The following is a 57,671-nucleotide window of genomic DNA, read 5'->3' on the forward strand; positions in this document are numbered from 1 at the left end:
TAGGTAATTTTTTTTGATGCGCAGGCCAAGGTTCTACAATGCTCACTCCACCACCACTTCCGGACCATGCCTCCTCACCTTGATAGTTTCCGTAGTTATCTACAAGTAATGTAGTTCCGCCAACTGCCAAAACATAAGGTGATGATGCGGGATAGAGGGTTCCTTTCCCGCTATCTCCTGAAGAAGCTACAAAAGTGACCTTTGGATTATTAAATATCACATCATAATAAGTTTCTTCGCGAAACTCATCTGCACCCCAACTCATGGATACCACGGTGGCTCCATTTTTAACTGCGACCTGTACGGCTTTAAATAAACTACCTCCGGTATCATCTGCTGCCTCTACTAAAATTATTTTAGCTGCAGGCGCTACAGCATGTGCCCACTCGACATCCAGAGCAATTTCTCCAGCCCATCCAGCATCTGTTTTTGGCTTTTTGCCACTTGCATAGATTTTCTTAAAACACCCATTTGCAGTTGTGCATACAGGTAAGGCAAAACGTTTTGAGAAAACCCCTAGATCTGCTTCAATTTTGGGGTCGTCATAAGCATCGACTATGGCAATAATTTGTCCCTTTCCTTGTGAGCTCACTGAATTATATCCATAAGCAACACGTACCTGACTTGGAGTTAATCCTGTGGGAGTAAAATGGGGGGTATTTGGTTTATAATGGATAGGATGATGTACTATCCCAGACGCTTTGGGTAAAGCATAGGTCTGAACACTCAATAATCCGAGTACAACGGGTGTCACTAATAATTTAAATGGGAAACCATTTAACTTCAATTTCATAGTATCTCCTTATATCGATGTAATTAAATCCTTCATCGCTTGCACACGTAGCAACGTTATTAGTTTCAATTAGGAATAGCTGGAATAATTGACTTAATTGCATTGAACACTTCATATCCGCTTGAAATGTATTATCTGACACGTAGGGTGATTAATGTGCAGTAATCCTGTCATAGGAGTTATCATTTGTCCAGAATTGTTTTCATAAGGGTCCTCCAGGAGTTACTAAAAATCTCCGGCTGTTGAATGCCATCTACTTGAGATCCCTCAATGCGTTCTAAGTGCTTATCCTAAGGAACATTCAATGGAGTCAACTTACACTTGTTGCCTGGTAGCGAAATCCGGGGACCTCGCTAAGATCTCCCGGATTAGAATGATTGTTCAGCGGAATACTTTATACGTCTATATTTTCAGCTTCTAAAGCATTATTTTCAATAAACTCACGTCTTGGCTCAACATTGTCTCCCATTAATGTCGTGAAAATAGCATCTGCAGCCACTGCGTCTTCGATACTGACCTGCAGCATACGACGCACAGAAGGATCCATAGTTGTTTCCCATAGTTGGCCTGGATTCATTTCCCCAAGACCTTTATAACGCTGAATCGCTTGACCTTTTTTGGCTTCTTCCATCAGCCAGTTTAAGGCGTGTTCAAAGTTTTCTACCGGCAGCTCTTTGTCACCTCGTTTAACATACGCGCCTTCCTCAACTAAACTTGCTAGCTTAGAACCTAGATTAACTAGTTCTTTATAGTCTTTAGAGTAGAAGAATTCGGCATTCATGGGGATGTAATTATCCATTCCATGTTGGGTAACAATGATTCGCGGTATAAATTGGTTAGTATCCGCTATAGAGTGTACCTCAACTTGGTACTGCTCTGTCTTACTTCCAAGTTGTTGCAAACTTAAATGCAACTGTTTGCACCAATTGGCTATTTTTTCTTGTTGATTGAAATCTTCACTATGCAACGCGGGCAAATACGCAACTCGCTTCAGTATATCGGTTGGATATCTTCTTTTATACCTCTTGATAATTTTTTCAGCACGTCGATATTGTTGCACCAAGTCTTCTAATGCCATAGCAGCAATTGCAGGAGCATCTTTCGCTGGGTAGAAGGCGGCCCCGTCTAATGCGCTCTGTGTTAAATATTCATACAATGCCTCATCATCTTTTACATATTGCTCTTGTTTTCCACGCTTAACTTTATATAGCGGTGGTTGAGCGATGTAAATATATCCACGCTCAAGCAATTCCGGGGTTTGTCTATAGAAAAAGGTAAGTAATAAGGTTCTGATATGCGAGCCGTCAACATCGGCGTCGGTCATGATAATAATACGATGATAACGTACTTTATCCGGATCATATTCATCAGGTCCTATGCCACAACCTAAAGCAGTGATGAGCGTCGCAACCTCTTGTGATGAAAGCATTTTATCAAATCGTGCTTTTTCCACATTCAATATTTTTCCTTTGAGCGGTAAAATTGCTTGGAACTTTCTATCCCGCCCCTGTTTTGCGGAACCACCCGCTGAGTCTCCCTCTACTAGATATAGCTCGGATAATGCCGGGTCTTTTTCTTGGCAATCAGCCAGTTTTCCGGGTAAGCCGGCGATATCCAATGCACCTTTTCGGCGAGTCATTTCCCGAGCGCGTCGAGCGGCTTCTCTTGCTCGCGCAGCATCTATTATTTTAGCAACAATTGCTTTGGCACATGCTGGATTTTCCAAGAGGAAATCATTGAATTTCTCAGCCACACTGGACTCAACAACTGATTTTACTTCAGAAGAAACTAGCTTATCCTTTGTTTGAGAAGAAAATTTTGGATCGGGTACTTTAACAGAAAGTACCGCTGTTAATCCTTCACGAGCATCATCTCCCGTTGGGGATACTTTGGCCTTTTTGGCATACCCCTCCGTTTCGATATAATTATTTAGTGTTCTGGTTAGTGCAGCCCTGAAGCCAGCCATATGAGTTCCACCATCACGCTGGGGAATGTTGTTAGTAAAGCAATAAAGAGTTTCTTGATATGAATCATTCCACTGCATAGAAAGTTCAACAACAATATTATCTTTTTCAGCGCTCATAGAAAACACTGTAGGTATAATGACGTTTTTATTTTTATTAAGATGCTCAACAAACGCCTTTATTCCCCCTTCATAATGAAAGGTATCTTGTCGTTGAGTTCGCTCATCAAACAAATGAATACACACACCAGAGTTTAAATAGGATAACTCTCTTAGCCGTTTTGCTAAAATATCGTAATGAAATTCAATATTGGAGAATGTTGCAGCACTTGGTTTGAACCAAATTTGCGTGCCCGTCGTTGTTGCATCGCCTGTTTCTGCCATTGGGGCTTCAGGAACCCCATTGCGATAATGTTGTTCATGAATTCTACCATGACGACGCACGGTCAAATGCAATTCTTCTGATAAGGCATTAACTACTGAAACACCAACGCCGTGCAAACCACCTGATACTTTATAGGAGTTATCATCAAACTTACCTCCTGCGTGAAGTACAGTCATGATTACTTCCGCAGCAGAACGCCCTTCTTCTTTATGAATATCAACTGGGATTCCTCGTCCATCATCTTTAACACTAATTGACTCATCAGAATGAATAGTAACAAAAATCTCTTTGCAGTGTCCTGCCAGTGCTTCATCTATAGAGTTATCAACTACTTCAAAAACCATGTGGTGCAGACCGGTACCATCATCCGTATCACCGATATACATCCCGGGTCTTTTTCGTACGGCATCTAACCCCTTTAGGACTTTAATATTATTTGAATCGTAACTGGCATCAACGCTCATTAGTTGGTCCTCTTACCCTATTTAGGTAGTGTTCTGAATACCATATCATAGCATATTTTACGAGCCGTTTATATGTCATCGAGGAACTTTACATTAATCTATATCGACAGGATAAGAAGAAAATAGTTGATACAATTTGAACTATTGCTTCTTGTTTATTTTATCAACTACGTTTGATGTTTTGTTTCACGTGAAACATTATTTTGGATTTAAAACGCCTTCATTTATTTGGTAAATAGAATGTTCTTCCGTTGAGATTACCGAAATAAGCTCTGATGGGAACATGGTAGAAGTAATAATGTACTGGCCGTTTCGTTTTGCAAGATACTCCATAAGTTTCTTTTGATGAGTTTCATCAAGTTCAGCAGGTAAATCATCTATTAAGTATAAGCATTCCTGTTGCAACAGATTAGCTTGCGCTAGTCGTAATGCAATTAAGATAATTTTTTGTTGCCCGCGAGATAAAACTTGTTTCGCTTTATTGTGATTAACTTCAATTAATATATCAGCTTGATGTGCACCAAATTGGGTGTATGTCTTTAGATTATCAGCAGCAAAACTCTCAACTAATATTTGTTCTAATTCTCTTCCTGTGTTTTTTTTGTCCCAACCCTTATAGTAGCTAATCATACAATCAAGTTGACACAGCTCACTTAAAACGGTGACAAATTCATGCGCCCATTGGATAAAATATTCTTGACGAAGATCGTGTAATTGCTTCGCCAAATGACTAAGCTGTTTATCCCATGGAACAAAATGCGTAAAAGGGGCATGTTGCTTCAAAAGTGCATTACGTTGTTTTAGTACTCTCTTATATTCCTTCCATAAAGGAAGATAATTATGTTTCACGTGAAACAACCCCCAATCCAACAAACTACGACGGACAGAAGGTCCGGCATCAATAATTTGAAAAAGATCAGAATAAAAAATCTGACAGGGTAAAGCGTAAGCCAATTGACTCGTAGTAGAACAAAACTGGTTATTCAACTTTATTTGAGTGGGTTCAGAATAAGATTTTTGAATACTGATGGTTTCTTGCTGTTGTGCACGAGCAAATACGGTTAAAGATGGATGCTCATAAGAAATAATTGGTGAAATTTCTCGTGAACGGAATGAGTGGCCACAACTTAAAAGATAGAGTCCTTCAAGGACAGAAGTTTTACCACTTCCATTTGGACCATATAAAAAATTAAATCTGGGACTTAAGCCCAGATTCATCGATGAAATATTTCGTAAGTGATGAATTTTTAATTCAGAAAGGATCATATTTTCATGGGCATAATAATATATTGGTAATTATCATCATCTAAAGACTCAATTAAAATGCTGCTGTCAGTATTCGATAAAGATAGACGTATTTGTCCATCACCAAAATGTGAGAGCACATCGAGCAAATAAGTAGCATTCAAACCAATTTTTAATTCATCGCCTTGCGTTTCAGCAATTAAAGATTCAACAGCTTCTTCTTGTTCATTGTTATTGGCGATTAAAGTTAACATGCCAGGTTGTAAATGCAGCATAACTGCTCTTGATTTTTCATGAGCCAAAATAACAATACGTGACAAAGAACGTTTAAAAACAGAACAATCAATAATGATCTGCTTATCCTGATTTTTAGGAATCGCTTTAGTATAAGGAGGAAAACGTGCTTCAATTAGTTTTGACAAAAACATGAATTGGCGTGATACAAGTTTAAAATGTGATTTACCTGCAGCCAATAATACTTCCTCATCTTCAATACTATTTAGAAGACGCAACAGCTCTTGAATTCCTTTTTTAGGTAATAAGAGTTTCTTATCATTAGTATTGGAACATTGATGGCGACAAATCGCCATTCGATGCCCATCAGTAGCAACAGCAGAGATGAGATTCGGTTCAAAGTCGAGAAATAAGCCATTAAGAAAGACTCGCACATCTTGTTGTGCCATCGCAAAATGAGTGGATTGCAATAACTTTAATAAAACCAAACGCGGAATAGTTAGTTCAACCTCGTTGCACTCATCTTCACTCAAAGGATAACTATCAGCAGGTAACGTCGTTAATTTGAAGGAACTCCGTCCTTGTTTAATGGTTAAAAGAGCATTATCTACAATTACCCTAGGGCTAGGTTCATCATCCAAAGAGCGAATAATATCGATAAACTTCTTGGCAGGGACAGTAATGCTACCAACCTGTTGACCTGAGTCACAAGGTACCTGTGCAGCAATTTCAATTTCAAGATCCGTTGCTGTAATATTCAACGAATCCTCGGATAATTTAAGATAAAAATTCGATAAAATAGCTAAAGATTGCTTTTTATCAACAGCGCCTGCAACTGTAAGTAACGGAGAAAGTAAATCCTCTTTTTTAATAGCGAATTCAAACAAGATAGAACTCCATATTAACTCTTAAGAATAACAATAAAAAAATGGCTTCATCGATCTCATTCACAATCTGAATACGGATATTCCTGAGCGAGAAGCGGAACCAGGTTTAAAAAAAACCTGGACGAATTTATTAATCAGGGGCTCTACTTCATTTTCCAGAACCACATGATATTCCGGTTAGATACCTGTCAAATGAATTAAGAAGACAAAATACGCATTAAATTTTTATAATCTTCAGCAAAATCACTGTCATCCTGAACTAATTCTTTAACTTTCCTGCATGCATGAATCACTGTTGTATGATCACGACCACCAAAATGATCGCCAATTTCTGGCAAACTATGATTCGTTAACTCTTTACTCAAAGCCATGGCCATTTGTCTAGGTCGAGCAATAGAACGACTACGGCGCTTTGACAAAATATCAGCCACCTTGACCTTATAATACTCAGCGACCGTTTTTTGAATGTTTTCAATAGTAACTAGCTTATCCTGTAGGGCCAAAAGATCACGTAACGCTTCATGAACAAATTCAATAGTAATTGGTTTCCCGGTAAAATGAGCATTAGCAATAACTCGACGTAATGCCCCCTCAAGCTCCCTAACATTAGAACGAATACGCTTTGCAATAAAAAATGCAACTTCATAAGGTAATTCAATGTTCGATTGCTCCGCCTTACTAATTAAAATAGCAACCCGCGTTTCAAGCTCAGGCGGTTCAACAGCAACAGTTAATCCCCAACCAAATCGCGACTTCAGACGCTCTTCCATACCTTCAATTTCTTTTGGATATCGATCACTGGTTAAAATGATTTGTTGTTGCCCTTCCAATAAGGCGTTAAAGGTATGGAAAAACTCTTCTTGGGATCGATCTTTACCTGCAAAAAACTGTATGTCATCAATAAGTAACGCATTAAGTGAGCGATAAAAACGTTTAAATTCATTGATTGAGTTCGTCTGGATAGCCTTAACCATATCCGCAACAAAACGCTCAGAATGTAAATAAAGAATCTTTGCATCCGGATTATTTTTTAATATGGCATTACCAATAGCATGCATCAGATGCGTTTTACCTAAACCCACACCTCCATAAATAAATAATGGATTGTACGCATCACCTGGTCGTTCAGCAACCTGCATTGAAGCTGCACGTGCAAGCTGGTTGGAGTTACCTTCGACAAAGCTTTCAAAGACAAATTTTTTATTTAAGTGACTGCTTTTATAATCTACAGCTTTCTTTGGTGTAGTCTTGATTGCAACGGAACTGACCCGAGCAGATGCATTTACTTCGGATGAAAAGGAAGCAGTTGAACTGGAAGAGCCCGAATCAGACTCAGTACTAGCGGCTTTGCTGCCAATTTCAATGGAAATCGATTTAATCTCATCACCACAAAACTGTTTGATCAACTCTTCAATTCGGGCAAAAAAATGCTTCTTTACCCAATCAACAACAAATCGATTGGGTGCAAATAAAATGAAACGTTGCTCATCTGTATGAGCCTGTAAAGGACGCAACCAGGTATTAAATTGTTGAGCAGAATACTCATCTTGCAATAGACCTAAACATTTTTGCCAAACAGATGCTGACACAACATAACTCCTCATTAAATAAGGGTGGTAAAAAGAATATAAAACTAATTATCCACAGCATTTAAATATGCCACTGAAAGTACCTGGACAGCAAGATAATTAAGCATGAAATTACTATGTATGAAATCGTGAAATAGAATTTCTTCGGTTCACTAAGGTGCTGCTTCAAGTAAATTATACTCAGCCTTGGGAATAAAGAAAAGTTATCCACAAAAAAAGTGTGGATATTTTCAAAAGTAAGAATTTAAAAGTCATGTTATCAATATAAATTCGAATATTAAAGAGAACTACTATGAGAAGATGAATAATGTGGAATATCTAGTGGATCTAACTGACTCCTATTGAAAAAAGATAAAAAAGGCAATTTAGATTGCTCTTTATATAATTGTTTTAAGTAAAGACGAGTAAAGTGAGGTTGATCAACAAAAGCTGTTTTATCCTTTTGTTCACTTTGAGTACCTAACGTTCTAAAAACATCAGAGAATGAGACACTTAGATTACGTGCCATAGTGACCTTACTTAACTGTTGATGCATGCTTTTAAAGGTTAGAATTAACAGTTTGTTGTTAAAGTCATCACGAGCCCTAATAAAAGCTTCATAAGCCAAAGTAATCCCACTACATAATGCAAATGCTAAAACACCCCAACCCAGCAGAGGAAATGAGGCAAAGCTTGAAAAAATCCCCATACCGGTTAAAACCCCAGAAACTCCGGCGCTACATCCAGCGATTGAACCAAAAGTACCGACAAAAGTAAAAAACGCAGGAATAGTCCTTTTTGATACTGGGACAGGTTGCAGAGATACCGCGTACGCGAGATGCTTTAATATAATAGTATTATTAGGAATATTTTGTTTTGCTGCATATTCATTTTTGAGAAGCGATAAAATTTGATATAAAGGAGAATAAGCATCCACGTGTCTTATTTTATCAAGATCCATATTAAGAATCCGTATAAATGCATCATTAAAACATTCAGAGTTTTGTGTATAGGAACAATAACGACGAATAATCTCTATATATTCATGGATGTCAGTTAATAGTTTTTGTTGATTTTTCTGTAATTGTTCTTGAAAAAGTTGCTCATTCGCTTGCATTTCTTGATATGAAAAATAAAAAATAGAACCGCCAATACCAAAAAATAAAGAGATAGAAATAACACCTAGTGCTAGAGAAAAAAAATTAGCAATTGATCCACCAAGGATAGCAAACACAATACCAAATAATGGCCATGCGACCCCAGCGCCAGATCCAACACCATTCAAAACCGATTTGAAAAGTAACATTATTCTTCCTAAATAGCGGACATCATTATCTAATTAAAAGCACTTGTGATGTTCAGTTTCTTTGAAAAAAACTCTCTTTACACAAAACAATAAGTTAAATATCAAAACATATAAAACAAAAAACACTATAAAACATCTAAAGCAAAAGGAAAAAAAAGCTAAAAAATAAATCATATTGGATCAAGTTAACTATGAATAAATGGGATCGAATAACGGGTATAAGATGATAATAAAGCATTGAATAAATCAAAACATAAAAATACATACAAATAGATCACAGGCTTAAAAAGAGCTTACAAACAAGGTTGCATAGTAGTTAACATACTGATTTATATTGTTTTTTATAAGTTATCAACAAGAGATTAAAACATAATAACAATAAAATATTTTAAAAAATAAAATAATGTAGTTATTAACAACGCAAAATGAGAAAAAGAAGAGATACAAAAAATAATCAATTATCAAAATTGACAGTAGAAAAAAAGTTCTCTATTATTGCCAGCCTCATAATTTTATTAACAGGTTCATCATGAAACGTACCTTTCAACCTAGTAATTTAAAACGTAAACGTGACCATGGTTTTCGTGAACGTATGGCTACTCGCGCAGGTAGATTAGTAATTAAGCGTCGTCGTGCTAAAGGCCGTAAACGTTTGACTGCCTAAGTGTTTGCTTTTAAAAAAACACAACGATTATTAACAAAATATGATTATAATCATGTGTTTGAACAAGCAGAAAAAATAGCAACATCCGAATTTATCGTTCTCTTTAGAGAGAATAATATAGGTTATGCTCGACTTGGGCTGGCGTTATCGAAGAAAGTGATAGCAAAAGCTCATGATCGAAATCGTATTAAACGGCTGTTAAGAGAAAGCTTTCGACAAAAAGAATTACCTCCAGTCGATGTGGTTTTTTTAGCAAGACAAGGCGTAGCAAAACAAACGAATGCAATTATAAATGCTAGAATGAGTAAAACATGGAAAAAATTAATCTCATGTTACGAAAAATAGTTTGTTTCCCTATCAAATTATATAAATATTTGATTAGCCCCTTGTTAAAGCCTAGTTGCCGATACTACCCAAGTTGTTCACAATATGCTGAAAGCGCTATCCAACACTGTGGCATAACCAAAGGTTTATGGATGGCTTTAAAAAGAGTATTGCGTTGCCACCCTTGGTCACGTGGTGGCTATGATCCTGTACTCCCCAACAACGAGAATCATTGATGGATATACGACGTATTGTTTTATATATGGCGCTTGCGCTAGTTAGTTTATCACTTTGGAATGCCTGGCAAATAGATTACCCTCCTCAGCCTCTACCTACAGAAAATGTGAGCGCCCAAGAGAAGAGTGGACAACCTTTACTACCACAGGTAAGCCCATCTAATACGCCTACATCTACTCCCATCAATCCCATAGCGGAGGAACCTAAAAGTAGTAATACACCGTTAATTCAGGTTAAAACCGATGTTTTAGATGTAGCCATTGATCCACAACACGGTGATGTTGTCTCCGGGCAGCTCCTTGATTATCCGCAAAGTGTAGAAGATAAGAATAAACCATTTCTTCTTTTACAAAATCAACCCAATGAGCGTTATGTTGCAAACAGCAATCTGTTTGTAGCTTCAGAACAAAACGTCCAAGCGCAAGATTTTAACTTTACAACAACTCAACAGCATTACGAAATGTCGCCTGATCAGCAGCAATTAACCGTGACGCTTAGTGGAAAAAATAGTGAAGGCCTCGAGGTTAAAAAAGAATTTACTTTTACCAAGGGAAGCTATCTTATTGATGTAAATTATAAAATTGTTAATCGGGGCAGTAATGTATGGACTGGCTATTTAAATACCCAGTTGTTACGCAGCTCACCTAAAGAAGATAAGTCAAGTGTATTTCATGTTGGTTCATATACGGGGGCTTCTTATTCAGAACCCGGAAAACACCGCTATCAAAAAGTAAGCTTTAGCGATATGAATAAAGCAAATCTGGATGTGGATAGTAAAGGCGGTTGGGTTGCTATGCAACAACATTACTTTTTAAGTGCATGGGTTCCCGCATCTAATGCGAACAATAAGTTTTACACCCGGGCTGTGAATAATGATTACACTATAGGAGCTGTAAGCAAGCCGATTACGCTTAAGCCCGAAGAGCAAGCAACAATTGGCTCCAGATTGTATATAGGCCCAGAAATCACAAGCGTGTTGAAAGAGATTGCTCCATCTCTGGATCTAACCGTTGATTATGGAATTTTATGGTTTTTATCTTCGTTATTATTTTCGGTGATGAAAGCAATTTATAATTTCATTGGCAACTGGGGTTGGTCGATCGTTTTAGTGACTGTGTTGATTAAACTTGCATTTTACCGTTTATCTGCTGCCAGCTATAAATCAATGGCAGGTATGCGTAAATTACAACCCAAATTGCAAGCCTTGCGCGAACGTTATGGTGATGATAAAGCGAAAATCAGCCAAGCGACCATGGAATTGTATCGGCAAGAAAAGGTTAATCCTTTGGGTGGTTGTTTGCCTATAGTAATCCAAATTCCAGTATTTATTGCGCTGTATTGGGTTCTTTTGGAAAGTGTTGAGTTGAGACAAGCTCCATTTATCTTGTGGATTAAAGATTTGGCGTCACCTGATCCTTATCATGTATTGCCATTAATCATGGGTGCTACTATGCTGATTCAACAAAAACTGAATCCAGCACCACCAGATCCTATGCAAGCAAAAATTATGATGTTTTTGCCCGTATTATTTACTGGTTTATTTTGGAATTTCCCCGCTGGTTTGGTTCTGTATTGGATTGTGAATAACACCTTGTCCATATTGCAACAATGGTATATTACACGTAAATATTCCGATGAAAAGCCAGCGAAAAAACTTGTTCCAGCTAAATAAATGTCTACAGAAACTATAGTAGCCATAGCTACCCCACCTGGTAGAGGTGGGGTAGGAATCCTCCGATTATCCGGTCCAGAAGCATACTCCATTGCCACTACTCTCAATGACAACAAGTCATTACAACCACGTATAGCGACTTTTTGTTCTTTCTATTCATTTTCTGAGGATGAGCAAGCGCCGCAATTAAATTCTTTAATTGATCAAGGGATAATGATCTATTTTAAAGCACCTCATTCGTTTACTGGCGAAGATGTGGTTGAGATTCACGCGCACGGATCTCCTGTGGTACTTGATATGCTGACCCAAACATGTATTCATCTAGGAGCTCGATTGGCTCGGCCGGGGGAGTTTTCTGAACGTGCATTTTTAAATGACAAAATTGATTTAACTCAGGCTGAAGCAATTGCTGATTTAATTCAAGCCAGCTCACAAACTGCAGCACGAATGGCATTAAAGTCATTGCAGGGAGAGTTTTCGCATAAAATCAATAAATTAAATGAAAAAATCATTTACTTACGTTTATATGTTGAAGCAGCAATAGATTTTCCCGAAGAAGAAATTGATTTTCTTAATGATGGTAAGGTCGCCCATTTGCTGCACGAGATTTTAACTGAATTAGATACAATACGCGCCCAAGCCAATCAGGGAGTGATCTTGCGGGAAGGATTATCGGTCGTGATAGCTGGAAAACCCAATGCAGGTAAATCCACATTGATTAATTGCTTAGCGGGACGCGATGTAGCCATAGTTACCGAAATTGCGGGCACTACGCGTGATGTTATGCGCGAGCACATTTTATTGGATGACATTCCCTTACACATCATCGATACCGCCGGTTTACGAGAGTCTGATGATCTTGTCGAAAAGGAAGGGATTAAACGTGCCTGGCAAGAATTAAAAAAAGCTGATTGTGTGTTACATGTGGTGGATGTGAATGACCTGGAACACCACCATTATTTAACAAACGAAATAAGGGCCGCACTACCTGCTGAAGTTCCGATTATTACGGTGTTTAATAAAATTGACACCTTAGGTCGTAGTGCGCAAATAAGCAATCAGGACATCTATCTTTCTGCAAAATCAGGTGAGGGCATTGATGGCTTAAAAAAAGTAATAAAACAGGTTGTAGGCTATCAACCCAATGAAGGACATTTTCTTGCTAGAAGACGGCATTTGCAGGCATTAGATGAAGCAAAGAGTTTACTGTCTATAGGCCAGCAACAATTGGCAGACCACCGTGCTGGAGAGTTATTGGCAGAGGATTTGCGTCTAGCACACCTAAGTTTATGCGAAATAACAGGTGAGTTCAGTTCCGATGATTTATTGGGGCGTATCTTTTCGAGTTTTTGTATTGGTAAATAAATTTCGTTGCATTATTCAAGATATTTCACCTAAGTCCCACGTTTCTAAAATCAATTTTTAATACAAAAGGGAATTTACAGGTCTAAATTCTTTCTTTACTGTTTTGAAACATTATGTTAAAAAAACAACCAGAAATGTCTTGTCAAAACCATTGTCAAATGATACCGTATCTACCTTACTGTCTATTTTTTGTGAGGTTGTCATGGCTCATTCAAAACATAATGCGGATCTTAGCAACGATAAGAACACGTTTTTTATGCAATATAATCAGAATGAGCTATCTTTTAGTGATATTGATCTTCGTGCAGGTAAGATAGGTTATCGCTTTATATTAGAAAATCAAAAAGCCCTTGAAGCTGAATTCACGCAATTGTTCGCTGTGTTGAAAAAACGAAAAGAGGATGATGATAAAGCGTTTTGGATGTACTGTTACTATTGCGCTACCTTGTTAGAGACCTTTCATAAAGCTTATTCTCAGCACAGCAAAGAAGAAGATTATAAAAAAATAAAGCAACAAATTAAGAAATATTTGTCAAAAAAAGTTCAAGAGGATGCTAAAGCTGAAGAAGAGTTCATCGAATCATTAAAAAACAGTTTTCTTAACAGTTTTCGTAATTTGATGACTGCCCCATTACATTTGTCCCAAATTCGTGATTACGTAGCTTATTCCAATTTATGCCGTGTATATTGGGTATTTTGCCGTTTAACCTTGGTATCGGGTTTAACTTTTGCAAAAGAGACGCAAATTCTAGAGCAGCTAGATGCAATTTTAGGGACACACACGGATGCCGATAAAATAATTGATTTTATTAAAGCGCCTAATGGAGTACTTAATTATTTTAGTGTGGGTTTATTTTTAATGCGTTTTGCGATCGATTTTGGCTACCTGGTTCGACATACTTGGTTCCCTACTGTTGAGGAAAAAAAGGATGGAACTACAGCTTTTGATCGATTTAAATTTGAACTTTATAAGCGTCATTGTAATTTTGCCAATGACTTGGTATGGGCTACAGTGAATTTCTTAACAAATTTCAATCATATTACCCATATTCCTGATCCAACAGCCGGAGCAATAACCTTTGTCTTTTTAGGTTTTGACGTTTGTATGACACTTTATAAACGAAATTTGGCGAAGCAGGAATATCTAACTAAAAAGGCACAATATAATAAAGAAATGGAAGATTACCTAAATCATCCAGAGAAATTTCCGGGTATGACTGAAGCGCAACTGCGGGCCCATGCTGCTATGCTTCAAAGACAACTTCAAGAGTTGGAAATTGATTGGCGCACCAAAGATAGAACTTTTTGTTTTGTTGCTGCGGCTGCTGCCTTGCTGATGATGGGATTTGGCGCTTCATTAATATTTACTGGCCCAGGAATAGCTGTTGCCTGTTTCATTGTTTGTACGCTTGCCGTAGCTATGTATCTTTCTTCTGATGCCTATTCGAAATACCAAGAGAAAGGTTTGCGCTTAGAGTACGCTTCAGAAAAGGAATATGCAGCAGCACTGAAAGAATATGAAGCAGCGCGTAATGATTTTATCTTCACCATGATAAAAAATACGGTTATGCCAACACTTTTAATTGCTACTTATGCAATCTGTTGGCCTGCAGCCATCGCTTTAACCGTATTGTATATTGGTTATGAAATTTACCATGCTTATGATCAGCATCAGAGTAAAAAAGAGGCTGCTCAGTTGGCTTTGGAAGGACCTACCAAGGAAGAGGACGAACTAAATGTTAAGCATGATGAAAAGGCTAAACTAATTAGCGAAGACGATTTGGATAAATCTGGTTGCTTTTGTTATTAATTGTAGCCCGGGTGCAGCGAAGCGAAACCCGGGATCTCCCATCATAACTCTGTGCTACCGCAGTGAGATCCCTCGCTGCACTCGGGATGACATATCGTTTGGGGATGCATATTGTCGTTCGTGATGACGAATGCTCTTTCCCTCCCTCTTCTACATTGATTTATTTTTTATTGCCAATGCTTTATCGTACAATTCATTTTTACTCCCATTACTCAATTTACATGCGATTGCTACCGCCTGTTTAAGTGGGAGCTCATCCAATAATACAGTTAGAAGTTTTTCATGCGCTTCAGGTTCATGAGAAATGGGTCGTGGGGGAATTAATAGAACAAACTCCCCTTTTATATGCCCAGCATCGGCCAAAAGCCAATTTTTAACTTCAAGTACAGTGCCAGTAATAAAGCGCTCAAAGGTTTTAGTTAGTTCCTTTGCCAGGACCATCTCACATGTTTGCCCATAAATCTCACCAATGTCATCAAGGCATTCTAGAATGCGATGAGTTGATTCATAAAAAACCAAAGTGTGTGGCTCTGTTTGTAAGGATTCAAGTTTGCTTTTTCTCGCATGCTGTTTCGCTGGAAGAAATCCTAAAAACAAAAAGGAATCACAAGGAATGCCTGCTGCACAAAGAGCGGTAATTAACGCGCACGCTCCGGGAACAGGAATAACTGGAACTTGATGTTGGCGTGCTAATTTTACTAATAAAAAACCTGGGTCACTAATTAATGGAGTACCGGCATCACTAATTAATGCTATGGATTTTCCTGCTAAAAGAGCTTCAATAAAGTGTTTGCTTTTATCATTTTCGTTATGTGCATGGAGTGATTCCAAATTATTTTTTATTCCTAAAGAGCTCAGCAACTGTACCGAATGACGGGTATCTTCAGCTAAAATAAAATCAACAGACTTAAGCACCTCTAAGGCTCTAAACGTAATGTCCTCACGGTTTCCTATAGGAGTGGCAACTATATAAAGCGTTCCTATGCCTGTTGCTAGTGAGTTAGTCATGGTTTATCCTCTTGCGTTATTGCTCATTCAATTCTTGAAAAACATGTTAATAAAAATTCGCGTATTTTTTTTACTGACATCTACTTTTTTTCTTTGCCAGTGTACTACCGCTGTGAATCCTCCAGAAATGGCAGCGCCAGTGCCTGCAGCTAAGGTAGAGAAGAAAAAAATAGCGAGTCCTTATTCCAAACCTACTGCAAATTACCTGACGCAGGCTAAAAATCAAGAAGGCATTGAAAAGCAACAATCATTACTCTTGGCAGCTGGTCGTTTGATATCAGATGGTCAATGGCGACAAGGTGCGGCTATTTTAGCACAGACTTCTGACTTAACACCGGTACTTAAGGATGAAAAAAATCTTTTATTGGCGAAAATTGATCTAATCCGTGACCGACCTAAAATGGCATTAAGCAAATTAGTCAATATTAGCGACAGTGAAGCATTTTCTGCATATCAAAAAATTCAATTTCATGAGCTTTTAGCACAAGCCTATCGTGGGGAAGGAAAGCAATTTGAGTCAATTAATGAGCGAATAAACCTTGAGACTTTGTTAGCAGATCAAGAGAGTCAGGATGATAATCGTCGCATTCTTTGGTTAACTCTGACACGGATGCCACAAACTGAATTAAATTCTTTGTCGGCTCAAGCATCAAGCCAGCCTGTTTTACAAGGTTGGATTCAGCTTGCATTAATATCTCGCAAGTATCGTGATAATCCAAAGGGCCTGCTCGCTGCTATAGAACAGTGGCAATCGCAGTACAGTAACCACCCGGCAGGTCATATTTTACCTAATCCACTAGACACGATTGCAGATAAGATGCGTGCCCAACCGAAACAGGTCGCTCTTTTGCTCCCTGTAAGTGGTGCATTGCAAGGACCAGGAACCGCTGTACGTGATGGTTTTATGGCAGCCTATAAGAACAATAACAGCGAACCATCCATGCAGGTGAAAACCTATGATACCAATAAAGGAGACATTACCTCTTTGTATCAAAAAGCAATTGATAATGGTGCTGATTATATTGTAGGTCCTTTAACCAAATCACAAGTTGCTACAGTTGCAGCATTACCACATCCCGTTCCTACTCTATTATTAAATGATGCAGATACCAATATTCAGGAAAATTCCTATTTATTTGGACTTTCACCAGCAAATGAAGCAACCCAGGTGGCGATCAGAGCAAAAAACAAGGGATATAATCGAGCATTGATTATTGCACCTGCAAATGATTGGGGAAAAGAAATAATTAAAGCGTTTACGCAACAATGGCAAAAAGGTGGTGGACGAGTTGTTGATACTTTTTTATATAGTGCAAATGATGATTTGAATAAAAAAATGAAGGATTTTCTGCAAATCAGCAATAGCCAGCAACGTGAAAAAAAATTAAGGGAATTATTAGGGTACAAAATTCAGCCTGTTATTAGTCGCAGACAAGATTTTGATATGATATTTCTGCTCGCTTACCCGTCTAAAGCCCGTCAAATTATGCCTTTACTAAATTATTATTATGCAGGAGATGTTCCTGTATATGCGACTGCAAGTGTCTATGGGGGAAGTGCTAACCCACTGAAAGATAAAGATCTTGATGGAGTTATTTTCTGTGATATCCCCTGGGTTTTCTCACATCAGGCAGGCACGCGCAATTGGCCAGAACAATTTAACAGTTACAACCGATTGTATGCTTTAGGAATAGACAGTTATACTTTGGCCACGCAATTAAATCAATTAATGCTATTCCCTGCGGATCAGTCGCATAATGGCGAAGGAATTTTATACCTACAGCCGTCTCAACACGTTGCTCGTGTTTTAGAGTGGGGGCAGTTCAAACAAGGCCTTGTGCACTCCTTGGGTGAGACCGTGTAATTGATGACTTATGAGAAAGGTCGTATTGCTGAAGAAAAAGCTTTAGCTTATTTAAAAAAACAAGGTCTTGAATTAATTACGCAAAATTATAATTGCCGCTTGGGCGAAATTGATTTAATTATGCGTGACAAAGAACAGTTAGTTTTTATAGAAGTACGCTCGCGAGTTTCTACCCAGTTTGGTGGTGGTATCGCAAGTGTTACTTATACAAAAAAACAAAAAATACTCAAAGCAGCGACCTATTATCTACTGCAACATCAAAAGTATGACCAATTAGCTCCTCGCTTTGATGTTGTTAGTATTGATGGAAAAACAGCATCCATTAATTGGGTAAAGGATGCGTTTGGTGCAGATTATTGATCGATTATTAATTAAACGTAGCTTGGATGAAGCGAAGCGGAACCCAGGCTACAAAGAAAATACGAAGTAGAGGTTTAATATGATGGGACAAATGGAAGAACGAGTAAGACATCTGTTTGGGGTGAATATAGAAACCAAAATAGCACTTGCTGATTCTTTATCTGATTCAATCGCCAAAGCCGGGCAACGTTTAGTGAATTGTTTGCTTGCTGATGGAAAAATATTATTGTGTGGTAATGGGGGTTCTAGTGCCAATTGCATGCATTTTGCAAGCGCTATGTTGAATCAATTTGAAGTTGAAAGACCCTCTCTTCCTGTAATCAATTTAAGTACGGATGCGAGCAGTTTAAGCTATTCTGCCAATGATAATCATTATAGCCAGGTTTTTGCGCGCCAAATTCAGGCATTAGGGCAAGAAAATGATGTGTTACTTTTGTTAACTACCTCGGGTAATTCGGACAGTGTGTTGCATGCACTCCATGCTGCAAATGAACGGGGAATGGACACCGTAGCTTTAAGTGGACGAGATGGAGGTGTACTTGCAAATCATTTAGGACCAGAAGATATTGAGCTTCGCGTTGCTTCAGATAATTCAGCACGAATTAGAGAAATGCACTTGTTCATCTTGCATTGCTTTTGTGATTTAATTGACCAGTCCTTATTTGGTCAGGTGTTGGGGTAAAAAAATGAGTTTCAAATTAAAATCAATCGCTTTTCTTTTAGTAACTACCTTACTTACAGGTTGTGTTGCAGCTGTAGTAACGGGAGCAGTTGCAGGAATGGTTTATGATCGACGCGGTGTTATCACTATGGAGGCTGATGCGCGATTATTTCATGTAATTCATAAGGCAATAGTAACAAATCGACAGTTTAGTGATTCACGAGTTATTGTGACCAGTTTCAATCGTGCGGTTTTACTTGTAGGGCAAACACCCACTCCATCTTTACGGGATTTAGCAGAAAAAATTGCCCGAGGCGCTCCAGGTGCCCATAGAGTTTATAATGAAATATCGGTTGGTTATCCCCTACCGCTTACAGATCGCTCCAAAGACAGTTTGATCACCAGTCAAGTCCGTAGCAGAATGTTGGCTAAAAAAGGACTTGAGTCTGGATCGATTCGTATTGTGACAGAAAATAAAGTAGTTTATCTCATGGGTATCGTTGATGAGCAGCAAGCAGCTCTTGCAGTTGATGTCGCGCGGCGAGTTAATGGTGTTGATAAAGTCGTTAAAATTTTCCAGTATATTCACTAAATAAAATGTTAAAACAAGGATGTTTTGCGGTATTACTTGCAGGTCTTCTGTTCGGTTTATCTGGCTGTGTAGGCGGTATATGGACTGGCGCTACTATGGTTTATGATAGACATAATGTGTATAAAAAACTGGATGATTACAGTTTAAATATTAAGGTGAACAATGCGATAACTGTCGATGACGCATTTAAAAATAATGAATGTGTTATTGATATCGCCGTATTCAATGGTGATGTGTTAGTTTCAGGCCATGTTCCTACAGCTGAGATGAAAGAGAAATTGAGTCGCCGATTAGCTAGGGTAAAAGGCTATAGACGTTTATTTAATCAAGTACAGATACGTACTGAAGAATCTAATTTGATGTTAGACAGTTGGATAACAGCGAAAATTCGCGGTCAAATGTTTGCTGATGATTCGATTGATCCTAATGCATTCAAAATTGTTACTTCAGATCAAGTGGTCTATTTGATGGGAGATGTCCATAAAGAGCAAGCTGACAAAGTAATTAATATGGCAAGAGAGACGAGTGATGTTGTACGCGTGGTAAAAATGCTAAAATATTTTACTTATCAGGATAATTTGGTAGGTTAATCCTAAAAAAAGCGCTTGATTTAAGCATCGTATACATCCAACCGCTTTTTTTAGGATGGATGTATATTAATGGAAATTTCCCTTATCGGGTCGTTTGCGCATTTTCCTTAAGTTAGATTGACGTACTAATCCCGTAGAGCCGGTTAACTCTTCTTCTTCCTCATTAAAACCATTACTTTGAGTGCAAGGGTGGGATCTACAGTGTTGTCGATATTCTAGATGATGTTTGTTATGTTTATGATGTAACCCATCGCTATAACGAGCGAGCATTTTTTGCTGCAGACTGGCTGCAGTACGTTGGATCTTATCAGGCATGTTCTTTCCTTTTGCGAGGTTAATAAACACTACTTATTACCCGAGTTGCGATAATAAGTTCCACACTTTAATTATAGACACTAAAATCCAGTGTAGACGGGCTTAGACAGGCAAAAATTCAATAAATAAGTGGTGAAAAGCTCATAAGATTGATTTATTTACAATAAATAAACTGTCTGTAGGATGGTGGGAGCAATTATCCTTGCCAAGAATGTTACATTTGGAGCAATCTATTAGCTTATAAGCAATTCAAAAAAGTTCATTTAGGAGAAAAAGGATGCAATATTTACATACAATGGTTCGAGTTTCTAATTTAGAAGAGTCACTCGATTTTTATTGCAATAAACTGGGGCTCGTCGAAGTCTACCGTTCAGAACACGAACAAAATAGATATACTTTAATATTTCTCGCTGCGCCTGAAGACGTAGTCAATGCAAAAAAAGTCAAAGCACCCCTACTTGAGCTTACATATAACTGGGACCCAGAGGAATATAATGGCGGTCGCAATTTTGGCCATTTAGCTTATCGGGTCGAGAATATTTATGAGACATGTCAACGATTAAAGAATGCAGGGGTTGTTATTAATAGACCTCCTCGAGATGGGCATATGGCATTTATTCGCTCACCAGATAATATTTCCATCGAATTATTGCAAAAAGGAGAGCCTTTACCGATACAAGAACCATGGGTATCAGCACCTAATGTAGGTCAATGGTAAACAAAGAATTGACACATGTATAAAATATGGCATTGATTATTCATGTGGGTTGCTTTATAATTCGCGCGGTGAAACTTAGGTGAATATGTGAACAAACAACTAAGTAAGCGCGGAATTGTACGATTATGGCTTATACAATTAAGCGTTACATTGGTCTTTGCAGCTTTATGTGCACTAGTATATGGTACTAATGCAGCGAGTTCGGCATTGCTTGGTGGGATGGTTTGTATTGTTCCTAATGCATATTTTGCAAGTAAGCTATTTAGGTATCAAGGGGCTCGTTCAGCCAGACAGATCGTAAATAGTTTCTATAAAGGCGAAGCATTAAAGATAGTTATATCCATATTCCTATTCACTGCGGTGTTTTTACTATTTAAAATCACACCGCTAGCGTTTTTTGCGTCATATATTATGATACTGATGACGCATTGGTTTGCCCCGTTGATTATTGTAAATAAACAGAATAGGCCTGAAAGTGACTGAAATGGTATCTAGCACAAACTACATTAAGCATCATTTAACGTATCTTACTTATAACGTTAGTGATATGAAATTGGGTTCGGGTGGTTTCTGGACATTGAACCTTGACACCTTGTTTTTCTCAATTGTTTTAGGAATTGTCGTTTGTGGACTAATGTATTTTGGTGCACGTAAAGTGACTACGGGCATACCCGGTAAATTACAAAACTTTGCTGAAATCATGCTGCAATTTGCAGATAATCAGGTTAAGGATTGTTTTCATGGCAAGAATAACTTAATAGGCCCCTTGGCATTAACCATATTCCTCTGGGTTTTCCTGATGAATTTCATGGATATTTTGCCTGTAGATATATTACCTGCACTTGCTCAAACTGGTGGGATCCATTATCTGAAAGTAGTACCCACAAACGATTTAAACTTAACCTTTGGTATGTCAATTTCTGTATTTATTTTGATTATTTTTTACAGTATTAAAATAAAAGGTCCGAAAAAGTTCATCAAAGAATTAACATTACAGCCTTTTAATCACCCTGGATTTATACCATTTAACCTGCTACTCGAGGTGGTTGGTCTGGTTGCCAAACCAATTTCACTAGCACTTCGTTTATTTGGTAACTTATATGCAGGCGAATTGATATTTATATTGATCGCACTGTTAACCTTAAATGCTGCAACTTCATCAACACTAGGTACTGCGACTTTAGGCACAGCACAATTTATTTTGGCGCTGGCATGGTCAATATTCCATATATTGGTGATAACATTGCAAGCATTTATTTTCATGGTGCTAACGATTGTTTACCTTAGTTTGGCACACGAAGATCATTAACCGATTTAATTTTCATCCATTGTAAAGGGGATAAATATGCAAGCCGCTAGTTTAATAGCACAAATTCAAAGTATGACCGTTGTTGCGGTTGCCTTGTTAATTGGTTTAGGTGCATTGGGCACAGCGATAGGATTTGGTTTGCTTGGTGGCAAATTCCTTGAAGGCTCAGCTCGTCAACCAGAAATGGTTCCAATGTTACAAGTAAAAATGTTCATCGTTGCAGGTCTGTTAGACGCAGTAACCATGATTGGAGTGGGTATCGCATTGTTCTTTACTTTCGCAAACCCTTTCCTTAGCAACCTGGGTTCTTGATAACACATGATCAGGGCGCCAAGCGCCCTAATTGTTACAGGAGATTAAACGGTGGAAATTAATTTAACATTAATTGTACAAATGCTCGTTTTTGCAGCATTTGTTTTGTTTACCATGAAGTTGGTATGGCCTCCATTAGCAAAAGCAATGGAAGAACGCCAAGACAAAATTGCTGATGGTTTAGCTGCTGCTGAGCGTGGTCGAAAAGAGTTAGAGTTGGCACAACATCGCGTAAAAGATGAATTAAAACAAGCTAAAGTTCAATCAGCAGATATCATTGAAAAAGCAAATAAGCGTGCTGCGCAAATCATCGAAGAAGCAAAAGAAGCTGCAAAACATGAAGCGCAAATGCAAGTGAAATTGGCACAAGAGCAACTGCTGCAACAAGTCAATCATGCAAAAGATGAATTGCGTAAACAGGTTGCAAACTTAGCAATAACTGGCGCTGAGAAAATTCTGAAGCGTGAAATTGATGCTAAAGCAAATACTGCCTTGTTAGATAACTTGATAGAAGAGATTTAAAATGTCTGATAGTACCACCATAGCCAGACCCTATGCTAAGGCAATATTTGAATATGCTTTAGGGGAAAAGAAATTAGCTGAGTGGTCAGCACATTTGCGAAATCTTGCACAAGCTGTGCTGATGCCTGAAGCTGAGAAGTTCATTGCTAATCCAGCAACAACGGTAGCGCAGCATATCGAGTTGTTGAATTCAGCAATCGATGCAAAATCAAATGAAAACAAGCCATTAAATAATTTAATTACCTTACTGGCTACAAATAAAAGATTGATATTGCTGCCAGATATCTGCGCACTCTATGAAGCACATCGTGCAGAACAAGAGAAAACTCTGAGTGTTGATGTAAGCAGTTATTCTGATTTATCAAATGCGCAACAACAGCGATTAATCGAATCATTAAGTCAGCGCTTACAGCGCAAGGTCTCGTTAAAAATCAGTATTGATCCTTCCTTGCTTGGTGGAGCAATAATTCGAGCGGGCGATTTAGTTATAGATGGTTCAGTTCGTGGCAAGCTTAACAAGCTCAGTACAGAATTGGCCGCATAATTTAGAGGATAGTTTCCATGTCAGAACAAGTAGCGTTAAATCCTTCTGAAATCAGTGAATTAATCAGAAAGAAAATAGAACACTTTAGTGTAGTATCTGAATCACGTAATGAAGGTACAATTGTCAGTTTGAAAGACGGTGTTGTGAGCTTGCATGGCCTTGAAGATGCAATGGCTGGGGAAATGATTGAATTTCCAGGCGGAACTTTTGGTCTGGCTCTTAACCTAGAAAGAGACTCGGTAGGCGCGGTTGTTCTTGGTGATTATTCTTCTTTAGCTGAAGGTCAAAAAGGTAAATGTACTGGTCGTATTCTTGAAGTCCCAGTTGGTAAAGGACTTTTAGGTCGTGTTGTTGATGCCTTAGGAAATCCAATTGATGGTAAAGGCCCTATTGATGCATCAGGCATGGCCCCCATTGAGAAAGTGGCTCCAGGCGTAATTGCACGTAAATCAGTAGACCAACCCGTACAAACTGGATTAAAAGCGATTGACGCTATGATTCCAGTAGGACGCGGCCAACGTGAGCTCATCATTGGTGACCGTCAAACAGGTAAAACTGCAATCGCAATTGATGCGATCATTAATCAGAAAGGCACAGGCGTTAAGTGTGTGTATGTGGCAGTAGGTCAAAAAGCTTCATCTGTGGCAGCCATAGTTCGTAAGCTTGAAGAGCACGGTGCTTTAGAACACACCATCGTTGTCGTTGCTGGTGCCTCTGACTCAGCTGCATTACAATTCATCGCACCTTATGCTGGATGCACCATGGGTGAATACTTCATGGAACGTGGTGAAGATGCATTAATTGTATATGATGATTTAACCAAACAGGCTTGGGCTTATCGACAAATTTCATTATTGTTAAGAAGACCACCAGGTCGTGAAGCATATCCTGGAGACATTTTCTATTTGCATTCACGCTTGTTAGAAAGAGCAGCGCGAATCAATGCTGATGAAGTAGAAAAATTAACAAATGGTGAAGTTAAAGGCAAAACAGGATCATTGACTGCATTGCCTATAATTGAAACACAAGCAGGTGACGTTTCTGCATTCGTTCCAACTAACGTAATTTCGATTACCGACGGTCAGATTTTCCTTGATGTTGATTTATTTAACTCAGGTGTAAGACCAGCAATTAACTCCGGTCTTTCTGTATCACGGGTTGGTGGAGCGGCACAAACTAAGATCATGAAAAAACTGGGTGGTGGTACACGTCTAGCACTTGCTCAATTCCGCGAATTGGAAGCATTCTCTCAATTTGCTTCGGATCTAGATGATGCAACTCGTAAACAGTTAGAGCGCGGTCAACGAATTACAGAGTTGATGAAACAAAAACAATATTCGCCATTATCTGTTGCAGAAATGGGAACTGCATTGTTTGTTGTTGAAAAAGGTTATTTGGATGATGTGCCTGTAAGTGAAGTTGCTGCGTTTGAAGCGTCATTACATGATTATATGCGTACCTCACATCCTGATCTACTGCAACTGATCAATGAAGCGGGCGCTTACGATAATGACATTGAAGCAAAATTGAAAAAAGCTGTAGAGGACTTTAAACGTACAGCAAGTTGGTAAGTCAATTTAAGGCGAAGTGATATTATGGCTGGAGCAAAAGAAATCCGTTCGAAAATTTCGAGTATTAATAAGACTCGAAAAATTACTCGTGCGATGGAAATGGTGGCAGCAAGTAAGATGCGTAAAACTCAGGAAAGAATGCGCGCATCTAAACCTTATGCCAGTAAGATCTACAGTGTAGTAAAACATATTGCTCGTGCTCATTCAGAGTACAGACATCCTTTTATGACCCATCGCGAAATAAATCGTGTGGGTCTAATCGTTGTTACTACTGACCGTGGTCTGTGCGGTGGTTTAAACGTAAATCTACTGCGTGAGACGGTTCGTACGATTCGAAACTGGAAAGAGCAAGGCAAAGAAGTTGATATTGCTGTCATTGGCCGTAAGGGACAAGCATTCTTTAAACGCGTGGGTAGTAATGTTCTAGGCTCAAAAGACCATCTAGGTGATACGCCAAGCATTAAAGACCTCATCGGGATCGTTAAAGTGATGCTTGATGCTTTTAGCAATGGCACCATTGATGCATTGCATATTGTCTATAACGAGTTTGTTAACACCATGACGCAAAAGCCTGTGGTGAAGCAATTACTACCATTGCCGAAATCAGAAGATGACAGTAAGACAATGGGGCATCATTGGGATTATATCTATGAGCCCGATGCTAAGGAATTGCTGGATAATCTTTTAGAACGTTATATCGAATTGCAGATTTACCAAGCAGTAGTTGAAAATATTGCTTGTGAACAAGCGGCTAAAATGATTGCAATGAAAAATGCAACGGATAATGCCGGTGATTTGATTAAAGAATTTCAATTGGCTTATAACAAAGCTCGACAAGCTGCAATTACTCAAGAGTTAGCAGAAATTGTCGGTGGCGCAGCCGCTTTATAAGAGGGTATAAAATGAGCTTAGGAACTGTAGTAGAAATTATTGGCGCGGTTGTGGATGTGGAATTCCCCCGTGAGAATGTCCCTAAAATCAATGATGCATTGAAACTTGTTGATGGTGATTTGGTTTTTGAAGTACAGCAACAGTTGGGTGATGGTGTAGTTCGTACTATTGCAATGGGAACAACCGAAGGGCTTAAGCGCGGTTTAAAAGCTGAAAATACAGCTAATCCTATTCAAGTACCTGTTGGAAAGAAAACTCTAGGTCGAATTATGGATGTTTTAGGTCGTCCAGTTGATGACGCAGGTCCAATCGGTGCTGAAGAGCACTGGTCAATTCACCGCAAGCCACCAAGTTACGAAGAGCAAGCAGGAAGTCAAGAATTGCTTGAAACAGGTATTAAAGTTATTGACTTACTTTGTCCTTTTGCGAAAGGTGGTAAAGTGGGTCTGTTCGGTGGTGCCGGTGTGGGTAAAACCGTTAACATGATGGAGTTAATCCGCAACATTGCCATTGAGCATAGCGGATACTCAGTATTTGCGGGTGTTGGTGAGCGTACTCGTGAAGGAAATGACTTCTATCATGAAATGAAAGACTCTAATGTATTGGATAAAGTATCCTTGGTTTATGGTCAAATGAATGAGCCACCAGGTAACCGTTTACGCGTTGCGTTAACTGGCTTGACTATGGCGGAAAAATTCCGTGACGAGGGTCGTGACGTTTTATTGTTCATTGACAACATTTACCGTTATACCTTAGCAGGGGTTGAAGTATCAGCGCTTTTAGGTCGTATGCCTTCTGCGGTAGGGTACCAGCCAACACTTGCTGAAGAAATGGGTATGCTGCAAGAGCGTATTACTTCTACTAAGACTGGTTCTATTACTTCAATTCAAGCAGTATACGTACCCGCTGACGATTTGACTGACCCATCCCCAGCAACTACGTTTGCTCACTTGGATGCTACAGTTGTATTGTCACGTCAAATTGCTGAGCTTGGTATTTATCCTGCGGTAGATCCTTTGGATTCTACTTCTCGACAATTAGATCCACTAATTGTAGGACAAGAGCATTACGATACAGCGCGTCGTGTACAACAAACATTACAACGCTATAAAGAATTAAAAGATATTATCGCGATTCTTGGTATGGACGAATTATCTGAAGAAGATAAACGTGTTGTTACCCGTGCGCGTAAAATCCAAAGATTCTTATCACAACCATTCTTCGTTGCTGAAGTATTTACTGGTTCTCCAGGAAAATACGTCTCATTGAAAGATACGATTAAAGGCTTCCAAGGTATTCTCGCTGGTGAGTACGATGATTTACCTGAACAAGCATTTTATATGGTTGGTAGCATTGAGGAAGCGGTTGCTAAAGCTAAGACCTTGTGAGGTAGGCAAATATGACTAGAACAACGCACTTAGATATCGTCAGTGCTGAACATGAAATATTCTCTGGTTTAGTAGAAATGGTAGTCGCTACAGGAGAATTAGGCGAAATAGGTATTACAGCCGGTCATGCACCTTTGCTTACAGTTCTAAAACCTGGCGAGGTAAGACTTACTTTGCCTGGTGGCCACCAAGAAATTTACTATGTTCAAGGTGGAATGCTGGAAATACAACCTAACTGTGTGACTATTCTTGCTGATGTGGTTGAGCGTGCTGAGCATCTTGATGAAGCAGCCGTTCTTGCAGCTAAAGCGCAAGCTGAAGCAGCAATGTCGAGCAAAGGTGGTGAAATGGATTATTCTGTAGCCGCTGCTGAATTAGCTCGAGCTGTTGCTCAAATTCGTGCTATTCAAAAAGTTAGAAAAATAGTTAAATAATATTGCAGTTCCCCCTTTTAGGGTCTCTTTTAAATATTAGCTTATTATGAAAGAGGCTCTAATCTAAATTCAGCCAGTATATCTTTTTCAGCCTCAATTAAAGTCAAAAGTACTGTAACTATATTCATGAATAAACTTCAGAAAAACCGATATATATGCAAATTCTAAATCAATTCGCTAAACGTCTACATTAATCTTCTATCATCAGGTTTACTATCCCCATTTTTTTTTCGATTAGCAGGGTATTGTTTACCGCTGATTTCTGAATAAAGGATAACCTGATTTCTCCCATTTGCTTTGGCAAAATATAAAGCTTTGTCCGCTGACTCAATTAATTCTTCAGGAGTACGTCCATGAGTGGGAAATATGGATATACCAATAGAAATAGTGATGGGGCCAACGTGTTGTGCTCCGTATTTTATTTGTATACGAGATACGGAATTTCTGATGTTCTCAGCCCGGTTTTTTATCATATTTGCATCCGTATCATAAAAAACAACAATAAACTCCTCACCACCATAGCGCGCAGCAAGGTCTCCCATACGAATATCGTCTTGTAATACTTTTCCTAGCTCTTTGAGGGCTGCATCTCCGGCATCATGACCGTAGGTATCGTTTATTTTTTTGAAGTGATCTAAATCTAACATTAAAACGGCCAGTGGTGCTTTTGTGCGGTCTGATTGATGGATTTGCTTTAAAAGAAAATCTTCCAGATAGCGGCGATTATACAAACCCGTTAACGGATCACGCATAGATTGATAGCGGAGATTTTCTCTTAAGCGCACATTTGCAAATGCTAAAGCAGTTAACTCCGCGAATGCCGTAATGAAAAGACGTTGATTGTCAGAAAATGCAGCTGGAGTTTCTTCTACAATCTCCAAGTATAGTAAACCATATATATCATTTTGCGCCATTAATGGCACGCAGAGATAGGTTGAATTTAGGTCATTGCTTAGGTTCACATGATTACACATCAGTTCATTATGAGATGAGCGTACATGATGAATTCGTCCCAAACGGATTGCCCAACATTGTTCAGGAGTAAAAGTGCTTTCCTGTGCATTTGGAGTTCCCCAAGTTGTGGCAATTTCCAGGTAGTTTTTCGACGGATGCATGACATATAAGTAACCACTCGAAAAATTGAGCATTCGTTGGCAATATTTGGTCATTACGTTACTTAATTCATTTTGAGAGTTACAGGCCAGCATAATATCGCTCATTTCAACCAGTAGTGTAATTTGCTCATTTTTATCTTGCAATGCTTGCATCCCCGCATTGAGTTTTTCATAAGAATCTTTAAGTTCAAGCTGTTCTTCAAGCTGCTTGGTTATATTACGAATAATGTGCATCGTGCCATTGATTTCATTTTTTTCGTCTTTAATTAAACTGGAGGTGATTTCAAAGACAATCCGCTGCTTATGGAGTTCATATTCAATATTTTTAACAAATTCCTCACCTCTAAGAGATTCCTTCCATGCTTCTACTAATTTATTTTTGGAACTCGGGAGATCCGAAAAAGCTTCCTCCAAGCTCATGCCTACTACAATAGACTTACCAAATAAACGCTTGAATTCACGTTGATATGCCTCATTAAAGATAATAAAGAGACAGTTATTATCTACAGCAGCTATCATGTCTGAGGCGCTTTCTAAAATACTTCTTAATTGTGCTTCAATATTTCTTCTGTCCTGCTCAGCTTTTAAACTTCGGGAGAGTTCTTTGTTCGCGAGAATGAATACTAAAATTAAACCACTTATGCTGATCATACCCCCGACAATATTAATGAAGTTTGCCAGCTGAGTATCACTCAGGACGATATCATTTCTTCCATTTAATAATACTAATTCGACCGATTTAATTTCTTGACCTAAGTCTTTGATTTGATTTGAAAGATCTACTTCTTGTCTAAAAAAATCTAATCGTTCTTGATTATTGAGCTGATTATTCATTTTTAATTGAATTGTTTCATTCAATTGACTAAGTCTTTGATTCGTTAAATCTCTAAAACGAGTTACACGCTCCGCTTGAGAGGGATTATCTTTTGTCAACTCAAGGAGATTATCGAAATTGGTTTTAAAGGTTAGCTTTATTTTATCAATATTCATTATGAATTGATTGTCACCAGAGATCAGATAACCTCTTTGTTGTGAATTAATGTTGACAATTGCGTAGAGGATTTGATCGGTAGTATGAATGACCTGATAGGTATGACTAACCCAATGATTTGCATCGACGAGCTTGTTCGATTGACGATAGGCAAAAATCCCATCAATTATCACGAGAATAAGGGCAGGTATAAAAATAAAATAAAGCAACATCTTGCTAAATTGAGAGTCCTTTTTAGCAAAGAGCGAGTTCTGTTTTGGCTTTTTGCTGTCATTCATAAGAGTCAATCATTCCATTTTCCTATTATTCAATTATATAACATTATTTCTACAAAATAATTTCGTTAGAAAATTGGGTGAAGACTACACGAACAATTTATTCGTATTTACAATAAGTTATGTTGTTATTGCATCATAATGCACAAAGTTATCCACAGGATAGAAATGACTTAAAAAACAACATATTTTAAAAATAGTTTATTTTCAATAAGTTAAGATTGAGTTTAGAGTTATTAAAGAAGTGCCAACAAAGTTATTCACAATTTATAAGTTGTTTCTATATATGCACCACGCAGACTTTGATAAAATTACTTTGCAATAGGGCATCACGATGGTTAAATAGTAATTATTAATCCTATGAATAAAAAGACAATGAACGAAGTAACAGAACGAAAAGCATTAACAGAATTTACAGAAAAGGCATACCTGGATTATTCAATGTATGTCATTTTAGACAGGGCCTTACCCCATATTGCAGATGGATTAAAGCCTGTTCAGCGACGTATTATTTATGCGATGTCTGAACTGGGTTTGAAGGCAACTGCCAAATATAAAAAATCAGCGCGAACCGTGGGGGATGTGCTGGGTAAGTTCCACCCTCATGGTGATAGTGCCTGTTATGAAGCCATGGTATTAATGGCGCAGCCGTTTTCTTACCGTTATCCTTTTGTGGATGGCCAAGGAAACTGGGGGTCTCCTGATGATCCTAAATCTTTTGCGGCAATGCGTTATACGGAAGCTCGGTTATCTCCTTATGCGGAAGTTTTACTATCAGAGTTATTACAAGGTACTGTAGATTGGGTCGATAATTTTGATGGGACCCTACAAGAACCATCATTACTCCCAGCACGCTTACCTAATATATTATTAAATGGTGCAACAGGTATTGCTGTAGGTATGGCTTCAGATATTCTGCCCCATAACTTGACCGAGGTGGCTAATGCCTGTATCCACTTATTGGATAACCCCGATGCAGATTTAACCGCAATCACCCAATATATTAAGGGACCAGATTTTCCGACCGAAGCTGAAATAATTACCCCGCCTGATGCCATAGCGAATATGTACGAGACTGGTAATGGTTCAATTAAAATGCGGGCCGTTTATTGTCAGGAAAAACAAAATATTGTCATCACTGCGTTACCCTACCAGGTTTCAGGTGCCAAAGTAATCGAGCAAATTGCGTTACAGATGCAACAGAAAAAACTCCCTATGGTGGAGGATTTACGTGATGAATCGGATCATGAACATCCTACACGACTGGTTATTATTCCGCGTTCAAATCGAGTCGATGCCGAAGGATTGATGTCTCATTTATTTGCAACCACAGATTTGGAACGCAGTTATCGAGTTAATTTTAATATGATAGGACTCGATGGCAGACCAAGAGTAAAAAATTTACTCGATATCATAACCGAATGGTTGTCTTATCGATTAACTGTAGTGAGGCGACGCTTAGAGTATCGTTTGGCCAAAGTGCTCGATCGCATCCATGTGCTTGAAGGTTTGCTGATTGCTTATCTAAACATCGATGAAGTCATTGCCATCATTCGTGAACATGAGCAGCCTAAGCAAGGATTAATGTCGCGTTTTAATCTCAGTGATCGTCAGGCTGAAGCGATTTTAGAAATGAAGTTGCGTCATCTAGCAAAACTGGAAGAGATAAAAATCCGCGGTGAGCAGGATGAGCTTTGTGCTGAACGAGATAGTCTGCAAAACATTCTAGCGTCAGAGCAACGCTTAAAAACTCTGATTAAAGAAGAGATTATTAGAGACAGAGACGAGTTTGGTGATGCACGACGTTCACCAATTATTGTACGCCAAGAATCACAAGCATTAAAAGAAGAAGATATTTTACCTAATGAACCCATTACGGTAGTGCTCTCTAAAAAAGGCTGGGTAAGAGCTGCTAAAGGTTATGATGTAATTGGAAGTGAGCTGAGTTATAAAGCTGGCGATGAATTTAAGGCACAAGCCATGGCGCGTTCAAATCAGCAAATCCTCTTTTTCGATAGCGAGGGCAAAGTGTATTCTTTGCCAGGTCATGTTTTGCCATCGGCTCGAGGGCAGGGTGAACCCTTAACCGGGAAGCTTAATCCCGCTGAAGGTGCACTGTTTGAAGCGGTAGTCGGAGGCGAAGCAGAACAGTTGGTGTTATTAGCTGGTGATGCGGGATATGGTTTTATAGCTAAGGTAGGCGATCTTTATGTGAAAAACCGCAACGGTAAAGCATGTATTAAATTGCCTGAATCCAGCCATATTTTGTCACCGCGTATTCTACCCAAACATGAAGAATTGTTCGTTGCCTGTGCGACAAGTGTTGGCCGTTTACTGATTTTTTCAGTGAAAGAGGTACCTGAATTATCTCGAGGAAAGGGAAATAAATTAATCAGTATTCCTGCTGCGAAAGCTGCATCACGTGAAGAGTATGTTATCGACTTGCAAGTGCTCACCGCCGATGACTCACTCACTGTGCATGCAGGTAAACGTCATTTTACGTTGAAAGGTGCGGATCTAGAACATTATAAGGGAGAGCGCGGGCGACGAGGTAATCGTTTGCCACGTGGTTTGCAAAATGTGACCCAATTACAAGTCAATACCTCAGAATAATCTTTAATTAGGATTGTAACCTGGGTGAAGGCATAGCCGAACCCGGGTTATAAGAGATGGTTCAATGTACCCATGCCATGAGTTTTTTTATGATACTGATTCCATCGTTTAATCCCTGGGATTTACTGTAATGATCTATTAAATAATTCATAGTAGTGATAAAGTGCTTGAAGTAATAAGCTAATGTCATTTCCAATAATGGAAAATAGTTTAGATAGGGAAATCTTAGTACCCATGTTAAAAATTTTTACCTTTGTTGCGTGCCTGTTACTAAGCTCCTGTATGGTTGGCCCTAATTATAAGGAGCCGATAAAACCAGTTGTTGCCCATTGGCCAAAAAAGGATGCAACGGTAAAAGAGGCTCCCTTTACAACGACGAAGTGGTGGCGAGTTTTTAATGATCCGGTGCTGACCTCCTTAATATGTCAAGGATATCATAACAACTTGACCCTCCAGAGTGCCGGGGTAAGGGTTTTACAAACCCGAGCGTTATTGGCTCAATCGGTAGGTCAGCTGTATCCGCAACAGCAGGCAGCTATTGGTAATTTCACCTATTATGAGATTGGTGGCAGTGAGCTACAAACGATTCTACCTTCATCCTTTGAAACGTTATCATTAGGTTTTTCTGCGAATTGGGAAATTGATTTTTGGGGTAAATATCGAAGAGCGATTCAAGCCAATGATGCTACATTTTTATCTTCTATCGCTGCATATGATAACGCCTTAGTCACTCTTACCGCAGATATTGCCAGTACGTACATCCAAATTCGTACTTATGAGAGACAAATCAAGGTAACGAAAGCCAACATCGTCGTACAAAGGGAAGGCTTAAAGATAGCCCGGGCTCGATATAATGCGGGTCAAACGAACCTCATCGATGTGGAACAAGCCCAGACTGAGCTTTCGCAAACTGAAGCCTCTTTACCTCCTCTTGTAAATAATTTAGAACAGCAAAAAAATGCCTTAGCTCTTTTATTAGGTACGGTCCCTAATGGGCTTGATGGAGAACTTAGAAAAAGCAAAGGGATTCCCCTCGCCCCTTCTACTGTCGCTGTGGGTATCCCTATCGAAACATTAGCACGTCGTCCGGATATCTATCAGGCGCGCATGGAGGCTATTGCGCAATCCGCTAAAATAGGCGCAACAAAAGCCAACCTGTTCCCATCATTTGCTCTAAATGGAACTTTCGTTTTCTCTTCAAATAGTATTGGTCAAAACTCGATTTCCGATATATTCCAATGGTCAAATCGCTCCATCACAGCTGGCCCAGCAATGACATGGCCCATACTTAACTACGGCCAAATCACTAATGCTGTACGAGCACAAGATGCTGTATTCCAGCAATCTATATTAAGCTACATTAATTTAGTACTCAAAGCGCAGCAAGAAGTTCAAAATAGTATTAGCGCTTATATCGAGGCCAAAAAAGCAGAACGTGCTTTAACCAAAGCAAATACCGCTGCAATTAAAACGTTAAAACTAGCAATAATACGATATGTGGATGGAGAGGTTGACTTCACTCCGGTATTGAATGCTGAGCAACAACAATTAAGCGTGCAGACGTCACTTGTGAATGCACAAGCCAATATTCCGCTGGCATTAGTCTCTCTTTATCGTGCACTGGGTGGTGGCTGGCAAATTCGTGGTGCGAACGATGTGGTACCACAACAAATAAAAGCTGAAATGGCTGCAAGAACGAACTGGGGTACTTTGCTGAAACAGCAAAATCATGAAATTCCGCGCACTAAGAAAGAAAAATTCAAAGAACTTTATTTACCTAAGTGGTAGAGGAAATGCATTAAATTCCCCTCTCTTATTGGGAGAGGGATTAGGGGTGAGGGTATAAGGCTTAGGCTCCTATAAAGAAAAAGGGAAACTTTGGAAAAATAATAAAATGGTATTGGGTATGAACTTTAATAGAGATTCAAAATCAGTCAAAATTGCAGGGATAGCTGTTGCTATTTTACTTCTCATCTATTTGATTTCACATTTTTTTGGCAAAAGTAATGCTCCAACTATTCCCGTTCCCGCAGTGGTGGTGCAAAATCCAATACTTGCGGAGATGGCTGAATATGTGACACAAACAGGGAACACCGTCGCTTATAACTCAGTTAACTTGGTTGCACGCGTAGAGGGTTATCTTGATTCAATTGAGTTTGTTGATGGTACTTTTGTTAAAAAGGGAAAAGAACTCTTTGTAATTCAGCCCGAACCATATTTTGAAAAACTTCGAGCGGCAAAGGCGACTGTGGCCGCAGCAAAAGCATCACTTGTGTATAACAAGTCAGAATATGCCCGCCAGCAGCGTATGTATAAGGAGCATGCCACCTCCCTAAACGAAGTCGAAAAATGGTATGCCAAAACGCTAGAAATTGCGGCCGAATTGGATAAGTCAGAAGCTGAAGAGGTAAATGCAGCGATCAATTACGGTTACACCCATATTTCAGCCCCATTTGATGGCCGCATTGGTCGGCATTTGGTGGACATAGGCAATCTTGTGGGACATGGAGAAGCCACCAATTTAGCCACAATAGAACAGATAAACCCCATCTATGTTTACTTTAATCTGAATGAAATTGATTTAATCAAATTACGCGCGGCGGCTCGTGCACGTGGGTTTAAACCCGAAGATATTAATAAAATTCCTGTTGAAGTAAGCTTACAAAATGATCCTGAGACTAAGTATAAGGCAACGTTAGACTTTGTTAATACAGGTCTTAATGCGTCCACAGGGACTATGGAGCTTCGCGCTATTTTACAAAATAAAGACTACATTTTTGTGCCGGGTCTTTTTGTGCAAGTTCGGGTTGCAATTTCCAGACCTAAAAAACAATTAACAGTGCCAGATACCGCAATCCTTTATGACCAAATCGGCTCTTATGTTTTGACTGTGGATGAGAACAATATAGTGGTGACGAAAAGGGTAACATTAGGCAGTGTAGAAAATGGAATGCGAGCAGTGACCACAGGGCTTACTGCCAAAGACCGAGTAATTATCGAAGGCCTGCAGAATGCGACTCCTGGTAATAAAGTTGAGCCACGTGAGAAGGCGACACAAACAAAAAGTACAGGGGAAGCCAAGCATTAATTGTGTCAGGCGTGCGTTGTTTGGGGGAATTGTTACAACAAGTGAGAACACGGCAGAATGATTTCTAAATTTTTTATTGAGCGGCCTATATTGGCAAACGTTATCGCACTACTCATAGTGCTGTTGGGCGCGGTGGCTGTATTTGTACTACCGGTATCTCAATATCCTGCCATTGTCCCTCCAACCATTCAGGTGACAACTACATATCCAGGTGCGGATGCGAAAACACTCATCAAAACTGTAGCCTTGCCTATTGAGCAGCAAGTGAATGGGGTGGAAAACATGTTGTATATGCAATCCACCAGCACTAATAATGGTACTTATACATTGATTGTTACTTTTTCAATTGGGACGGATCTTAATTTTGCTCAAGTATTGGTGCAAAACCGAGTGCAATCCGCAATGGCCCAGTTACCCGAATCAGTGCAAAAACAAGGGGTTATGGTCCAACAAAAATCCACAGCGATTTTGCAATTTATTACCCTAACATCCAAAAATAATGAATATGATGGGCTGTTCCTTGATAATTATGCTGCCATTAACATGCAAGATGAGTTGTCACGCTTACCCGGTGTAGGAAACGTGCTTATTTTTGGAACCGGGACTTATGCAATGCGTGTTTGGCTGGATCCTAAAAAAATGCTGGCTTATTCTCTTAATCCAAGTGATGTCCTGGAAGCCATTAGCCGTCAAAACCAGGAAGTTTCTTCCGGACAAATTGGCGCCCCTCCAACTGACGGTAAGCCTCCGTACCAATTTACGGTGAATGTCCCAGGACAACTTGCTGATGTCGATCAATTTTCCAATATCATCGTAAAAACAATAGCCCAACAACCCAATCAAACTGCGAATCAAAGTAGTAGTGCCCAAATTGTCCGTATTCGTGATGTTGGACGGGTGGAACTAGGCTCTAACAGCTACAATCAGATCGCGAAACTTAATAACAAACCGGCAGCTGCTATTGGTATTTATCAACTTCCTGGAGCCAACGCACTGCAAGTGGCAACCGAAGTGCGTAAAGCAGTTGAGAAAATGGCAAAGAAATTTCCTCCCGGGATGGAATATTCAATTCCTTTTGATACAACCGTTTTTGTAAAAGCCTCTGTAGACGAAGTATATAAAACCTTGTTCGAAGCGGGCATTTTGGTTTTGATTGTTATTCTGCTTTTTTTACAAAACGCTCGCGCTACTTTGGTACCTACAACCACGGTACCTGTAACCATCATCGGTGCATTCTTTGCCATGCTGGCATTAGGTTATTCCGTTAACCTATTAACATTATTTGCCCTGGTTTTAGCGATTGGGATCGTGGTTGACGATGCGATTGTAATAGTTGAGGGTGTAACCCAACATATTGAAAAAGGCACTCCACCCAAACAATCAGCAATTAACGCCATGACGGAATTAATGGGGCCGATTATTGGTATTACGCTGGTATTAATGGCAGTGTTTGTTCCCGCGGGTTTTATGCCGGGATTAACCGGAGCGATGTATGCTCAGTTTGCATTGGTTATTGCCGCAACCGCATTTATTAGTGCGATTAATGCCATGACCTTAAAGCCTACTCAATGTGCTTTGTGGCTCAGACCAATTGATCCTCAAAAAAAGAAAAACGTTGTTTTTCGTGTATTTGATAAGTATTACTATCCTATTGAAAATACCTATCTCAGATTCATTGACAGACTGGTTCATAACAATAAATCGGTTTGTCTTATTGGTCTTACATTAGTGCTTTTGGCGATTTTAGGCCTCAGTCGCATCCCAACAGGATTTATTCCAATTGAAGACCAGGGCTATGCGATGATGAACGTGCAATTACCAGATGGTTCCAGTTTAGGTCGCACCGAAGCTTTATTGCGCGATTTAAGCGACCAAGTATCTAAAATTGATGGCATAGCCAACGTAATCACTATTGATGGGATTTCGCTTTTAGATAACAGCGCAAGTCTTGCCAACGGTGGGGTTCTTTATGTGATGTTTAAAGATTGGAGCGTACGGGGTAAAAAAGAGGATTTGCTGGCGATGTATAAAGCGCTTAATGCAATCGCGGAAAAAACCTTAGGCGCTAAAATATTGGTGATGATTCCTCCACCAATTCAAGGGTTAGGTACTTCAGGTGGCTTTCAAATGCAAGTTGAATTGCAAGATGGATCATTTGATTATCAAAAATTACAAACCGCCACAGATCAGCTGATACGCTATGCCAGTCAGCAACCTGAATTACAACGGATGATGACTTCTTTTCGTGCTTCAGTGCCTCAGCTTGCTGCGCCAATCAATCGAATCAAAGCAGAAGCTTTGGGAGTTTCTGTAGGCGATGCATCCGATGCATTACAAACCTATCTTGGTTCATCTTATGTGAATTTATTTTCAAAATTCGGGCAGGTATTCCAGGTTTATGTGCAGGCCGATGCAAATTCACGGATGACGATTGGCGACGTTCGTAACTACTATGTAAGAAATAAATCGGGTGAAATGGTGCCATTGGGCACCCTTACGAATATGTCACCTACTGTTGGGCCGTCCATTATTTCTCTTTATAATTTATACCCTTCCAGTAATATTTATGGTGCTGCAGCTCCAGGGTACAGTTCAGGTCAAGCCATGCAAGTTATGGAGCGCTTAGCCAAAGAAGTGTTACCTGCCGGTATTTCTTATGAATGGACGAGTACTGCCTACCAAGAAAAAATTGCCGGAAATATGAGTTATTATATTTTTCTGTTGTCCCTGGTATTGGTGTATTTGATTTTGGCAGGACAATACGAAGATTGGATCGCGCCTGCAGCTATTTTATTAAGTGTACCCCTTGCCTTGATTGGAACGGTACTGGCTTTATCTGCATTAGGTCTTTCCAATAATATGTACACCCAAATTGGAATCTTGCTGCTTATTGCATTGGCGGCAAAAAACGCTATTTTAATTGTTGAAGTGGCACGAGAACAGCACGAGCTTCATGGTAAATCGATTATGGAATCCGCCGTAATTGGTGCAAGAACGCGTTTTCGTCCTATTTTAATGACCTCTTTTGCGTTTATTCTTGGGGTAATGCCTTTAGTATTTGCAACGGGTGCTGGAGCTAATGCACGGAAGTCCATCGGTATTGCTGTATGCAGTGGAATGTTGGCATCGACTTGCTTGGCAGTAGTTTTTGTACCTGCTTTTTTTGTGATGTTGCAAACATGGCATGAGAAAAGAAAAGCTAGGAAAAATGCACATTCGCAAAACTTAGGTAAAGAGGTTGAACTTTAGGCATACAAAAAAAATTAATAGAGAGATTGATGGTTTATCTCTTTCCTTATCCGCGAAACCCGGTAACACACTAGATTCTAAGGATAGTCGCGGGATAGGGAATTAAAAACTAGCTGAGCTCGTCGATTGAATTAATCTTTCGCTAAGGACATAAGGTTGGCATAATATTGGCATGATAAAATATACTCAGAATGTATATATTTGGAGCTTTTATTGTCATTTTCGAATTAACTCTAGGTTTCGCTGCACCACATTGATTAGTTGGATCCCGTGGAGTTCCGCGCTCTATTTACGTCTTTTACCAAAAACATAAGGTTTAGATAATGTTTCGTATGCTAAAATATGATCATAAAGACTATTTTAGGAGTCGGGATGTCATTTTTAAAACATTTCAATGATGTTCTTCAAGCAGGTGAAGGAAATTATCTAAAAAAATTCCAAGAAATAAAACGCGTAGACGTCCAAATCGCCATTTATCAGAAGTTACTTTATAAAGCCGGCGAAGAAGGCAAAGACAGCGCTGCTCAAAAAGCCTTAAATAGTATAAATGACGCCCTCCAAAATTGGTTTCCAGAAGATAATCTAGAAGAAAATCTCGGTCAGGTTATTAACGCAAAAGATGGGAATTATCTAGATGAGTTCAAAAAATTTGAACCAAAAGTCCAAGTTTTAATTTATCGAAAATTACGTGATAAAGCTGTTGAAGAAGGAAATGAAAGTGCTGCTCAAAAGGCTTTAGATAGCATTAATGTTATTCTCCAAAAGAGTCCTTCAAAACTTGATGTACGTAAGGCACTTGGTCATATTATTAAAGCAGGCAAAGAAAACTATTTAACAGCGTTCAAAGAATACGCTGGAAAAGTGGATGTCCAAATCGCAATTTATCAGCAATTACTTCATTTGGCTGCGATAAAGGGCAAGAATAGTGCTGCTCAAAAAGCGTTAGAGGCGATAGATAAGGATTTTGAAAATTGGTCCCCAGAATTTAAAGCACTTAAAGAGTTTAATGATGCATTTAAAGAATATAATGATGCGCTTAAAGATTTTACTGAGCTCCAATCAGGGATAGAGATTGAAAACAAACGCTATGCGGTAGCGAAAGCTAATGCCATATATCAAGATTATTTATATCGAAAAACGTTCGAACGGGTAAAAAATAAAGATAAGTTATTATTTGATCCCCAGGCGCGTTTAGTTTACGAGTTAACACTTACAAAAGAAGAGCGAAAAGAAGTTCTTGATGAAATAAAAGAAGCATTACAATTGCAAGATGATCAAGAATTAAGCGGCTCCAAAGATGTTGAAGATATAGGGGTTTCCAAAAAGATAATAGACTCCATAATGGTTGACGCGAAGCTCAAAGAATTACTTGGCGGTCGCACCCCAACGAAAACAACCTTATGCTCCATTGATTTAGGCTGTATCGATAAAGCTCCTAAAGATAAAGATAGTAAAGAGATTTTTAAAGAGCTACGTACAAAATTTGTGGCAAAGTATGGTAGGCAAAACCTAGTGGCACATCAAAGAGCGAGTATGGTTGCTTCTTTTGAAGAAAGCTATGCCCATATGTGCTTGATGGCGAAGACCTATAGGGGTGTTTCCAAACATTTTGATAAAGAGAAACCTCGAAAGATTACTAAAGCGGATTGGGAAGTCATCCGTCATGAAGCCGCTTTAAAGCTTCAGGATAAAGTGGCTGAAACGTATAAGAAGGCGGTTGCCGAAGCCACGACTCAAGGCGTTGTGGATCTTTATAAACTTAATAAAAATTTGGCAAAAGAACGTGTTAAGCTAGCTGACTTTTCAAAAAAGATACTTATAGAAGGTGTAGTTGAGCATTTAAAAGCAAAAAAGATGGAGCGGACTGAAATTCTCAGGTACATGCAAAATCTAAGCAGTCGTGTAGAGAAACATTCATTTACCGATCGAACTGCTACTGGATACGATTATTTTTATACCTCCAACTATTTGCAACAAGGAATGTTGATAACTGGCACTGAAAGTACGGCACATAATAAACCTCACTATAAAGCAAACTCAGAAGATCAAGCAGCCTTTAGGCGGGTTACTTATACTTACCGAGATGAAGATGGGGTTTTGCAACCGACTTCTGCAGTGAGTTCGCGTATTCCATCTCCAGCGCTGGTTTTTCATGGCATGTCCGATGAGTTAATTAAAAAAGACCTAGTGCAAAAATTTGGTTTTTTGCATGAGCAAATGCGCGCCATGCGTGGTGGAAAAGATGGGCCTGCTGTGGAAAGTTTATTTACCTCCTTTCATTCAGCAGCATACGAGCGATTGGGCGATAATAATAATCGACAACGAGCAAGTGCCTTATACATTATTCAAGCCATGCATGATTTTAACACTCCATGGCACATACGCGTGGAAAAACTCAAGGAGGAAATCGACAAGTTTCAGAAGAAAAATCCTTCTTTGGCGAACGACGTTAAAGTAGCGCAAGATAGTATAAAAAATGTAAAAAATGAGTCACAACTTGAAGATCTAATTAATCAACATAAGGAAACATTTGCAAAGCAACGCTACCTTGAAGGACTTCTATCCGAACTAGAGAGTGCAGAGGCTCAGGCGGCAATACAACAACAAGAACAACCCCCAAAAAATAATTTCTTATACATCCAAAATATAGGTACAAATCGTCAAACTCGAGATTTAGGCTATCGACAGGATCGGGGCATTTTCGATGTTACTGGCTCTTTGGAGTTGGATGATATTACTTTAAGTGCCGAAATGGCGATGCTGCATACCCTACAAGAAAATAGCGCTTTTCTTAGTGATGAAGTAAAAGAACAATTGTCTGGAATTAATGCGAAAGTACTTACGGAGTATCGGAAGTTCCTAGAAGATAAGTCCAGACCAATATATTTTGCTGAATCCAAACAGGGTGAAAACTTAATTAAGGAAATTAGAACTTTTAAAGAAGTATTAAAAAATCAATTGGACAATGAAGCTAAAATAAAAGTTGAAGAAGATAAGATAGAACCTAACCACTTACCTTCACTAGCTTCCAATACCTTAGCTCGCATGATTGCAACCAACCAGCATTGGGACAGTCGCTATGGCCAACTTAGCCAAGCTCTGAGCATGTATATCGAATGGGCATCTACTGGTGGGTGTAAAAGTGGTAATGAACGAAATCAGGATGTCATGTTACGCTTTGGATTATTAAAAAGTATTCATGAACGTGTAGAGCATGCGGGAAATGAGAATGGGTTAAAAGCTCATGAACGCGCTATTTATGAACAAATGACAGCTTATACCAAGGGAGAGACCGCCGATCCTGAGGCATTACGAGCCGCTATTGCTACATCAGTAAGCAAATGTAATATGCACGGTGGGGCTGCGGCGATTTCCCGTGAGGACCAAGGTGGTGCTGCGAAAGTAAGCAGTTTCTCAGCGGTGCAAGATATTAGAAGTCCTTTTTTACAATGGACTGCACGTATTGCCTTATTATCACCCATGCTCCTTATCGTTCCATTGGTTGCATTAGCATTTCCTAAGGTGAGAAAATTCTATTCTGATCTATTTGATACCAACAATGCTGCCGATAAAGAAATGAAACTTGATGCCACCGGGGCAAGTAAGACTCAAGCCCATAAAGGACAAGATAAACGAACCCGCGATGTAGTGCTGCAAGTGCTAAATGACGATCCTTCATTTCAGGGTAAAAACAAATTAACGAGTGCAGAAAAGGATTTATTTAAGGAAGGGCGTATGGAGGAGCTAGAAAAAAAAGAACAGCAAAAGACACCCGAGGCACAAAAGAAACGCGAAGAGCCCAAAGTGGACCCAGTTGTTCTTTCTGATAATTTTGACGGCAGTATAGAGCATTTTAGGAGTTTAGGGGGACGAATACCAGATGCTGAATCACCGCAAGTAGTGTCTAAAAATGTGGTTAACACTTTTGACGGTCCCCCACTACCTGTCCTAACAAAGGATGAAACTCCCTCTGACGGTAGGCAAAACTCAGGCACCACTACACCATCGGTACTAGTCACTAATAAGATGTAACCCGGAGAGCCCGGGTTTCCCTTTGCTGCCCCCGGGCTACAATCGGGCTATTTCAAACTACAAAGGTCGCTAATTTGCTGTTTTATCTCCAAAGACAATTGCGTCATAGGCAAAGTAGCCAATGCCGCGCGTTGGTATAAACGTCTTATTTCGGGATTATCGATAGAGTCTAAATGCAAGGCGATGGTTTGGACATCGCCTCTGGCTAATGGTCCAGTTAGTGATTCTGCAATCTGTTCGGTTTGGAGTAAGTTGTTTAGATTTCCTTGCATTAAATTAACCATCATTTGTCGACTTTGTTGGCTATTAATTCCTGCGTTTAGCAATAATTCTTCACTGCAGGCTGCTAAGGTAATTAAATAATTTGATGCCATGCATGCTGCAGCATGATAGGTTGCTTTTGCTTGGGGATTAATGGTGATGAGATGTGCCTCTAACTTCGTAAACGAACTTCTCAACCATTCACATACTTCCTGATCACCTTCTAAAACACAATCAACTTGTTTAAATGCAGTGGGCTCAAGATAGTTTGTCTTAAACGCTTTTAAAGGATGAAAACTTGCAACCAAACAGCCCTCTCTTTTTAATGGGGCAAGTAAGGCCGAGCTGAGTACACCGCTGCAATGAATGACAAAGCTTCCTGGTTTTAAAATGGCACTATGAGCTAAAGTTCTAACAACATCCTCAATGGCATCATCATTACAACAGATAAAGGTGACCTCTGCTGCGGTTAAGTGCTCTATTTGGTCGATTGGTTGCCCCAAACCTATCTCATCACATGCTTTTTGGGCGCTGTGAAAACTTCGGTTACAAATAGAAATTGATGAGATGAACTGCGCTTTAAACAAGGATAGAGCTATATTTTTACCTAGCCGACCTGCTCCTATGAGATTGCATTTCATGTTTTTTTCTTGCCTAAAAATAGAGTAGGTTAACTGCTTAATAACTTTTTTATAGAGCGAAAAGAGTGCTCTTTTACGTCAGTTTTTGCCTGCCTTATTGAGAATCTATCATAGCAATGTTCAATAAGGTATTAAAAATGCAATTTTAGCAAAAAATCATCACCACTTGGGGCAATTATTGGTTATAATACTCTCAATTTGTCATATTGAGAAATGAATTATGCCTTTCATCGTACAGGGAAATGCACAACAAATGTTCCAAGCTTTTGGACAGGACTGGGCAATTGCAGAGCAAAAAAATGACATAAAAATAATTTGTAGGGAAGTCATTAATTTTCTTGGCACTATGCCGCAAGCGATAAAACATTTAAATATTTGGCAAAAACAAGCATCAGCAACGCATTTTCTGCAGGGTAATATGACTGCAGGTAATTTGGGTTATTTATTTGGTCCCGAGCCTCTAAAGAAGAAAGGTGAAGCCTCAGAAGTTTATCGTGCTCATTTGATTCGCCAAGATTTCGCTTATATTGATGACGCAGGACAAGACTGTGGTCTCATGGTGATGTATCGAAAGGATGACCCAAAACAATGGGTAATAGGCTTAATGAGAAAAGGCCATGCAGTGCCAAAGGACCGGGAAATTATTTGCGCAGCGAGTTTTGATTTACAACCGTTTATTAAAGCACCTGACTCGGGGATGACTATTTCTGCTGTGTCCTCTCTAGAACAAGTATTTAATCAGCTTGGTTCTGCGCTGCCGAAATATTTAATCCAAAATGCATTCAATGTTGATAATGGAATCAATTTACGCTTTCAACGTGTTGCGCTATTGATGCAAAAGTTACATGTAGGTCAGGATGCAGCAACAATTCGTGCCTCTATTCCTTTTCGCGAACTAAATTTTCATGCCTTATTTACAGACAATCCAGCTTTAGATTTGCTTGTTCATTACAAAATACTGAATGAGTTTTCTTTACCTGCCTCCTTAATCAAGGAACTTTTGTTGCCTTCCAGCCAATTATGTAAGGAAATTTTGGGAATTCAATTCACCGATGATGAGCGGATTAATAAGAGTCTATTAAAAATCATCATCACATTTTATGAAAAAGGGCTTCTCGAACAAAACCGGGATCTACTGAAGAATTTGAATTTTATTAAAAAATTCAGTGGTTTTATGTGGAATGAGACGCAAATTAAATTAATTCCCTTTTTAATTCAACAAAACTACCCTGAAGATTTAATCCGTCTTATTTTATCTGATGAAGCGTATTATCAGGCTATAGATAGCTTAGTTACATTAGAGCCGGCACTTACGGAAGATGTCCCCCAATTTTTTAAAGACTCTAAAAAACTCGAGGAGTTAAGGTTAATTCATTCTCTACCCGATGAAGACTGTAAGCGACTTTGTTTGATTTTTTGGGTTAAAGGATCTTTATCTTTCGATGGTTATCAATCAATAATTGAAGCAACAAGAGAATATCCCTTATTGGCTTCGACCTTGGTTGCTTTGGATCAAAGGAAAACCCACAGTATTCAAGAACTGTACAGAATTGCATTAAGTCCTCGCAACCATTTGTATGAATCAATCCTGCATCATTTTAGGGAAGAACTTGCAGACCTAGACAATCCTTCTTCTTATTTACGGCGTTTAATGCCGCCAGAAATTGAAGCTGCGAGTAAGGCTCTACTTTTATTAAGGGAGTCAGGAGTATGGGAGTCTAAGGCAATAAACCCAGAGGCTTATCAATGGGTGTTGGATAAAAATCATAAGGCGCAAGCCCTACGTCTGTTTTTACCGCAGTTGAAACATATTGAAAAGAATACTCGAAAGGTATTAATAAAGGTTCTCTATGCTGGTGTACAAAATGGGATTCAGACTCAAGGCAATGCGGTCCTTGCAATAAAAGATCCAGAGCAATTGGCTTTAGCTACAAGTTTACGAGAGCGGTTTATTTGCGTCAGCCAAATGCAAGATTTAAAGCTCAAAAATGAGATAGTTGAATTCGCGGCAAAGGAAGAAGATGAAAGTGAAAAAGCCAAGCGCTTTCGCCAGGTTATTTTACGAGTTGAAGCACAATTTAAAATAATTCATGAGCGGTTGTATGGGGCGGCTTCAGCGGCTTCAGATAGACCAACGCTTGAGGAATGGAATCAAGCAGAAGAGGCCTATAGAAAAACATTATACACTAACGCTTATAAAATGCTTTCGAATCCTGAATTAGCAGAAGAACTGAAGGGCGAATTAAAGAAAGCTGAACAGAAAATTCTTGATATTGTTGATCCCAAAATCGAGTCATATCTTTACAAGGCGATAATTGTCCTTGCTAATATAGTGATTACCGCTTGTTCAGTTTTCGGAGCTAATGGATATAAATACCACAAGACTGGAAATTGTTGGTTTTTTAATCAAACCAGATCAGGAGAAGAGATCCGTGCTCTTGATAAAGAAGTCCTGAAGCTTATAGAACCCAAAAACGAGGATGAAAATGAGGTTTGGTCATTCACTCCATGTTGTAAAATGAGTTAAACAAGTGTAGCCCGTAATAGGCTACAGCCTTAGCCCGAGAACTTATCTCCCTCCGGGCTAGGGCATTCTTACTCACAGGCACTAACTTGCTGAGTTATAATAAAAAAAGTAAAAAAACATCGTATGTAAGACCATTTTTTAGTGATGTGGTTGGCACTTGAACCGTACTGTTTAGTTTCCTTGTTATCTGTTTTAAAATTATTCTTGAACTTATTGAATATTTCTGCTTAATATGAACTATTCTAAAGGACGACTGTGATTTAATGGATTAAACATATGGGAATTCCAAAAAAGGCGCTAACACATAGCCAACTCACTTATTCTGAAAAAACTCCTATCTCGGATAGCTCTCATCAAACATTTCAGGTTACCTTTGAAGAAGATGGTGTTATCAAGAAGGCTTTCTTTAAAAAATTAGAACCTAAAAATCACTACCCCGAATTATTAGCCAAAATAAGTGTAGCTACTTCATCATTCAAAAGGTTGTTCCAAGGAAAAAGATCGGCCGAAGAGCGCTTGGTATTTGAGCAGTATAATATTGAATTAATGTCGGATAATAATCCACAGAAAGAGAACACACTCTTTATTAAATTAGATAAACACGATTCGCTGAAATACGTTGTTAAGACTCCCGAAGGATTGGTTAAAGAAGATACAATTTTAATAAAAGATATACCAGGTTTTAATCCTGAACAGCCTTTGACGATAGAGCAGCTTCAAACGGTAAAAGGTCATATTCTAGAAATCACAGCAAAAAGGGGGCACACCCAAGATAAATTAATCGGAACACTATCCATTGGCGTGGAAGATTTTAAACCTTTTCATTTCTCTAAAGAAGGTATACCTGTTAACAGTACATTAAAGGAACAAGTTGCGCCCAGCGTAAAAACACTTATTGAGAAAAACATCATGGAGATTTTGCTTGGCAGATGGTTTCTTGATGATGATGATGCGCATCCACATAACCTTAGTTTAGCCGGTGACATCGATTTCGATATGTTTTTCTATTGGTTCACTATCTACATGAAAGAGCCAAGATCAGTAATCGGCGTCCCTAAAAAACACATTACCCTGACTGTTCGTGATTATGAGGCTTTTCCTAATGTTCAGGACTCGGTGCCTTATCACTGGCCACATTACACACATCCTGGACAAGAGACTATTCCGGTAATCGTACCTGGGGTACAAGAACTGGCGCTTAAACAATTGCCTAAAGCTTATGCCGACCCAGTTGAGTTCGCACGATTAGCGCAAAATTCTGTTGCCCAAGAACAAAAGTTCGCTGCGGCGTTAAAAGCTTTATTAACGTTCCAGCCTGAAGTTCAACGCAAACGCTTAACAGAGCTCTTCGGTGATCTGCCTTTAAATTACACCTCCTTAGATGAAACCGATCCCCTTTTAACGAAAAAATACGAAGAGATGTATCCTCGTTTTTGTAATGAAAAAACGAACAAAGAATCATTCGTTGATTTTATGATGAACTTATATCAGGAACATTATGATAATTTGTACCGGGTTGTAGTCTTTTATATGGGATGTATGGATAACGGATATGGGTTACCGTTACCCCCCACGTATTTGGCGCTTTACCAAAAGCCATCTTTTTATCGCAAGGTAGAGGAATGGGCCAAAGAGGAAAATAAAACAAACTATACTAAAGAGGAGCCGCTTAAGTATGATCTTGGTGAATTGCAAAAACGTTATCACCAAGTTTGGCGAGATGCGTTTGCTCCTATAATGAAAGAGTTAATTTATAGCTCCTATAGACTAACAAACGATTTATTGAAAGAGGCTACGAATCCGCCATATGTTCAAATCTCTGAACTGGTGAGTAAAAATGCCACCGATGAAACCTTAACCAGTGCATGGGAATTATTTGGAAATCTCCCCTTACTTTCTGCCGACACTCTTGAGTCAAAAATTAGTGTAGATAAGGACAGTAAATTGCGAGATGCATTATTATCGATGGTCGCTTTTGTTAATGAATTTCGGGCGGTCACAAAAGCTTATTATGAAAAGGAACGCAAGGATCTTACAGAAGAAGATAATCTCGATTTTTCAAATAAACTAAGTTTACTTTATCAAACGAATAACTTAAAAATTCGCCAAGCTTTAGCAAACACGACAACGCATGCCGCTGAATTTAATGGAATTGCTTCAAGTCTTAAGTTGATAGCCGACCAGGTCAGTTTCCAATTGCATTTGACCACTACCGATGAGCTCATGGAAAAAGCAGTGCTTTCAGTAAAAAGGGATGTCTTGCCTTTTACCCATGAAGATATAAAAAAACAATATCAGGACTCATTATTTGTTTGGGCAAAAAGCCTTAAGCCTGAGGATTTAGAACGTTATATTAATGAAATTATTGATAAAAAATATGCTCCTTTATTGCCTGCAATATCATTTCGTCAACGAGAGGAACCCGTGAAACAATATTTAAAGACGAGTGGAAGCGAAAGTGGTGATAATCGCTTGGCTTATGTTTTAAGTTCTGGAACTCATGATAACGGCGCATTGAATACTCAGCTAATCCTTGGGCTTACCCCGCTTATGTTACAAAAACATCCTATACCCAGTATTGATTTGGCAATCAGGGATAAGGATAAGAGTTTTGAAAAAGGCATCGCTGATTTTACAAGCGATGTAGTATCTTTTGCGAAGGAAAACAAGCGATTTACTCACCCTTATAGTGATGGAGGCATCAACATGATGTATAAGGCGATTTATGATTGGGTAGATACATTAACTCCTAAATCATTTAAGAGCTTAATCAACTCTACATTAAAAAAATATGAATCACAAACATGGGGAAGCATAATAGGTGTGACCAGGAGATCAGAAGTAGAAGGGTATATAGATGGAAATTGTAATTCGAAAGCTCTTGCCATGATCTTTATGAATGGAGGTGAGTCGTCAACATTAAATGAGTGTTTGTTTGTCAAAATAGTAGAAACAATTAAAAAGGAAGTCTCTAAATATCCATTGATGCTGCAAGAGCAAAAATATCAAGTAGTGGACCAATTTCAAATGACTGAAACGCACAAAGCGTTTTATCTTGCCAATCTGAAATATCATCGTGAAACGATTTGTGCTTCGCATCGTCAGTTACAAATTACCTCTGGAGAAAGTAGTAATAGTAAGGACGTTACCCCCGTATATTTGTGAGCATGTGAAGTATAGGTTATGATCCCTTTTTTAAAAACGCGGTGCGAGTTTCACATGTCTTTTGATTTAATAAAAACATTACCTCAATATCTGATTCCTCAGCATGGCCTTACGACCCTTGCGGGTTGTTTGGCAGATGTAAAAAATGTAAAAGTAAAAAACTATATTATTCAACGATTTATAAGGAAATATCAGGTTAATATGAGTGAGGCTTTAATCGAAGATCCCACCGCATACGCTTGTTTTAATGATTTTTTTATCCGCCAGTTAAAACCCGAATGTAGACCATTGGCCAACGCGGACATCATCTCACCGGTAGATGGTTGTATTAGTGAACTCGGAACTATAGAGCAAGGTCAATTAATTCAGGCAAAAGGCCATTATTATTCGGTTGCAGATCTTTTAGCATGCGATAAAGATAAGGCATCTCAATTTATAAATGGGTGTTTTGCTACAGTGTATTTATCGCCTAAAGATTATCATCGGGTGCATATGCCTATGGATGCCGAAATCGTATCCATGACCTATGTTCCCGGGGCCTTATTTTCAGTACAACCTTCAACGGTTCGGGTTGTGCCGAAATTATTTGCGCGTAATGAACGCCTGGCAATCTTTTTTTCCACTAAAGTAGGTCCTATGGTGATGGTGATGGTGGGAGCCACTATAGTTGGCGCGATAGGAACCAGTTGGCATGGGGACATCAAACGAAGTAAGAATCGTGTTGATTTTGAATACAACAAAGATAAGGATCAAACGATGATGGCCCAAGGTGATGAGATGGGCTACTTTAAATTAGGTTCCACGGTTGTCTTGTTATTTGCAAATGGCGCGCAAGTGCATTGGAATGAAGCTTTAAACGCAGGGAGTGCTATACGTTTAGGTGAGGCATTAGGCGAAATTAAATAGCAGTTAACCTGAGGAAATCTTTGTCGTACCCCCCAAGATGACCTTGTACAAAATGTAGCCCTGAGGAGCGCAGCAGAATCTGAAGGTTCCGTTGCACCCAACTACAGTTTGACTCCCATTAATTTAGCGCAAACAGCGTTCCTAAGTTCTTGTTTATAGCATTTTGATAAACGACAGAGGCCACACTTAAGTCTTGTATGGAGAGCCCTACCGATTTGAATACGGTGATTTTGTTTTTGTACTCTACATTTTTTTGTATTAACCAATTACCAAGCTCAACAATATCTTCTTGTTTTAACTGATTTTGCTGTATCGCACTAATGATTTCACCTGCTTCAGCCATAACAGCACTCAATTGATCAACAATCACTACCGAGTGTTTAAGGACTTCGCCACTTATTTCTTTCATCATAGAAGTATGTGAACCTATGGCATTAATATGAACATGAGGTTGTAGGTCGTGCAAGTGGATTAATGGCTCGGTGCTTGCAGTCGCTGTACAGATAATATCCGCATCTTTAATCGCTAAAGAAATGTGATCACATACATTGATGCTATATTGGTTGGCGAATTGAGCTGCAAATTGTTCTGCATTTTTAATATTCCTTGACCATACGGATACTTGCTTTATATCACGCACAGTCGAGACAGCTTGCAGTTGAGTCTCTGCTTGAACCCCTGAGCCGATGATGGCAATATGAGTTGCGTTATCGGTTGCAAAATATTGGGTTGCCAATCCAGAAATCGCCCCGGTTCTTAACGCAGTGAGATAACTCGCATCCATGAGTGCTTGAGGTTCGCCCGTGGTCGCATCAAGTAACATGATAAAACCGGTAATAGAAGGTTTATTGCGAGTGCTATTTTTGGGAAAAATAGAGGCCACTTTCAGACCCAACGCTTTCTCTTGAGCTAGATATGCAGGCATGGTTAAAGTGAGCGCTTCTTCTTCCTCAATGGTGATCCCCGTTCTTAATGGTAATTTAACCTGTTGTTTTGCTAATTGAATAAATGCATTTTCCATTGCTTTAATCGCTTGGCTCATGGTGATGCTTTGTTTGACTTCATCTAAGGATAATATGCGAAGACTCATAATAATTTTTAACCTCTAAATTCTTTAGTTAAAGCGGATAATAAAGTGGGATATTTGAAATTAAACTGATACTCTGACAATCGCTGCGGCATAACAGTTTGTCCAGATAATAATAACTCCTCACCCATCTGACCAAATAAAAGTTGTGTTGCCCATGCAGGTATCCACATCAGCGCCGGTTTTCCGAGGACCTGAGCGAAGGTTTTGGTAAAGGTTTTTTGTGACACCTGTTGCGGTGCTACCAGATTTATCGGTCCTGTAATTTCAGGGCGTGATATCAAAAACCGGATCGCCTCAACGAGGTCGGTGCTATCAATCCATGCCAGGGGCTGCTCTCCAGAGCCAATCACTGCTCCCATTCCATATCGAGCAGGTAATTCCAATTTCTTTAACATGCCCCCGCCACGCTTTAAAATCACACCAAAACGCATTATAGTAACCGGCATACCCGCTGCAAAGCCTTTTTTTGCAGCTTCTTCCCACTGAGTAACCAATTGATTTGCAAAACTGGTTTCAGACGAACCGATAGGTGTTGTTTCCGTAAAAGTAATATTGTCTTGTCCCAGTTTTTTCTGGAGGCCATAAATGCTAACAGCACTTGCATTATACAAATGTGGTTTTTTTGTGGTGGCTTTGATACCCCAAAGTACCAATTGGTTGGTCCTTTTTATGCGACTTGAAAGCAGCTTTTCTTTTGTTTTAGTACTCCACCGATGATCTGCAATGTTTTCGCCTGTCAAATTAACGATCACATCAAACTCATTTGGATTTAATGTATTAAGCTCATCCCAAGTGACCGCATGAACTGTATTTGAAAAGATGCGTTTAATTTTCTCTTTATCTCGTCCAATCACATAAATGTTATGTTCGGACTGAAGTAATTCGGGGACTAATAACTGACCGACTAATCCTGTTCCGCCGCAAATAATGATGTTCAAGCGATCCTCCTTAGAGTTGATCTAAATACTTTCAGCAAATTTACTTTAATCCATTTATGAAAAACAGACTATTTATGTCTATCCTTTATTTAATACTATTTAAGGGAATAACCATCATGTCTAAAAAAAGTTTAGTTAGAATAATTGGTATGAGTAGTATATTTTTTTCCACCGTCACACTCGCAGCAACGAATAAGAGCTTGTCTAAGGATGAATGGCTTACTGCTTTTAAAGAACTCGCCCCATCAAAGATGTGTCGCCGCTTAGTTGATGATCCTAAGACCAATACATTGCTGCAAAATGCAAATATTAACTATGATAAATGTGTGACATTAATTCCTGCAAGTTTTGATAAATGTCAAACTAAGTTTTATTCAGAGCTTCCCCAAAATATAAACGATAAAAATGTATCCATATGGAGCAAAAAATTGGGGAATTGCATCGGCCTCGATTTTTATTCGAATAATCTCTTAAGCACTGCTAATAAGGCAACACCACCATCATCTCCTCCTCCAGCCACCACATCGCCAACAATAGCAAAACCCGGTGATATGAGCAAAGAGGAATGGTTAAACGATCTCACTCTAGTGTCACCGAAGCTAATCTGCGGAAGACTGATGGAGGATCATTTATTTCACAAAAAGTTGACTAAAAAGGGGATAACTACTGAGAAATGCCTAAATTTAATGCCCAATAGTATCGCTGCATGTGAAAAAGAACTTAGTCCTAAGATACCCATGACTTTAGACAAAAAAAATCAAGATAAATGGAGTAGAACGATTGGCAAGTGCATTGGCGCAACTTTTGCCAAGCAATATTTAAAGTAAAGTAATGAAGAGTTGATGGTACAATTTTGGAAGAAAAAGTCAGTATTGTTTGAGTGTTCTCAAGTGTACAATGGTACCGAGAAGAGGACTCGAACCTCCACGGAGTTGCCCCCACTAGCACCTGAAGCTAGCGTGTCTACCAATTCCACCACCTCGGCATTGTGGCGCTAAGTTACTCATATTTTGCTGATCTGTCAATGGCTTTTTCAGATTATTGAAGGAATCATATCCAGATTAATTGGGATAAGGAGTCCCTGCTTTTAAAATACGCTCTGTTACTCCTTGCCATTCTCCTGTAGATGGCGGAAGTTCGATTGCAATAATTTCGGCATCGGAGGCATCAGCTTTTCTTAATTGGTAATACAAGTCAAAGGCTACTTTTTCAGGATGATTTTCTAAGAGATGAAAATGATCTTCACGGACGTCTATTGGTTGACTGCTGGCAATGACATAGACTTTATCAGGATTTTTTTTGCAAAAATCGGTAAGTGTTTCGTAGCAGGAAAAATAATATAGGATTTTTTGGGGTTGGTAATGACTTTCCAATTTCCCAGGAACCCGAAGTGTATTTTTGTGGTTAAGTGAAGGCGTCGCAATGACTTTGGCTAAGGTTTTTTCATCGAGAAGCCCATGACGTAAAATTTGATAGTTTTCTGCATGTGTCGCATCAATGATAGTGGATTCAATACCTACGGTACAGCGACCTCCATCTAAAATGGTTAATTCTTGGTGAGGGAATGATTCACTAACATGTTCTGCCGTAGTGGGGCTGACTTTCCCAAAAGGGTTGGCAGAGGGAGCGACTAAAGGAATGCCTATTTGGGTTAATAATTCCTGGGCTATGGGATGGGCTGGACATCTAATTGCTACGGTAGTTTGCCCCCCAGTAATTAATGGATTAATTTGATCGCGTTTGCAATGAAATACCAGAGTTAAAGGGCCTGGCCAAAATGTCTTAATGAGTTGTTGGGCATAGATAGGAATATCCTGGACTAGCATGTTGAGATCCCAGTCAGGGGCAACATGGACAATCAAAGGATGATTTAATGGCCGATCCTTCATTGCAAAAACAGCTCTAATTGCCTTTTCATTATTAATAGGGGCGGCTAATCCATAGACAGTTTCAGTAGGGATGGCTACAGGTTTTCCTTCTTTTAAATCGTAGATCGCCCGCTCAATATCGGTGGTGATTAAAGGCATATACAGTTCATCAAATTAAAAAGTCTATTATTTTTACACAAGTTGCAAGAGAAATCAGCTATTTTTGCGTTTTCAATGTTCCCTGTTTAGAATAAATGTATATAGAACATCAGGAAATTATTGTGTTGCTTAATTTTTTGCAAAAAACAGTGGATAGTTATTTTGCTCTTGTGCCCAGAGATAAACCCTCTTTAGAGATTGTAAAGAGCGCACGTTTGATTGCCCACCGAGGCGCCCACAATCATGCTCAAGGCATTATGGAAAATACGCTTGCAGCATTTGATTTAGCAAAAGCATTGGGATGTTGGGGGATTGAGTTTGATGTACACGCCACCGCAGATAAAGTGTTGGTGGTGAACCATGATGCAACGTTAAAGCGGCTCTGGGGGCATGATCGAAAAATTGCCGATCTAAAATTTGATGAATTACGCGCTCTCGCTCCGGAGGTGCCTACTCTTGATGAAGTAATCGCTGCCTATGCGCGCAGTATGCATTTGCTCATCGAATTAAAAGAACCGTTTCACGACGAGGACGCTTTAATCCAATCCTTAGAGGGGCTATCTGCTGGCGAACATTATCATCTGCTGACTTTAAATTCGGAGATTTTTTCTTCGATGTCGCAATTTCCAAAAAACGCCCTGTTGTTGGTTGCAGCTCATAACAATGTACATCAATTTTGTGATGTCAGCTTAAATGAGAATTATGGAGGAGTATTAGGTCATTATTTTATGATTAATAACAAGACTCTTGACCGACTAAAGGCCGCCAAACAAATCATTGGGGTGGGAATGGTCGATTCAAAATACAGTTTATATAGAGAACTCAATCGAGGAATCAATTGGCTGTTTACAAACCGTGCCGGTACTATAAATTCTTATTTGCGACATTTTTAGAATCGTGTAGAACGCGCACTCTTTTCTTGCAAGCAATATCATAGCGCAGCTTGTAAATAATATTGACCAGTTGAAATAGATATGTTCTGATTATTGCGACAGAAAACTTGTCAATATTTGACTCGCTATAAATAAACGGAGCGAGTTGTTTTTTACGATCAAAAAAAGGGATGTTTATGCGGTGGAGAGATAAATTTTGGACGGCAACGAATTGGGTATTTGATACTGCAGTTCATTCAGTAGCAGATACAGTGAATGTCTGCGCTACATTGGCGTGTTCTCTTGGCGGTGCTGCATTTGCTGTTTCTAATGCGCTTCCTTTACATGATGTAAGCGCATCCTATTGTGGCTCGGTTAAAGCTCAGGGTAATTTTATTCTAGGCGTGGATCTCATAAATTTGAACTATTGTTTTAACGAACAGTACCCGTTGTCATATAATAAGGATATTAATAATGGCACTACTTACAATCTCACTGATTATATTAATGCAGGAACGTTACAAACTGCCAGTGCTGTTTGTGTGGCCTCAGGTGTCGCTTTAAAAACTATAGGTGCTAATATTAAGCATTGGCAACAAAATAGAGAAGAGCGGCGTTATTATGCTCGCACGAAAGACATTCAAATTGCCAAACCGAGTTATAAAGAGTATGCATTGGTAAGTGCGGAAGCCTTTACTGGAGCTGTATCCAATGCAATGCTAAGCCATACAGTTACGGCTGCAGTACTCCACTTTTCAGAAAAGAGTATCCCGAGTATTACTTACCCTCCAAATAGTGCGGAGCATACCAGAGGTGCGCACTACAATGGCCCAGTGATAAAAGAACCTTTTAAAATAGGAATTGATTTAGGTACTAGTAATTTCTCAATTCCACTGTATTTTGGCGATTTGGATGTGATGCTCACAAAAGCACTTGATGCAGCGGCAAATGCGACTTATGGAGGGGGATTTTTCTTTAAACGAAATACCCAAGAACCAAAACCATCTTTGGAGGTTACGGAAGCAGTTTCTTCAACTGTAGGTGTTAGTGCCTATTTGGCAAGTAATTTTTTTGGACGGAAAGCCAAAGAGCTTCATAGTGAAAGGGTACATCCAGAAGCAAGACCTTATTCAATCGTTTAAATTAACATGTTACCTGGGTGTCGCAAAGCGAAAACCCAGGCTTAGTTCTTAATGCAATGATTCTAGCTAGCGTTCAATAATCGCAGCAACGCCCATTCCCCCGGCAGTACAGACGCTTAAAAGAATACGACCTTGCCCTTTATCGGCAAGTATTTTGGCCGCAGCACCGACTAATCGTCCGCCGGTGGCAGCAAATGGATGACCAAGAGCAAGGCTTCCGCCTTTAATATTCATTTTTTGCGGATCAATACTTCCTAAAGGTTTTTTGAGGTTCAAAACTTTTTGACAATATTCAGGCGATTCCCAGGCTTTTAAAGTACAGAGTACTTGGCCGGCAAAGGCTTCATGAATTTCATAATAATCAAAATCATCTAAAGTGAGCCGATTTCTTGCCAATAATCGTGATACTGCGATTGTGGGCGCCATTAATAAGCCCGCACCATGCACAAAGTCTACGGCAGCCAACTCACAATCAACAAAATAAGCGAGTGGCTCCAGCTCATGACTATTAGCCCATTGAGGAGAACCTAATAGTACCACAGAGGCTCCATCGGTAAGTGGGGTTGAGTTTCCTGCTGTTAAGCTGCCTTTATCTGACTTATCAAAGGCAGGTTTTAAGGTTGCTAATTTTTCCAATGAGGTATCTTTGCGAGTAATCGTATCACGCTTTAAGGCGTCAAAAGGTGTTATCAAATCGTCATAGAATCCTTCATCATAGGCTTGTGCGGCATGCTGATGGGAAC

At 39.2% G+C, this 57,671-nt stretch carries 46 protein-coding genes and 1 tRNA gene (2 of these 47 only partly in view); 32 read left to right on the top strand and 15 right to left on the bottom strand.

Annotated elements, in window-relative coordinates:
- The 6 genes from ACWTEW_RS29170 to ACWTEW_RS29195 form a co-directional block, all read right to left on the bottom strand.
- Positions 1-793: the 5' portion of a S53 family peptidase gene (locus ACWTEW_RS29170; RefSeq protein ID WP_454781526.1), read on the bottom strand. Its footprint begins 389 nt before the window's first position; the window shows 793 of its 1,182 coding nt (coding positions 1-793); its start codon is at positions 791-793; its stop codon lies off the left edge, out of view.
- Positions 794-1,187: 394 nt separating this feature from the next.
- Complete coding sequence (gyrB, locus tag ACWTEW_RS29175; RefSeq protein ID WP_454781527.1) at positions 1,188-3,605, bottom strand: DNA topoisomerase (ATP-hydrolyzing) subunit B; 2,418 nt, start codon at positions 3,603-3,605, stop codon at positions 1,188-1,190.
- Positions 3,606-3,803: 198 nt separating this feature from the next.
- Positions 3,804-4,871: a DNA replication/repair protein RecF gene (gene recF / locus ACWTEW_RS29180; protein ID WP_454781528.1), complete on the bottom strand. Its 1,068-nt coding sequence runs from the start codon at positions 4,869-4,871 to the stop codon at positions 3,804-3,806.
- Positions 4,868-5,971 (bottom strand): DNA polymerase III subunit beta, encoded by a 1,104-nt coding sequence (gene dnaN / locus ACWTEW_RS29185; RefSeq protein WP_454781529.1) that lies wholly within the window; start codon positions 5,969-5,971, stop codon positions 4,868-4,870. The genes recF and dnaN overlap by 4 nt, the downstream gene beginning before the upstream one ends.
- Before the next feature lie 197 nt (positions 5,972-6,168).
- The gene (dnaA, locus tag ACWTEW_RS29190) at positions 6,169-7,560 is read right to left on the bottom strand and encodes a chromosomal replication initiator protein DnaA (RefSeq protein WP_454781530.1); all 1,392 of its coding nucleotides are present in this window, start codon (positions 7,558-7,560) and stop codon (positions 6,169-6,171) included.
- 277 nt (positions 7,561-7,837) lie between these two features.
- Positions 7,838-8,845, bottom strand: coding sequence for a hypothetical protein (locus tag ACWTEW_RS29195; RefSeq protein ID WP_454781531.1), 1,008 nt, complete (start codon positions 8,843-8,845; stop codon positions 7,838-7,840).
- A 529-nt stretch (positions 8,846-9,374) separates the two neighbouring features.
- On the opposite strand from ACWTEW_RS29195, the gene rpmH reads away from it, so the two are divergent.
- The 6 genes from rpmH to ACWTEW_RS29225 all read left to right on the top strand — a co-directional run bounded on the left by rpmH (position 9,375) and on the right by ACWTEW_RS29225 (position 14,917).
- Positions 9,375-9,509, top strand: a complete 135-nt coding sequence (gene rpmH, locus ACWTEW_RS29200) for a 50S ribosomal protein L34 (RefSeq protein WP_019232681.1) — start codon at positions 9,375-9,377, stop codon at positions 9,507-9,509.
- On the top strand, positions 9,510-9,854 hold the full coding sequence (rnpA, locus tag ACWTEW_RS29205) for a ribonuclease P protein component (protein ID WP_454781532.1): 345 nt from the start codon (positions 9,510-9,512) through the stop codon (positions 9,852-9,854). It abuts the gene before it with no gap.
- Positions 9,821-10,069, top strand: a complete 249-nt coding sequence (gene yidD, locus ACWTEW_RS29210) for a membrane protein insertion efficiency factor YidD (protein ID WP_182392122.1) — start codon at positions 9,821-9,823, stop codon at positions 10,067-10,069. Before rnpA ends, yidD begins: the two co-directional genes overlap by 34 nt.
- The gene (yidC, locus tag ACWTEW_RS29215; RefSeq protein ID WP_454781533.1) at positions 10,069-11,742 is read left to right on the top strand and encodes a membrane protein insertase YidC; all 1,674 of its coding nucleotides are present in this window, start codon (positions 10,069-10,071) and stop codon (positions 11,740-11,742) included. The genes yidD and yidC overlap by 1 nt, the downstream gene beginning before the upstream one ends.
- Positions 11,743-13,107 (top strand): tRNA uridine-5-carboxymethylaminomethyl(34) synthesis GTPase MnmE, encoded by a 1,365-nt coding sequence (gene mnmE / locus ACWTEW_RS29220; protein WP_454781534.1) that lies wholly within the window; start codon positions 11,743-11,745, stop codon positions 13,105-13,107. It begins immediately after the preceding gene.
- Positions 13,108-13,309: 202 nt separating this feature from the next.
- Complete coding sequence (locus tag ACWTEW_RS29225) at positions 13,310-14,917, top strand: hypothetical protein (RefSeq protein WP_454781535.1); 1,608 nt, start codon at positions 13,310-13,312, stop codon at positions 14,915-14,917.
- Between the two features lie 150 nt (positions 14,918-15,067).
- Here the strand turns inward: ACWTEW_RS29225 and rsmI are convergent, their stop codons facing one another.
- The gene (rsmI, locus tag ACWTEW_RS29230) at positions 15,068-15,925 is read right to left on the bottom strand and encodes a 16S rRNA (cytidine(1402)-2'-O)-methyltransferase (RefSeq protein WP_454781536.1); all 858 of its coding nucleotides are present in this window, start codon (positions 15,923-15,925) and stop codon (positions 15,068-15,070) included.
- On the opposite strand from rsmI, the gene ACWTEW_RS29235 reads away from it, so the two are divergent.
- The 5 genes from ACWTEW_RS29235 to ACWTEW_RS29255 all read left to right on the top strand — a co-directional run bounded on the left by ACWTEW_RS29235 (position 15,924) and on the right by ACWTEW_RS29255 (position 19,992).
- Positions 15,924-17,789, top strand: coding sequence for a penicillin-binding protein activator (locus ACWTEW_RS29235; protein ID WP_454781711.1), 1,866 nt, complete (start codon positions 15,924-15,926; stop codon positions 17,787-17,789). The two genes, rsmI and ACWTEW_RS29235, sit on opposite strands and share 2 nt — an antisense overlap.
- 3 nt (positions 17,790-17,792) lie before the next feature.
- On the top strand, positions 17,793-18,149 hold the full coding sequence (locus ACWTEW_RS29240; RefSeq protein ID WP_454781537.1) for a YraN family protein: 357 nt from the start codon (positions 17,793-17,795) through the stop codon (positions 18,147-18,149).
- Positions 18,150-18,231: 82 nt separating this feature from the next.
- Entirely contained in the window at positions 18,232-18,831 is a 600-nt protein-coding gene (locus tag ACWTEW_RS29245; protein ID WP_454781712.1) for a D-sedoheptulose-7-phosphate isomerase, read from the top strand.
- Between the two features lie 4 nt (positions 18,832-18,835).
- Positions 18,836-19,402 (top strand): BON domain-containing protein, encoded by a 567-nt coding sequence (locus ACWTEW_RS29250; RefSeq protein WP_454781538.1) that lies wholly within the window; start codon positions 18,836-18,838, stop codon positions 19,400-19,402.
- A 5-nt stretch (positions 19,403-19,407) separates the two neighbouring features.
- Positions 19,408-19,992 carry a BON domain-containing protein gene (locus tag ACWTEW_RS29255; protein WP_454781539.1) on the top strand — a complete coding sequence of 195 codons (585 nt, stop codon included), beginning with the start codon at positions 19,408-19,410 and terminating at the stop codon, positions 19,990-19,992.
- A gap of 66 nt (positions 19,993-20,058) precedes the next feature.
- Here the strand turns inward: ACWTEW_RS29255 and ACWTEW_RS29260 are convergent, their stop codons facing one another.
- Positions 20,059-20,307, bottom strand: coding sequence for a hypothetical protein (locus ACWTEW_RS29260; protein WP_454781540.1), 249 nt, complete (start codon positions 20,305-20,307; stop codon positions 20,059-20,061).
- A 277-nt stretch (positions 20,308-20,584) separates the two neighbouring features.
- On the opposite strand from ACWTEW_RS29260, the gene ACWTEW_RS29265 reads away from it, so the two are divergent.
- The 10 genes from ACWTEW_RS29265 (at position 20,585) to ACWTEW_RS29310 (ending at position 27,996) form a co-directional block, all read left to right on the top strand.
- Positions 20,585-21,025 carry a VOC family protein gene (locus ACWTEW_RS29265; RefSeq protein ID WP_454781541.1) on the top strand — a complete coding sequence of 147 codons (441 nt, stop codon included), beginning with the start codon at positions 20,585-20,587 and terminating at the stop codon, positions 21,023-21,025.
- A gap of 87 nt (positions 21,026-21,112) precedes the next feature.
- A complete protein-coding gene (locus tag ACWTEW_RS29270; RefSeq protein ID WP_454781542.1) occupies positions 21,113-21,508 on the top strand; it encodes an ATP synthase subunit I in 396 nt (131 codons plus the stop codon).
- A gap of 1 nt (position 21,509) precedes the next feature.
- Entirely contained in the window at positions 21,510-22,334 is an 825-nt protein-coding gene (atpB, locus tag ACWTEW_RS29275; RefSeq protein WP_454781543.1) for a F0F1 ATP synthase subunit A, read from the top strand.
- A 36-nt stretch (positions 22,335-22,370) separates the two neighbouring features.
- Complete coding sequence (atpE, locus tag ACWTEW_RS29280; RefSeq protein WP_010655291.1) at positions 22,371-22,646, top strand: F0F1 ATP synthase subunit C; 276 nt, start codon at positions 22,371-22,373, stop codon at positions 22,644-22,646.
- 51 nt (positions 22,647-22,697) lie between these two features.
- Positions 22,698-23,168: a F0F1 ATP synthase subunit B gene (locus tag ACWTEW_RS29285; protein WP_454781544.1), complete on the top strand. Its 471-nt coding sequence runs from the start codon at positions 22,698-22,700 to the stop codon at positions 23,166-23,168.
- A gap of 1 nt (position 23,169) precedes the next feature.
- Positions 23,170-23,712 carry a F0F1 ATP synthase subunit delta gene (locus ACWTEW_RS29290; RefSeq protein ID WP_454781545.1) on the top strand — a complete coding sequence of 181 codons (543 nt, stop codon included), beginning with the start codon at positions 23,170-23,172 and terminating at the stop codon, positions 23,710-23,712.
- Positions 23,713-23,729: 17 nt separating this feature from the next.
- The gene (atpA, locus tag ACWTEW_RS29295) at positions 23,730-25,283 is read left to right on the top strand and encodes a F0F1 ATP synthase subunit alpha (protein WP_454781546.1); all 1,554 of its coding nucleotides are present in this window, start codon (positions 23,730-23,732) and stop codon (positions 25,281-25,283) included.
- Between the two features lie 24 nt (positions 25,284-25,307).
- The gene (atpG, locus tag ACWTEW_RS29300) at positions 25,308-26,174 is read left to right on the top strand and encodes a F0F1 ATP synthase subunit gamma (protein WP_454781547.1); all 867 of its coding nucleotides are present in this window, start codon (positions 25,308-25,310) and stop codon (positions 26,172-26,174) included.
- Between the two features lie 11 nt (positions 26,175-26,185).
- Positions 26,186-27,562, top strand: a complete 1,377-nt coding sequence (gene atpD / locus ACWTEW_RS29305) for a F0F1 ATP synthase subunit beta (RefSeq protein WP_182392106.1) — start codon at positions 26,186-26,188, stop codon at positions 27,560-27,562.
- A gap of 11 nt (positions 27,563-27,573) precedes the next feature.
- Complete coding sequence (locus ACWTEW_RS29310; RefSeq protein WP_454781548.1) at positions 27,574-27,996, top strand: F0F1 ATP synthase subunit epsilon; 423 nt, start codon at positions 27,574-27,576, stop codon at positions 27,994-27,996.
- Between the two features lie 185 nt (positions 27,997-28,181).
- Here ACWTEW_RS29310 and ACWTEW_RS29315 read toward each other — a convergent pair whose 3' ends face one another.
- On the bottom strand, positions 28,182-30,380 hold the full coding sequence (locus tag ACWTEW_RS29315) for a sensor domain-containing diguanylate cyclase (protein ID WP_454781549.1): 2,199 nt from the start codon (positions 30,378-30,380) through the stop codon (positions 28,182-28,184).
- Positions 30,381-30,752: 372 nt separating this feature from the next.
- On the opposite strand from ACWTEW_RS29315, the gene parC reads away from it, so the two are divergent.
- From parC to ACWTEW_RS29340, 5 genes are all read left to right on the top strand, one after another.
- The gene (parC, locus tag ACWTEW_RS29320; RefSeq protein ID WP_454781550.1) at positions 30,753-32,990 is read left to right on the top strand and encodes a DNA topoisomerase IV subunit A; all 2,238 of its coding nucleotides are present in this window, start codon (positions 30,753-30,755) and stop codon (positions 32,988-32,990) included.
- Between the two features lie 234 nt (positions 32,991-33,224).
- Positions 33,225-34,778, top strand: coding sequence for an efflux transporter outer membrane subunit (locus tag ACWTEW_RS29325; protein WP_454781713.1), 1,554 nt, complete (start codon positions 33,225-33,227; stop codon positions 34,776-34,778).
- Between the two features lie 118 nt (positions 34,779-34,896).
- A complete protein-coding gene (locus tag ACWTEW_RS29330) occupies positions 34,897-36,078 on the top strand; it encodes an efflux RND transporter periplasmic adaptor subunit (RefSeq protein ID WP_454781551.1) in 1,182 nt (393 codons plus the stop codon).
- Positions 36,079-36,135: 57 nt separating this feature from the next.
- Positions 36,136-39,327 carry an efflux RND transporter permease subunit gene (locus ACWTEW_RS29335; protein ID WP_454781552.1) on the top strand — a complete coding sequence of 1,064 codons (3,192 nt, stop codon included), beginning with the start codon at positions 36,136-36,138 and terminating at the stop codon, positions 39,325-39,327.
- Positions 39,328-39,699: 372 nt separating this feature from the next.
- Complete coding sequence (locus ACWTEW_RS29340; protein WP_454781553.1) at positions 39,700-43,359, top strand: hypothetical protein; 3,660 nt, start codon at positions 39,700-39,702, stop codon at positions 43,357-43,359.
- Between the two features lie 47 nt (positions 43,360-43,406).
- Here ACWTEW_RS29340 and ACWTEW_RS29345 read toward each other — a convergent pair whose 3' ends face one another.
- Complete coding sequence (locus ACWTEW_RS29345; protein WP_454781714.1) at positions 43,407-44,282, bottom strand: Rossmann-like and DUF2520 domain-containing protein; 876 nt, start codon at positions 44,280-44,282, stop codon at positions 43,407-43,409.
- 199 nt (positions 44,283-44,481) lie between these two features.
- On the opposite strand from ACWTEW_RS29345, the gene ACWTEW_RS29350 reads away from it, so the two are divergent.
- The 3 genes from ACWTEW_RS29350 (at position 44,482) to asd (ending at position 50,859) form a co-directional block, all read left to right on the top strand.
- Complete coding sequence (locus tag ACWTEW_RS29350; protein WP_454781554.1) at positions 44,482-46,788, top strand: hypothetical protein; 2,307 nt, start codon at positions 44,482-44,484, stop codon at positions 46,786-46,788.
- 276 nt (positions 46,789-47,064) lie between these two features.
- A complete protein-coding gene (locus ACWTEW_RS29355; protein ID WP_454781555.1) occupies positions 47,065-49,953 on the top strand; it encodes a hypothetical protein in 2,889 nt (962 codons plus the stop codon).
- A 54-nt stretch (positions 49,954-50,007) separates the two neighbouring features.
- A complete protein-coding gene (gene asd, locus ACWTEW_RS29360) occupies positions 50,008-50,859 on the top strand; it encodes an archaetidylserine decarboxylase (protein WP_454781556.1) in 852 nt (283 codons plus the stop codon).
- 118 nt (positions 50,860-50,977) lie between these two features.
- Here asd and ACWTEW_RS29365 read toward each other — a convergent pair whose 3' ends face one another.
- Together ACWTEW_RS29365 and ACWTEW_RS29370 are read right to left on the bottom strand one after the other, a co-directional pair.
- Positions 50,978-51,949 (bottom strand): ornithine cyclodeaminase family protein, encoded by a 972-nt coding sequence (locus tag ACWTEW_RS29365; protein ID WP_454781557.1) that lies wholly within the window; start codon positions 51,947-51,949, stop codon positions 50,978-50,980.
- Positions 51,950-51,957: 8 nt separating this feature from the next.
- The gene (locus ACWTEW_RS29370; RefSeq protein WP_454781558.1) at positions 51,958-52,887 is read right to left on the bottom strand and encodes a TIGR01777 family oxidoreductase; all 930 of its coding nucleotides are present in this window, start codon (positions 52,885-52,887) and stop codon (positions 51,958-51,960) included.
- 116 nt (positions 52,888-53,003) lie between these two features.
- Here ACWTEW_RS29370 and ACWTEW_RS29375 point away from each other — a divergent pair, with 116 nt between their 5' ends.
- Positions 53,004-53,714 (top strand): hypothetical protein, encoded by a 711-nt coding sequence (locus ACWTEW_RS29375; RefSeq protein WP_454781559.1) that lies wholly within the window; start codon positions 53,004-53,006, stop codon positions 53,712-53,714.
- 71 nt (positions 53,715-53,785) lie between these two features.
- Here ACWTEW_RS29375 and ACWTEW_RS29380 read toward each other — a convergent pair.
- Positions 53,786-53,872, bottom strand: a tRNA-Leu gene (locus ACWTEW_RS29380).
- A 76-nt stretch (positions 53,873-53,948) separates the two neighbouring features.
- Positions 53,949-54,914: an L-threonylcarbamoyladenylate synthase gene (locus ACWTEW_RS29385; RefSeq protein ID WP_454781560.1), complete on the bottom strand. Its 966-nt coding sequence runs from the start codon at positions 54,912-54,914 to the stop codon at positions 53,949-53,951.
- 122 nt (positions 54,915-55,036) lie between these two features.
- Here ACWTEW_RS29385 and ACWTEW_RS29390 point away from each other — a divergent pair, with 122 nt between their 5' ends.
- On the top strand, positions 55,037-55,807 hold the full coding sequence (locus ACWTEW_RS29390) for a glycerophosphodiester phosphodiesterase (RefSeq protein ID WP_454781561.1): 771 nt from the start codon (positions 55,037-55,039) through the stop codon (positions 55,805-55,807).
- Positions 55,808-55,983: 176 nt separating this feature from the next.
- Positions 55,984-56,928, top strand: coding sequence for a hypothetical protein (locus ACWTEW_RS29395; RefSeq protein WP_454781562.1), 945 nt, complete (start codon positions 55,984-55,986; stop codon positions 56,926-56,928).
- Positions 56,929-56,994: 66 nt separating this feature from the next.
- Here the strand turns inward: ACWTEW_RS29395 and ACWTEW_RS29400 are convergent, their stop codons facing one another.
- Positions 56,995-57,671 carry the 3' portion of an acetyl-CoA C-acetyltransferase gene (locus ACWTEW_RS29400; RefSeq protein ID WP_454781563.1) on the bottom strand. Its footprint extends 598 nt past the window's final position, so the window shows 677 of its 1,275 coding nt (coding positions 599-1,275); its start codon lies off the right edge, out of view; its stop codon occupies positions 56,995-56,997.

Source organism: Legionella stuttgartensis (genome assembly GCF_977063405.2).

Excerpts from the sequence above, each read along its gene's own strand:
- gyrB (WP_454781527.1), bottom strand. The coding sequence starts at position 3,605 with ATGAGCGTTGATGCCAGTTACGATTCAAATAATATTAAAGTCCTAAAG.
- recF (WP_454781528.1), bottom strand. The coding sequence starts at position 4,871 with ATGATCCTTTCTGAATTAAAAATTCATCACTTACGAAATATTTCATCG.
- ACWTEW_RS29195 (WP_454781531.1), bottom strand. The coding sequence starts at position 8,845 with ATGTTACTTTTCAAATCGGTTTTGAATGGTGTTGGATCTGGCGCTGGG.
- rpmH (WP_019232681.1), top strand. The coding sequence starts at position 9,375 with ATGAAACGTACCTTTCAACCTAGTAATTTAAAACGTAAACGTGACCAT.
- yidD (WP_182392122.1), top strand. The coding sequence starts at position 9,821 with ATGGAAAAAATTAATCTCATGTTACGAAAAATAGTTTGTTTCCCTATC.
- yidC (WP_454781533.1), top strand. The coding sequence starts at position 10,069 with ATGGATATACGACGTATTGTTTTATATATGGCGCTTGCGCTAGTTAGT.
- mnmE (WP_454781534.1), top strand. The coding sequence starts at position 11,743 with ATGTCTACAGAAACTATAGTAGCCATAGCTACCCCACCTGGTAGAGGT.
- ACWTEW_RS29225 (WP_454781535.1), top strand. The coding sequence starts at position 13,310 with ATGGCTCATTCAAAACATAATGCGGATCTTAGCAACGATAAGAACACG.
- ACWTEW_RS29235 (WP_454781711.1), top strand. The coding sequence starts at position 15,924 with ATGGTTTATCCTCTTGCGTTATTGCTCATTCAATTCTTGAAAAACATG.
- rsmI (WP_454781536.1), bottom strand. The coding sequence starts at position 15,925 with ATGACTAACTCACTAGCAACAGGCATAGGAACGCTTTATATAGTTGCC.
- ACWTEW_RS29240 (WP_454781537.1), top strand. The coding sequence starts at position 17,793 with ATGACTTATGAGAAAGGTCGTATTGCTGAAGAAAAAGCTTTAGCTTAT.
- ACWTEW_RS29245 (WP_454781712.1), top strand. The coding sequence starts at position 18,232 with ATGGGACAAATGGAAGAACGAGTAAGACATCTGTTTGGGGTGAATATA.
- ACWTEW_RS29250 (WP_454781538.1), top strand. The coding sequence starts at position 18,836 with ATGAGTTTCAAATTAAAATCAATCGCTTTTCTTTTAGTAACTACCTTA.
- ACWTEW_RS29255 (WP_454781539.1), top strand. The coding sequence starts at position 19,408 with ATGTTAAAACAAGGATGTTTTGCGGTATTACTTGCAGGTCTTCTGTTC.
- ACWTEW_RS29260 (WP_454781540.1), bottom strand. The coding sequence starts at position 20,307 with ATGCCTGATAAGATCCAACGTACTGCAGCCAGTCTGCAGCAAAAAATG.
- ACWTEW_RS29265 (WP_454781541.1), top strand. The coding sequence starts at position 20,585 with ATGCAATATTTACATACAATGGTTCGAGTTTCTAATTTAGAAGAGTCA.
- atpB (WP_454781543.1), top strand. The coding sequence starts at position 21,510 with ATGGTATCTAGCACAAACTACATTAAGCATCATTTAACGTATCTTACT.
- atpE (WP_010655291.1), top strand. The coding sequence starts at position 22,371 with ATGCAAGCCGCTAGTTTAATAGCACAAATTCAAAGTATGACCGTTGTT.
- ACWTEW_RS29290 (WP_454781545.1), top strand. The coding sequence starts at position 23,170 with ATGTCTGATAGTACCACCATAGCCAGACCCTATGCTAAGGCAATATTT.
- atpA (WP_454781546.1), top strand. The coding sequence starts at position 23,730 with ATGTCAGAACAAGTAGCGTTAAATCCTTCTGAAATCAGTGAATTAATC.
- atpG (WP_454781547.1), top strand. The coding sequence starts at position 25,308 with ATGGCTGGAGCAAAAGAAATCCGTTCGAAAATTTCGAGTATTAATAAG.
- atpD (WP_182392106.1), top strand. The coding sequence starts at position 26,186 with ATGAGCTTAGGAACTGTAGTAGAAATTATTGGCGCGGTTGTGGATGTG.
- ACWTEW_RS29310 (WP_454781548.1), top strand. The coding sequence starts at position 27,574 with ATGACTAGAACAACGCACTTAGATATCGTCAGTGCTGAACATGAAATA.
- ACWTEW_RS29315 (WP_454781549.1), bottom strand. The coding sequence starts at position 30,380 with ATGAATGACAGCAAAAAGCCAAAACAGAACTCGCTCTTTGCTAAAAAG.
- parC (WP_454781550.1), top strand. The coding sequence starts at position 30,753 with ATGAACGAAGTAACAGAACGAAAAGCATTAACAGAATTTACAGAAAAG.
- ACWTEW_RS29325 (WP_454781713.1), top strand. The coding sequence starts at position 33,225 with ATGTTAAAAATTTTTACCTTTGTTGCGTGCCTGTTACTAAGCTCCTGT.
- ACWTEW_RS29330 (WP_454781551.1), top strand. The coding sequence starts at position 34,897 with ATGAACTTTAATAGAGATTCAAAATCAGTCAAAATTGCAGGGATAGCT.
- ACWTEW_RS29335 (WP_454781552.1), top strand. The coding sequence starts at position 36,136 with ATGATTTCTAAATTTTTTATTGAGCGGCCTATATTGGCAAACGTTATC.
- ACWTEW_RS29340 (WP_454781553.1), top strand. The coding sequence starts at position 39,700 with ATGTCATTTTTAAAACATTTCAATGATGTTCTTCAAGCAGGTGAAGGA.
- ACWTEW_RS29350 (WP_454781554.1), top strand. The coding sequence starts at position 44,482 with ATGCCTTTCATCGTACAGGGAAATGCACAACAAATGTTCCAAGCTTTT.
- ACWTEW_RS29355 (WP_454781555.1), top strand. The coding sequence starts at position 47,065 with ATGGGAATTCCAAAAAAGGCGCTAACACATAGCCAACTCACTTATTCT.
- asd (WP_454781556.1), top strand. The coding sequence starts at position 50,008 with ATGTCTTTTGATTTAATAAAAACATTACCTCAATATCTGATTCCTCAG.
- ACWTEW_RS29365 (WP_454781557.1), bottom strand. The coding sequence starts at position 51,949 with ATGAGTCTTCGCATATTATCCTTAGATGAAGTCAAACAAAGCATCACC.
- ACWTEW_RS29375 (WP_454781559.1), top strand. The coding sequence starts at position 53,004 with ATGTCTAAAAAAAGTTTAGTTAGAATAATTGGTATGAGTAGTATATTT.
- ACWTEW_RS29385 (WP_454781560.1), bottom strand. The coding sequence starts at position 54,914 with ATGCCTTTAATCACCACCGATATTGAGCGGGCGATCTACGATTTAAAA.
- ACWTEW_RS29395 (WP_454781562.1), top strand. The coding sequence starts at position 55,984 with ATGCGGTGGAGAGATAAATTTTGGACGGCAACGAATTGGGTATTTGAT.